This is a genomic window from Nostoc sp. FACHB-190 (assembly GCF_014696905.1).
Taxonomy (GTDB): Bacteria; Cyanobacteriota; Cyanobacteriia; order Cyanobacteriales; family Nostocaceae; genus Nostoc_B.
In genome coordinates, this window is record NZ_JACJQW010000017.1 from 1 (window position 1) to 56881 (window position 56881).

Below are 56881 nucleotides of genomic sequence, written 5' to 3' on the forward strand. Positions count from 1 at the left end.
GTCTATTTTTCCTCATATAGTTGTGTATCTTCTTTTACTTAATATTGAACGCCTAACTCCTCTTGCACGTAGTTGTGGTTTTGACATTCATATTTCCAGGTGCAAGAAGTGAGTAAAGGGAATATCATCAGGATCTGCTTCTTCTGTTACAGCTTGGAAGTAGCTGGAATTATAACCTGGTGAGTTAGTTTTTAACGAGTTAGAAGAAAATAATATTTTAGGTGATGGAAAAGGAGGTAATGGTATCTCGTTTGCTTTAGGATATGATTCCACTTCCAAATTTATCGCTGTGTCGAACCTATTGATCAGACTTTTTATAATGTATGTATCATTTGTCAATATTCCTATTTCACGCTCATTAGAGGAATCATTTGAAGTCAGGAAATTATGACTGCCTAACATAGCAAATTTATTATCACAAACTAAAAACTTTTCATGTGTACCTAATAATTTTAGTTTGCACTTACCTAGATATTTATGTTCTAACTGTTTTATCCTCGACAGAGCATTATACTTCCATCCTTTCTTTAACTCTCCATTTCGTTTATCACCTAAATATCCCCAGCCTATTTCAATAGTTACATTCTTGTCTAAAAGATTTTCAATTTTGTTTATTACAATATCATCAACAGCATAATTAGAAATCCAGGGACAAACTAAAATTAAGCGTTCAGTGGCAATCTCTAAAGCATCTAATAAATACTTACGGCTTTCATAACGATTAATTACTAATCGATATTCATAAACTGAATGAAGTTTTAATATTTGCTGATTAAGCTGGCTGATTTGAGTTTCAATAAATTTATTATTGTGAAATATTTGTTCGGAAAAATTAGAATTATTTATTTCTATATTTTCTATCTTTTGTTGTAAGTCATCAACTCTTGAAAATAAATTATTGGTTGTGCCGAGAAGATTTCCTGTAAGGTAAATATGGTTTTCCAATATATCTCTTGTTTCTTTAAAATTACTTTTTATATTTTCCAAGTGATAATAAATGTTATTGATGGTTTGTGTTTGATTATTGTTTTGTTGTTTTAAATCAATTAATGTTAAATCAAGGTTATCATTATCTGCGTCTAAACTGGATGAAAATCGGTATTGCTGGTTCAGTAAGTTAATATCTTTATGTATCTGATTGATAGCATTTTGATGATGTTTTATCTGTCTTTGCAATTGTTTTCGATTGATCAAGCTGAGTGAGAGGGCTGCTATCAATGGAACTCCTGGAAGTATAAACTGCTTAGTTATGATAGATACTGTTACCACTAAAAGTGAAGAAGTGAGTGCTACCCATTCTGCGAACTCTAACAAATGAAGTTTTTTATTAGACATTACAACTTTTAACTAAACCATAGTAAATACTCTACTAAAAAATTACGCAGTAATTACATATTTTCTTTTAAGGTCATTTTACTTCCGATGCTGTGTGACATTCAGCTAACACGGCAAAGCCTGTAAGTTGCTATGACCTGAGATTTATTGAATAGTTCTCAAAGGTATCGCGGCACTTAACAGATGTGCGATCGCAGTTTTTCTAAACATAATCGCAACTTCTACCAAAAAATAAGTGATCACCACAGGTTTACGGTATGGGTGCAATATTAGGGTGTTTTCCCGCGTAATAAACAATAACCTTCAATTGCTGCTCATCAGGAATGTAAAATACTCTGTCTCCTTTTGTGACTTCATATTCCCATACTCCTTTGTAAGTTTTACCCTTCAAAGGAAAAACACGTCCTGGCTGTCTGCTTGTTGGTGTAGAACATAAATCCTCATAACAGCGCAGAGAGTTTTCTGGATAACGTTGCATTAAAGCTTCCCAGTCCCGATTAACTCGACGATTTTTAGCTACTACCAACCAAGTGCTTTCTCTCTCAGATAATGCAGGGGCAGTCAGTTTCACTTCAGGCGGCTCTACATTTTCTACTATGGGGTTTTCTTCTTGGTTATCTGACATATACCCTTACTCAGCACTATGAGCAGATGGTTTGGTTAATGGTATTTCATCAGTTTCAGCACTAAAAGCTGCTGCTAGTTCAGGACTAAATATAGCAATAGCACTTTCATGCCATTCATGGATGAGCGCCTCAATCATCTCCCATGCTGTAGTTGAAGAATCTATCAACCGAAAAGCTTCACTTAGCTCCTTGATAAACTCTTGCAAATCATCCGCATCAAACACACTCAACCATCCATAAGGATGTTCAAAGCCGATTTCTTTCCCTAGTAATAAAGAAAAAGCAACAGTTAATCCTTCAAAGACAGCTTGACTTTGAGTAGCTGCTTTCACCAAAGAAGTTACTTCCTCTCTACGCAACAAAGCAAAAGCATGATCATTGCGAGTAATTGTCACCGGACGTTCTAAAGCTTTGTCTAGAACTCGCCCAGGCTGACGATTTAACTCAGTGGCAGTAATTAGCTCATCTGAGTAAATATTGCCAAAATTGCCTAAAACCATAATTTATGCGTTTTCAGCCAAGGAGATTTCATGAAATTATTGACTACGTATAATTGTACGTACTATTTTTAAAGGGTCAATAGGGTTATCATAGTTGCTATGACCTTAGATTTATTGAATATTTATCAAAGGTATTATTGCGCGTATGTTAATCGCAATGGCATGTTTATAAATATAATCGCAACTTCTCCCAAAAAATTGCACCTACACCGCAGGTTTACGGTGTAGGTGCAATTTTGTTTTTTACTTGATGTTGAGTAGTCTGATCAAGTAAAAGCCCGGTGAATACTCGCCGAGGATATTAAAAAATAAAATGATTATATGATGCACGTCATAAGTCGTAAACCGCTTCGAGAATTTTGCCAAATACATGCTGATTCTTGTGAAGCACTTGATGACTGGTTTCAGACAGCAAGCAAAGCAAACTGGGCTAATCTGATTGAGGTTCAAACAGTCTACCCAAAAGCTGAAGCTGTTAGTAACTTTACAGTTTTTAATATTAAAGGCAATAAATATCGCTTAATTACCAGTATTAATTACGAGAAGCAGGTTATCTACATCAAGTACGTTTTGACTCATGCCAATTATGACAAAGACGACTGGAAGCATGACCCATACTATTAATTCCACAATTTACGGTGAGTTATTGTTACACTATCAACCCCGCATTATCAAAACTGAGTCGGAAAATGAGCAATTTCTGGCAGTGGTTGAAGAATTATTGGCTCGTCCTGACTTGAGTCCAGAAGAAGATATCTTGTTAGAACTATTAGTCAAACTCATCGAAGACTTTGAAGCAAAGCACTATCAACTTAATGCTTCAACTTCTTGTTCCAGACTGTTGCATTTGATGGATGCTCGAAATTTACAGCCATCTGATTTGGTGGAAGTACTGGGTTCAAGTGAGATAGTGACTAAGTTACTTGATGGAGAGCAAGAAATCACAGAAGAACAGGCCAAGGTTTTAGGACAGTTTTTTCACGTTGAGCCGGAGTTATTTTGCTCATGAAAAACAAAGGCGATCGCACCTGTAAAATCAGAAATGCGATCGCCTTTGTTGTAATCGAAAAAATTACACAGCCTGAGAACTAACCGCGAAGGTAGCTGTCAAAGGCTTCCATTTGAAAGCACGACTACCGCCTCTTTCCACCACTACTTTGACTTTGGGTTCCAGTTTCGGCAATTCTGCTAAAAACTCAATTTCTTGATCAGACAGAATATGCCCTTCAATGATCCACAGCACCAAACCCTTAGATTTTGGTGGTAACTGTTCTAACTGATAGTTAACAATTGGGGGTAAATAGTAGACACTACCCACAGCCGCACCACTACCAGTACTTTTCTTACCCAAGTGAGGCGGTCTCACACCATGAACTCCAGTAAGATAGGCCGCTACATCGCCCAATCCCCTAGCAGTTATATTTAAAGTCACATAGCCAGCAGCACGCAGTCGGCGGCGATATCGACCTTCAAAACCTCCCTCTAAAGGGACGTACGTACCGAGAGCGCCAAATTTCTCCAAATCTCGGATTAAACCATTGCCAGTGGTAATCAGTGCCATAGATTTTCGTTTATCCTATCCCACTTACATATCTCTATTATTTACTGTTAAGTAAAATATTTAAGGTGTCTTCAGATAGCAACTAGTCCAAAACTTGCCAAAGTATTGCCCAACAAAGCAAATCACTTCTAAAAGCTTATTTTATTCACCTAATAATATAGATATATGCAACTTACTCAGGACTTACACACCAAGATTTTCTGTGGAGACTGGGTAAAAGGGCATAGGGCTGCGCCGTGAGCGTCAACCGAACAGTGTCAGGGTTTTAAATCAGGTCAGGTCACTTCGACTGCGCTCAGTGACCTGACCTGATTCAAAACCCTTGAGTGAGTCCTGACAAAATACTCGACAAACATCACACCCCTCATCTATAATGTGAGATTGTGACCAAACGGCAAAATAAAGCCTTCCCTGGTGAGTCGTATGAGCGTAACATCTAACCTCTGATTAAACAGAATCAAGTTATTAAGTTAAGCCAAGCTACCAAGAGACTGCTAAACTAAAAAAGCCTTGATGTTCACCAAATATAATTATGGCGAAGTAATCAAAGCCATAAGCCGGATACAATTTGGATTCTTTCCTGTAACCCGGATAAACCAGGCAAAACCTTGAACAGTAGTTTAAGGTAATCCTGAACGTAGAAACTGAGTTGTAATACTAGTGCTGTAGTAGTACAAAAGCCTTAGTTATAGGGATACTGAGTGGTAATTAACTACTTAAGTCCTTCTACCACAAGGAGGCCACCAAAAAAGCAGCCTCCAAAAAGTGCCTAAGCAACTGCTTGGACGAGAGCATTGCTGCACGAAAAGCAAAGCTTTAGAGCATTGCCTTAAAAACAGAGATTTGTGATCCGTTTGGAAGCAACTCATGGCTGTTCTAGTAAGCAACTGAATTCAGGTAAACGGATTCAACCAAAATTTAGGGAACGGTTTTTGTTTTCTGGATAAGAGAAAGCAACATTAGTTGCTGGAAATTACTGAGGATCGTCCTCCCTCAGTCAGAAAACCACCGAACATCCCGATGAATCTGCTCAGTAAGTAAAAAGGAGAACCAGTTACTGTGTCTGTAGGTATTCTCGGCACCAAGCTGGGCATGACCCAAATATTTGACGAGGCAGGAGTAGCAATTCCTGTCACTGTTGTTCAAGCAGGGCCATGCACTGTTACACAAGTCAAAACAAAGCAAACTGACGGTTATACCGCCATTCAACTTGGTTATGGCGAAGTTAAACCAAAAGCTCTCAATAAACCCGTATTGGGTCACTTAGCCAAATCATCAGCGCCAGCTTTACGTCACCTGAGTGAGTTTCGCATAGATAATTCCAGCGAATATACATTAGGTCAAGAAATCAAAGCAGATATTTTTACTGCTGGTCAAATCGTAGATGTAATTGGTACAAGTATCGGTCGCGGTTTTGCAGGCAACCAAAAGCGGAATAACTTTGGTCGCGGGCCAATGTCTCACGGTTCTAAAAACCACAGAGCGCCCGGTTCCATTGGTGCTGGTACAACACCCGGTCGTGTGTATCCAGGAAAAAGAATGGCAGGGCGCTTGGGCGGTACCCGCGTCACCATTAGTAAATTGACAGTTGTGCGTGTAGACGCAGAACGCAACTTATTACTCATTAAAGGTGCAATTCCTGGTAAACCAGGTTCCTTAGTGAGTGTTGTACCCGCAAAGAAAGTTGGTAAATAGTCAATCGTCAATGGTCATTAGTCATTGGTTATTAGCTAAAGACAAATGACAAAGGACTAATGACAAAAGACAAATGACAAAGGACAAAAAAATGGTTGAGACTGTAGTTAAAAACTGGCAAGGAGAGGAAGTCGGACAAAAGACGTTCGACTTGCGAGTTGCCAAAGAAGAAACAGCGGCCCATATTGTACATCGTGCCTTGGTTAGACAAACAACCAATGCTCGTCAAGGAACCGCTAGTACAAAAACTCGCGCAGAAGTTAGAGGTGGTGGCCGCAAACCTTGGCGGCAAAAAGGCACAGGTCGCGCTCGTGCTGGTTCGATTCGTTCACCCTTATGGCGTGGTGGTGGTGTGATTTTTGGGCCTAAACCCAGAGATTACGACCTGAAAATGAACCGGAAAGAACGGCGGTTGGCATTACGCACAGCCTTCGTGAGCCGTGCTGATGATTTGATTGTGGTCGAAGAATTTAGCAACGAACTTTCTCGTCCGAAAACTAAAGATTTATTGGCAGCTTTAGTGCGTTGGGGAGTAAGCCCAGAACAAAAGACACTGTTAATTTTGTCTGAAATTGCCGAAACCGTTTATCTGTCAGGACGCAACGTCGAGAACTTAAAAATTATTGCCGCAGATCAGTTAAATGTTTATGATTTGCTGCACGCTGACAAGCTTGTGGTTACAGCACCAGCATTAGAAAAAATTCAGGAGGTCTACAATGCCTAAGATTGCGCCCCGTGATCTGCCTGACTTGGTGCGTCGCCCGATTGTCACCGAAAAAGCAACGATTCTGATGGAACAGAATCAATACACTTTTGAAGTAGTTCTGAAAGCTACCAAGCCAGATATTAAAGCAGCGATCGAAGACTTGTTTCAAGTCAAAGTAGTCAAAATCAACACTGCTACACAGCCACGGAAAAAACGTCGCGTGGGCAAATTTATTGGCTACAAGCCCCAATATAAGAAAGCTATTGTCACCGTCTCACCTGGGGACGCACAAAAGATTAGACAGATTCTATTCCCAGAGGTCTAACAAAAAATGGGTACTCGTTCTTATCGCCCTTATACCCCCAGTACTCGTCAAGTTACAATCTCCGACTTTTCGGAAATTACTAAAAAAGATCCAGAAAAGTCTCTGACGGTGTACGTCCATCGCGCCAAAGGTCGCAACAATCAAGGGCGGATAACCAGCCGTCGCCGGGGTGGCGGCCATAAAAGACTTTATCGAATTATTGATTTTAAAAGAGATAAGCGTAACATTCCCGCTACAGTGTTAGCGATCGAGTACGATCCCAACCGCAACGCTCGTATTGCCCTACTGCAATATCAGGATGGGGAAAAACGCTATATCCTGCAACCGAATGGCTTGACTGTAGGTAAAACCTTAATGGCTGGACCTGAGTCTCCCATTGAAGATGGTAATGCTTTACCACTGGCAAACATTCCTTTAGGTACAAACGTACATAACGTAGAACTGACTGCGGGTAAGGGTGGTCAAATTGTTCGTGCTGCTGGTGCGACAGCGCAAGTAGTGGCGAAAGAAGGTAATTATGTCACCCTCAAGTTGCCTTCTGGGGAAGTGCGGATGGTGCGGCGTGAATGCTACGCTACCATCGGGCAAGTAGGCAACACGGACTTTAGAAACCTGAGTGCAGGTAAAGCTGGACGTAATCGCTGGAAAGGTCGCCGCCCGAAAGTTAGAGGTAGCGTCATGAACCCAGTTGATCACCCACATGGTGGTGGTGAAGGTAGAGCGCCCATTGGTCGTTCTGGCCCAGTCACACCTTGGGGTAAACCAACATTGGGAGCCAAGACACGCAAGCCCAAGAAACCTAGCAGTAGATTGATTGTACGCCGTCGTCGTAAATCTTCTAAGCGCGGTCGTGGTGGTCGTCAGTCTTAAAATTTTAGATTTGAAATTTTGGATTTTAGATTGAGAAATTATCTAAAATCCAACTAAATAAATCCAAAAGCCCAAATCCTAAAACCAAAATTTAACTATGGGTCGTTCACTAAAAAAAGGGCCTTTCGTTGCCGATCACTTACTCAGCAAAATTGAAAAGCTGAACGAGAGAAACGAAAAGCAAGTCATTAAAACTTGGTCAAGAGCCTCAACAATTCTGCCCCAGATGGTGGGACATACGATCGCTGTTCACAATGGTAGACAACACGTCCCCGTGTTTATCAGCGATCAGATGGTAGGTCATAAGTTGGGAGAATTCGCCCCAACACGCACCTACAGGGGTCATGGCAAAAGTGACAAAAAAGCGGGTAGATAGTTTGTTCTTTGTCTATTGTCATTAGTCCTTTGCAACTGACAAATGACAAATGACAGATGACGAATGACAAACGACAAGGAGAAAAACATGGCAACTAATACTACAGAAGTAAAAGCGATCGCCCGTTATATACGCATGTCTCCCTTTAAAGTGCGTCGCGTACTCGATCAAATTCGGGGGCGGTCTTACAGAGAAGCGTTAATTATTCTGGAATTTATGCCTTATCGGGCTTGTGAACCAGTACTAAAACTAATTAGAAGCGCAGCCGCCAATGCTGAACACAATGCAGGTCTAGACCGCGCCCAACTGGTAATTACTCAAGCTTATGCCGATCAAGGCCCAGTCCTAAAACGTTTCCAACCTAGAGCGCAAGGTCGAGCTTACCAAATTCGCAAACCTACATGTCACATCACAGTAGCTGTAGCTGCTGGTGAGACTGTGGAATAATTACCAGAACTTTAGAGGAAGCATTTGTGGGACAAAAAATTCATCCAGTTGGCTTTCGCCTCGGAATTACCCAAGAACACCAATCCCGGTGGTACGCAGATCCTGAACGCTATCCAGAACTTTTACAAGAAGATTACAAACTACGTAATTACATCGAACAAAAACTGGGTAGACTCGCTCAAAACAACGCTGGTATTTCCGAAGTTAGAATTGAGCGCAAAGCAGACCAAATTGATTTAGAAGTACGCACAGCCCGCCCTGGTGTAGTTGTAGGTCGTGGTGGACAAGGTATCGAATCCTTACGTACTGGACTGCAAGATTTATTAGGCGGTACTCGCCAGATTCGGATTAACGTCGTCGAAGTTCAACGAGTTGATGCCGATGCTTACTTAATTTCGGAATACATCGCCCAACAATTAGAACGTCGGGTTTCCTTCCGTCGCGTAGTCCGCCAAGCAATTCAACGGGCGCAACGTGCTGGTATTCAAGGAATTAAAATTCAAGTCAGTGGTCGGCTCAACGGTGCGGAAATTGCCCGGACAGAATGGACGCGCGAAGGTAGAGTACCTCTACACACCTTACGGGCTGATATTGACTACGCTTACTGCACAGCCAAAACCGTTTACGGTATTTTGGGCATCAAAGTGTGGGTATTTAAAGGAGAAATTATTCCTGGACAGGAAGAAACTCAACCCCAACCCGCCACCCGCGAACGTGAGCCGCGTCGCCGTCAACAACAGCGCCGTCGTCAGCAGTTTGAAGACCGTTCCAATGAAGGCTAAATCGTTATTTGTCATTAGTCCTGAGTAATGACAAATGACAAATGACAAATGACAAACGACAGATGAAAAATCATGTTAAGTCCTAGAAGAACTAAATTCCGCAAACAACAGCGCGGGCGAATGGCGGGTCTAGCCCACCGGGGTAGCACCCTCAACTTTGGCGATTTTGCCCTCCAAGCCCAAGAACCAGCTTGGATTACCTCTCGACAAATCGAAGCTTCCCGTCGGGCGATGACACGTTATATCCGCCGGGGTGGTAAAATCTGGATTCGGATATTCCCAGATAAGCCTGTAACCATGCGTCCAGCAGAAACACGGATGGGTTCTGGTAAAGGTAATCCAGAGTTTTGGGTAGCAGTAGTGAAGCCAGGGCGGATTTTATTTGAAATCGCTGGGGTTTCTGAAGAAATCGCCCGTGAAGCTATGCGCCTAGCTGCATACAAACTGCCAATTAAAACTAAATTTATTGTGCGCCCTCAAATAGAAGAGGAGCAGGAGTAGGTTATGCCGCTTCCTAAGATTTCAGAAGCAAGAGAATTAAGTGACGAACAATTAGCTGCGGAAATTGCCGCCACTAAAAAACAACTGTTTCAGTTGCGCTTGCAAAAGGCAACCAGACAACTAGAAAAACCCCACCAATTCCGCCACGCTCGCCATCGCCTTGCCCAACTGTTGACAGTAGAGGGAGAGCGCAAACGGGCAGCAAGTCAAACTCCTAAAGAAGAGAACTAAGAGATTATGGCAATCAAAGAACGAGTTGGGTTGGTAGTGAGCGACAAAATGCAAAAAACGGTGGTAGTTGCCATCGAAAACCGCGCTCCCCATCCCAAATACGGCAAGATTGTAGTGAAAACCCGCCGCTATAAAGCTCATGATGAAGAAAACAAATGCAAAGTGGGCGATCGCGTGCGGATTCAAGAAACCAGACCCCTGAGCAAAACCAAACGCTGGCAAGTCACAGAAATCCTCAACACTAAAAACTCATAAGTTGTTACTTCACTAACAACTGCACAAGGGAGACCAATTGTGATTCAACCCCAAACTTACTTAAATGTGGCAGATAACAGTGGCGCACGGAAACTAATGTGTATCCGGGTGTTAGGTGCTGGTAATAGCCGTTACGGTTTTATCGGCGATCGCATTATTGCTGTTGTCAAAGATGCCATCCCCAACATGGCTGTGAAAAAATCAGATGTTGTGGAAGCTGTGATTGTTCGCACCCGCCATAACATTCGTCGTGATAGCGGTATGACTATTCGCTTTGATGATAACGCCGCCGTGATCATCAATAAAGAAGGTAATCCTAGAGGTACACGGGTATTTGGCCCAGTAGCACGGGAACTCCGCGACAAGAACTTTACTAAAATTGTTTCTCTGGCTCCGGAGGTGCTGTAATGCCTATCCAAAAGGAAAAAGTATTCTATAAAATGCACGTCAAAACTGGTGACACCGTGCAAGTAATTGCCGGCAAAGACAAAGGCAAAGTTGGCGAAGTGATTAAAGCATTGCCCCAACTGAGCAAAGTCATTGTTAAAGGTGTCAACATTAAGACCAAGCACGTTAAACCCCAACAAGAAGGGGAATCTGGACGGATTGTAACTCAAGAGTACCCAATCCACAGTTCTAACGTGATGCTCTATTCCACCAAACAAAATGTCGCTAGTCGCGTTTGCTACACCTTTACCCCCGAAGGCAAGAAGGTGCGAAAACTCAAAAAAACTGGCGAGATTATTGATTAAGGATGAAGCTGAAAGCCTGAAGTATAAATATTACTTATTTTATCTTCATCCTCTATAATCTTCCCTGACCAAGCCCAGGGATCTCAGGACAAAAACTATGGCGACAACAAGACTCAAAACTTTATATCAAGAGACAATCGTCCCGAAACTCACAAATCAGTTTCAATACACCAACGTTCATCAAGTACCGAAGTTGGTCAAGGTAACTGTGAACCGAGGTTTGGGCGAAGCAGCACAAAATGCTAAGGCTTTGGAAGCTTCTATCAACGAAATTGCGCTCATTACTGGTCAAAAACCCGTAGTGACAAGAGCGAAAAAAGCGATCGCAGGCTTTAAAATTCGCCAAGGTATGCCCGTCGGGATTATGGTCACACTCAGAGGCGAGAGAATGTATGCTTTCCTCGACCGCTTGATCAGCTTGACACTACCAAGAATTCGTGACTTTCGTGGTATTAGCCCTAAAAGCTTTGACGGCCGTGGTAACTATACTCTCGGCGTAAGAGAACAGCTAATCTTTCCAGAAGTCGAATACGATAGCATTGATCAAGTTCGTGGTCTGGATATTTCGATTATTACTACAGCAAAAAATGACGAAGAGGGCCGCGCTTTACTCAAAGAATTGGGAATGCCCTTTCGCGATCAATAAGTTCATCTAAAGAGGGAACGATGGCGGCTAACGACACAATTGCAGATATGCTGACGCGCATCCGCAATGCCAATATGGCAAGGCATCAAACAACACAAGTGCCAGCCACTAAAATGACCCGTAGTATTGCCAAAGTACTACAAGAAGAAGGATTCATTTCAGAATATACAGAAGCCGAAGAAGGCGTAAAACGGCACTTGGTGATTGCCCTAAAATACAAAGGGAAAAATCGTCAGCCTTTGATTACTGCCCTCAAACGGATCAGTAAACCTGGTTTACGTGTTTATTCCAACCGAAAAGAACTACCCAGAGTATTAGGCGGTATCGGTATTGCCATTATTTCTACCTCCAGTGGCATTATGACTGACCGTGAAGCTCGCCGTCAGAATTTGGGTGGTGAAGTACTTTGCTACGTCTGGTAGTCATTAGTCATTTGTCATTAGTCATTGGTCATTAGTAAAGGACAAAGGACAAAGGACAAATAACAAAGGACAAATAACAAAGGACAAAAGATCATGTCTCGTATTGGTAAACGACCAATTACTATTCCCGCCAAAGTGCAAATCACAATTGATGGCACTAAGGTTGTGGTCAAAGGCCCCAAAGGTGAGCTTTCACGGGATTTACCTGTTCAAGTAACAGTGAGCCAGGAAGGCGAAACCTTACAAGTAGTTCGTAAAGATGATTCCCGTACCTCTCGCCAAATGCACGGTTTAAGCCGGACATTGGTAGCCAACATGGTAGAGGGAGTTTCCCAAGGTTTTCAACGTCGTTTGGAAATTCAAGGGGTTGGTTATCGCGCCCAAGTACAAGGACGCAACCTGGTGTTAAACATGGGTTTCAGTCACCAAGTACAGATTGAGCCACCAGATGGTATTCAGTTTGCCGTAGAGAATAACACTAACGTCATCGTTAGTGGTTACGACAAAGAAATAGTCGGTAATACAGCCGCTAAGATTCGTGCCGTCCGACCACCAGAACCCTACAAAGGTAAAGGTATTCGCTATGCGGGTGAAGTAGTCAGACGCAAAGCTGGTAAGACCGGAGGTAAAGGTAAGAAATAAACATGAAACTTACTCGTAGAGAATCCAAACAGCGCCGCCACCGCCGCGTTCGTGGCAAGGTAAACGGCTCTCCCGAACGCCCACGCCTATCCGTATTTCGTTCTCACCAACATATTTACGCCCAAGTAATTGATGATACTCAGCATCATACTTTAGTGGCAGCATCAACTTTAGATGCAGAGTTAAAAGCAAATTTAGCTTCTGGCGCTAACTGCGAAGCCTCAGCGCAAGTTGGTAAGTTAATCGCAGCCCGCGCATTAGAAAAGGGCATTACAAAAGTAGTTTTTGATCGTGGTGGTAACATATACCACGGCCGCATCAAAACACTAGCGGATGCTGCACGCGAAGCTGGTTTAGATTTTTAAAGTCATTAGTCATTAGTCATTGGTCATTGGTCATTAGGTAAATGACAAAGGACAAGTGACAACTGACAAATGACAATTGACAAATGACATTTAGAGAGCATGAATTATGGCAACAGGTCGTCGTAAAGCTAACCGCGCAAAAAAAGAAGAAACTAACTGGCAAGAGCGCGTCATCCAAATCCGACGGGTGAGCAAGGTAGTTAAGGGTGGTAAAAAACTCAGCTTCCGTGCCATTGTCGTTGTTGGGAACGAACGCGGTCAAGTCGGTGTGGGAGTAGGTAAAGCCTCAGATGTTATCGGTGCTGTGAAAAAAGGCGTAGCCGATGGCAAAAAACATCTCATTGACATTCCGATTACCAAATCTAATTCCATTCCGCATCCCATTGATGGCGTTGGTGGTGGTGCAAAAGTCATCATGCGCCCAGCCGCACCTGGTACCGGTGTAATTGCTGGTGGTGCTGTGCGGACTGTATTGGAATTAGCCGGAGTTCGCAACGTTCTTGCTAAACAACTTGGTTCTAACAACCCACTCAATAATGCTAGAGCCGCAGTTAACGCTTTATCTACCCTGCGTACTTTGGCGGAAGTTGCTGAAGACCGTGGTATCGCTATTGACAAACTCTACATTTAGTAGAGCTTCACTCACCGAGTTCTTGTAAACAATACAAATAACATCATGAGACTCAACGATGTTAAGCCCCAAAAAGGCTCTAAAAAACGCCGTCGCCGTGTAGCCAGAGGTATTTCTGCTGGTCAAGGTGCCAGTGCCGGTCTAGGTATGCGGGGTCAAAAATCTCGCTCTGGTAGTAGTACCAGACCAGGGTTTGAAGGTGGTCAACAGCCATTGTACCGCCGTATACCCAAGCTGAAAGGCTTTCCACTTGTGAATCGCAAGATTTACACTACGATAAATGTAGAGAAGTTAGCCTCTCTTCCTGCCAACACAGAAGTAACATTGGAATCCTTAAAAGCAGCCGGGATTTTAACCTCTGCCAAAGGGCCATTGAAAATTTTGGGTAATGGGGAATTGAACGTTGCCCTCAACGTCAAAGCGGCAGCTTTCACAGGTCAAGCTCGTAGCAAAATTGAGGCAGCTGGAGGAAGTTGTGAAGTTTTAGGGTGAAGCCCAACCGCGCACTTAAATACCTGCCAACTCCCTTCCAGTGCCTGGTTCACGACAAAGGTAGCACTCTATGATCAGTCGAGATAAAGCCCCAACGGCTCAAGAAACTTTTATGCAGATGGCACAAGCAGCTGGGCTAAGAGGCAGGCTGCTTGTTACTGTCGGTATTTTAATTTTGGTTCGCCTAGGTATCTTTTTACCTGTACCGGGAATTGACCGAGCTAGATTTGCTGAAGCAATTTCCGGCAACAATTCTATATTCGGTTTATTGGATATCTTTTCTGGGCGGGGACTTTCTACTTTGGGAGTCTTTGCTTTAGGGATTCTGCCCTTTATTAATGCGTCCATTATCATCCAATTGCTGACTGCGGCTATCCCATCTTTAGAAAATTTACAGAAAAACGAAGGCGAAGCAGGAAGGCGGAAAATTTCGCAAATTACCCGCTACGTGACTGTAGGTTGGGCAATTATCCAAAGTACGGCTTTTTCTGCCTTATTTTTGCAACAATTTGCTTTAACTCCTGGCCCGCTATTTGTAGCTGAAACTGCGATCGCTCTCACCGCAGGTTCTATGTTTGTTATGTGGGCATCCGAACTGATCACAGAACGAGGTATTGGCAATGGTGCATCATTGTTGATTTTTGTCAACATTGTTGCTTCGCTACCCAAATCTCTAGGCGACACCATCGACTTAGTACAAGTTGGCGGTCGAGAAATCGTGGGTCGGGTAATTGTGCTGGTGTTGGTCTTCTTGGCCACCATCGTGGGCATTGTCTTTGTGCAGGAAGGTATTCGCCGCATCCCCATCATTTCAGCTCGTCGTCAAGTAGGTAGAAGAGTTTTGGCAGAACAGCGTAGTTATCTACCCCTGCGGCTCAACTCTGGTGGTGTGATGCCAATTATTTTTGCGGCTGCCATTTTGAGTTTGCCATTACTCATTGCCAACTTTACAAAAAATCCTGACTTGGCGAACATCGTCAATACCTATCTCAGCCCTGGTGGTTCTGCACCTTGGGTGTATGCCTTGGTGTATTTAACTTCCATTGTTTTCTTTAGCTACTTCTACTCTTCATTGATTGTCAACCCAGTTGATGTAGCTCAAAACTTGAAAAAAATGGGATCGAGTATTCCTGGGATTCGTCCAGGGAAAGCAACCAGTGAGTATATTGAGCGAGTTATTAACCGCTTAACTTTTTTGGGAGCTATCTTTTTAGGCTTGGTTGCGATTATTCCTACCGCCGTGGAAAGTGCGTTGAAAGTACCAACCTTCAAGGGACTGGGTGCTACTTCATTGTTAATTCTAGTTGGTGTGGCAATTGACACCGCAAAACAAGTCCAAACCTACGTTATTTCTCAGCGTTATGAAGGAATGGTGAAACAATAGTGACGCGACTAATCTTCTTGGGGCCACCGGGTGCGGGCAAAGGAACTCAAGCTCAGGTTTTGGCAGAACACCTGCATATCCCTCATATTTCCACTGGTGAAATCTTGAGGCAAGCCATGAAAGAGCAAACTCCTTTGGGAGTCAAAGCTCAAAGTTACGTTGATAGCGGTGAGTTGGTTCCTGATCAATTGGTGCAAGATTTAGTGGAGGAACGTCTAGGTCAATCAGATGCCAAATCTGGTTGGATTTTAGACGGTTTTCCTCGCAAAGTGACGCAAGCAGCTTTTTTAGAGGCATTGTTAGCGAAAACTGCTCAAGGTGGCGAAAGAGTAGTTAACTTAGATGCACCAGATGACATTGTAATTTCACGGTTACTGGCTAGAGGAAGAAAAGATGATACCGAAGAGGTGATTCGTCGTCGTCTAGAAGTGTACCGGAATGAAACTGCACCTTTGATCAACTACTATAGTGAACGCCAAAGGCTATTAACAGTCAATGGTAATCAATCCCAAGAAGAAGTCACTAGTGAATTGAAACAAATTTTAGTTTCCTAGCTGGAGATATAGGAGTAGTTATGGGGAATCATAAAATTCACCACTCACTACTCCCCATTCTTCACTGAACTCTGGCAAGAGTATGCTGATCGATTTTAGCTAAGATATATTAATAAACTGTTGATATATTTCTCAAATTGTGTTCTGTTGCAGATAAAAGCTGCCAATGAACCGAAAACTGTTGAGTTGAGGAACAAAAAAGTTGTCTAAACAAGATTTGATTGAAATGGAAGGTACGGTTACTGAGTCCTTGCCAAACGCGATGTTTCGTGTAGACCTGGACAATGGTTTTAACGTACTGGCACACATTTCTGGAAAAATTCGCCGCAACTACATCAAGATTTTGCCAGGCGATCGCGTCAAGGTTGAACTCACTCCCTATGACCTGACAAAAGGCCGAATTACCTATAGATTGCGGAAAAAATAATTAAATCCAGAAAAAACTAGTTATATGTGAAGGATCTTACCATAAAATCAACTTGTTGGGAGATTCTCATTTACTTAACTGTAATATTTTTCTAGAAATGCTATAATTTTATATTTGGAGTCAATTAAGAAAGGCATGAAAGTTCGAGCCTCTGTCAAAAAAATTTGCGAAAAGTGTAACGTGATTCGCCGTCGTGGTCGCGTTATGGTGATTTGCTCTAACCCCAAGCATAAACAACGTCAAGGATAACACTCTCAGTATTGGGAAGTTAACCGTGACTAGGAAAAAATCACCAAAAAACCCCTAGATGTGGCATATCAATCACCCACATCTTAACCAAGAGAAATTGCGAGAACAACAGGGAGAGATTTATTGTGGCACGTATTGCCGGCGTAGACCTGCCACGCGACAAGCGCGTAGAGATTGGTCTAACTTACATTTATGGAATTGGATTATCAAGGTCGCAGGAAATTCTGGCGGCTACAAGTGTCAATCCAGACACTCGTGTGAAAGACTTAAGTGATGCCGATGTCGCAGCCCTACGTGCAGAAATAGAAAGTAACTATCAAGTAGAAGGTGACTTGCGACGCTTGGAAGGGATGAACATCAAGCGTCTAATTGACATCGGAACCTACAGAGGTCGCCGTCACCGGATGGGTTTACCAGTTAGAGGACAAAGAACTCGTACTAATGCTAGAACCCGTCGTGGTAGAAGGCAGACAGTGGCTGGTAAGAAGAAGGCTCCTGGCAAATAATTGTTCATTGCTTGCTCAACAGAGCAAGTTTTTCCTTAAATTAACTAAACAAATATGGCGAGACAACCAACTAAAAAAACTGGGAGTAAAAAGCAAAAGCGGAACGTACCCAACGGACTTGCTTACATCCAATCTACTTTCAACAATAGCATTGTCACAATCACTGATCAAAACGGCGATGTTATTTCCTGGGCAAGTGCTGGTTCCAGTGGTTTTAAAGGAGCCAAAAAAGGCACTCCCTTTGCAGCCCAAACTGCTGCTGAAAGCGCCGCCCGTCGTGCTATTGACCAAGGAATGCGTCAAATTGAAGTGATGGTCAGTGGCCCTGGTGCTGGTAGAGAAACTGCGATTCGCGCACTGCAAGGAGCAGGGCTGGAAATTACCCTGATTCGGGATATTACCCCAATTCCTCACAATGGTTGCCGTCCACCAAAGCGCCGTCGAGTCTAGATAAAACTTGTTGGGTAACAAATACCAGAAGTTGCAATTAAAAATTCACTTGTCATAGCTACTAAAGTCTTGGTTTTTAGCTATCAAGCAGAGTAAATAGTAAATAACTTCTGGATGCTTGGGTGGTAAAAAGCAAGTTAGCTCTTCCTAGAGGGAGAGCTGCTGCACTATCCGCAACACCATATTAATTATGGATAATCGCCCACAAGCTTCATCAGCAGGTCAGCTACCCCACTAGAGTTGGGTAATTTGATCAGCCGGAAGCAAGCCGAGGGCAGAAGTAAATTGAATAGGCAATTAATTGTTAGCAGCACCTTAATTAAGGGAGGCTACTCCGTGGCGCAGTTTCAAATTGAATGTGTAGAGTCAAGTACAGAAGAAAGTCGGAGCCATTACAGCAAGTTTGTCTTAGAACCCCTAGAGCGTGGTCAAGGTACAACTGTGGGTAATGCACTGCGGCGGGTGTTGTTGTCCAACTTGGAAGGAACAGCCGTGACCGCAGTGCGAATTGCAGGTGTGACACATGAGTTTGCTACAGTTCCTGGTGTGCGGGAAGACGTGCTAGAAATCTTGATGAGAATGAAAGAAGTTATTCTCAAAAGTTACTCTTCTCAACCCCAAATTGGCAGATTACTCGTTACCGGGCCAGCAACAGTCACAGCCGCTCATTTTGATTTGCCTAGTGAAGTTGAAGTTGTTGATCCTACCCAGTATGTTGCGACTCTCGCTGAGGGCGGTAAGCTGGAAATGGAATTTCGCATCGAACGCGGTAAGGGTTATCGTACCGTAGAACGAGGACGGGAAGAAGCCACTTCTTTGGACTTTTTGCAAATCGACTCAGTATTTATGCCAGTGCGAAAAGTCAACTATAGTGTTGAAGAAGCCCGTGCAGATGGCTCGATTACCAAAGACAGACTGTTATTAGAAGTTTGGACAAATGGCAGTGTCTCTCCCCAAGAAGCACTATCCTCAGCTGCCAGTATTTTGGTAGATTTATTCAACCCACTGAAGGACATTTCGTTAGAACCAACAGATATTGGTTCTGATGTTCCAGACGATCCAACTGCTCAAATTCCCATCGAAGAATTGCAACTTTCTGTGCGGGCATACAACTGTCTCAAACGCGCACAAGTTAATTCTGTGGCAGACTTATTGGATTTTACCCAAGAAGATTTGCTGGAAATCAAAAACTTTGGTCAAAAATCGGCGGAAGAGGTGGTAGAAGCGTTGCAACGACGCTTGGGTATTACCTTACCGCAGGAAAGAAGCTCCAAACACAGCTAAAGCAAAACCTTTCATAGTTCATAGTCCACTATTATGCGTCACCGTTGTCGGGTTAAAAAACTTGGTAAACCAGCTGACCAGCGTCGCGCTCTGTTGCGTACCTTAACCACTGAGCTAGTTCGTCATGGTCGAATTACCACCACTTTGATTAGAGCGAAAGCTTTGCGGAGTGAAGTAGATAAAATGATTACCTTAGCGAAAGACGGCTCCTTAGCATCTCGTCGGGCGGCTTTAGGTTACATATATGACAAGCAACTGGTTCATGCTTTGTTTGAACAAGCTCCTACTCGGTATGCTAATCGTAGTGGTGGTTACACCCGGATTCTTCATACCGTGCCTCGGCGTGGAGACAATGCCGAAATGGCAATTATTGAACTGGTCTAAGTCATTAGTCATTAGTCATTGATCAAACTGAACAAATGACAAAGGACAAGTGACAAAGGACAAAATCTGTATGTTAGAAATTGACCAGCCGCAACAAACTCAAAGAGTTGCCTTGGTAATTCAATACCTAGGTACTCATTTTCATGGCTGGCAAAGGCAAAAGGGGCAGCGTACAGTCCAAGAAGAAATCGAAACAGCGATCGCGACTATTCTTGGTCATCATGTCACACTACATGGTGCAGGACGCACTGATGCTGGTGTTCATGCTGCTGCACAAGTAGCCCACTTTGATGCTACAGGTTTAATTCCGGCTCAGAAATGGGCAACAGTTCTCAACAGTTATCTGCCACAAGACATCATAATTAGGGCTTCAGCACCCGTAGGTAACGCTTGGCACGCCCGTTTTAGCGCGGCTTATCGGCGATACCGCTACACGATATACACTGAAAAACGACCAAATTTGTTCGTTAAACCCTTTAGTTGGCATTATTATCATGAGCCACTGGATGAATTATTAATTCAGTCTGCCATGAAACCTCTGTTGGGCAAGCATCATTTAGCAGCTTTCCATCGTGCAGGTTCCAAGCGAAAACATTCTTGGGTAGAAGTACAAGCCGCCCAATGTCATCGTAGCGGGTCACTGCTCCATCTAGAAATTCAAGCAGATGGATTTTTATATGGCATGGTTAGACTGCTGGTGGGAATGCTAGTACAAGTAGGTGCTGGACAGCGCACCCTGGCGAACTTCACCGAAATTTGGCAAGAAGAACGCCGAGAAGAAGTAAAATATGCCGCACCTGCTCAGGGTTTATGCTTGTTGCGCGTCGGCTATCCTGATTTTCCTTTTTCTTGTGATATTTGGTACGATACCCAGCCCAAATTTAGTTTTTAGTCATTGGTCATCAGTCATTACTCAATGACGAATGACAAAGGGCAAAATAACAAAGGACAAACACAAATGAGTAAAACCTACCTTCCGCCTCAAGCTTCACTTGAGCATGATTGGTACGTAGTAGATGCTACTGACCAACGTCTTGGTCGCCTCGCTACCGAAATCGCTATGATTCTTCGAGGCAAAAAGAAACCGGAATATACACCTCACATGGACACTGGTGACTTTGTGATTGTGATTAATGCCGAGAAAATCGCAGTCACAGGTAAAAAACGGACGCAAAAATTATATCGTCGCCACTCTGGCCGTCCTGGTGGGATGAAGACCGAAACTTTTGCCAAGCTGCAACAGCGCATCCCCGAACGGATTCTTGAACATGCTATTAAAGGTATGCTTCCTAAAAATAGCTTGGGTCGGCAGTTGTTTACCAAGCTCAAAGTTTATGCAGGGCCGACTCATCCCCACGCAGCTCAACAACCTAAAGAATTAAAGATTAGTACAATTCCTGGAGAAGAAAGTTAATGGTAGTAGCAGAAGCCAATAGCGGTCGTGCCGTTTACTGGGGTACTGGCCGCCGTAAATCCGCAGTTGCACGAGTCCGCCTTGTGCCTGGTAGCGGTCAATTGACAGTCAATGGCAAGCCTGGAGATTTATACTTCCAGTTCAATGCGAATTACTTGGGAGTGATTAAAGCTCCTCTGGAAACCCTTGGCTTGGAAAGCGAATATGACATTTTGGTGAAAGCTGAGGGTGGTGGCTTGACTGGTCAAGCTGATTCTATCCGTTTGGGTGTAGCTCGTGCTTTGTGTCAATTAGACCCAGAAAATCGCTCACCCTTAAAAACCGAAGGTTATCTCACCCGCGATCCCAGAGCTAAAGAGCGCAAAAAATACGGTTTGCACAAAGCTCGCAAAGCTCCTCAGTACTCCAAACGATAAGGGATTGGGTCTTGGGAATTGGGTAATTTTTGTTGTCCCTAGTACAACAAGGCAAAAGTAAAAAGTCAAAAGGAAAAAGAAAGAATAGTGATACCACAAGCCTTTTAGCCATTCCAAATGATCTGTTTATTTCCGCCGATCTGTACTAGTCTCTAGATTCCACTGAAAGTTATAATTTATATAGATTCACCACAAAAGGAACAATGGCTAAACCTGATATTCATCCCCAGTGGTATCCAGATGCTAAAGTCTACTGCAACGGTAAAGTTGTTATGACTATTGGTTCTACCAAGCCAGAATTGCACGTAGACGTTTGGTCTGGAAATCACCCTTTTTATACTGGTACTCAAAAGATTATCGATACCGAAGGTCGCGTAGAACGCTTCCTGCGGAAATACGGCAAGTCAAGCGAGCAAGGCTCCGGCGACAAAAAGAAAAAGTAGCGGTTTGGCTCTGCTGTTAACGACGACCCTGCGAATGCTGGGTCGATTGTCATTTTTTGAGCCAAGTTGTTATTTGAAGGAGCGAATGCGCTCAACGCACACTTCGTGAACGCACTTATGGCTGAAACATACCTGCTGGAGAAATTAAAATCTGTTGAACAAACCTTTAATGAACTGACACGCCGCCTTGCTGACCCAGATACCGCGAAAAACCCAGATGAGTATCAACAAATAGCTAAGGCTCGTTCTTCTTTGGAAGAGGTAGTGAATACCTATGAAACTTGGAAACTAGCCCAAGAAGACTTAATTGGAGCGCGTCAGGTTTATAAAGAAGCCGCCAGTGACCCAGAAATGCAAGAAATGGCCGCACTGGAAGTTAGTGAATTAGAAGAAAAAATAGCATACTTAGAAACCCGCTTAAAAGTATTATTACTGCCCCGCGACCCCAACGATGAGAAGAATATCATGTTGGAAATTCGCGCTGGGACAGGTGGTGATGAAGCGAGTATTTGGGCTGGTGATTTGATGCGGATGTACACTCGCTACGCGCAAACTCAAGGTTGGAAAGTTTCGCTGGCGAGCGAATCTTTGGGAGAAATGGGCGGTTGGAAAGAAGTCATTCTGGAAATTAAAGGTGACAACGTTTACAGCCAGTTAAAGTTTGAAGCTGGAGTGCATCGCGTACAGCGTGTACCAGTCACAGAAGCTGGGGGACGGGTGCATACTTCAACCGCTACTGTTGCAATCATGCCAGAAGTGGATGATGTAGAAATTCACATCGACCCCAAAGATATTGAAATGACAACGGCTCGTTCTGGTGGTGCTGGTGGACAAAACGTCAACAAAGTGGAAACAGCCGTTGACTTGATGCACAAACCCACAGGAATCAGAATTTTCTGTACGGAAGAGCGTAGCCAGTTGCAAAACAAAGAACGGGCGATGCAAATTTTGCGGGCGAAACTGTATGAAATGAAGTTACGCGAACAACAAGAAGCTGTAACTTCGATGCGGCGATCGCAGGTTGGGACAGGATCGCGATCGGAAAAGATTCGCACTTATAACTATAAAGATAACCGCGTTACCGACCACCGCTTAGGTCAAAACTTCTCCTTAAACCCTGTTCTGGAAGGTGATTTAGAGACAGTAATTCAATCTTGTATCTCTCAAGATCAGCAAGAACGTTTGGCAGAGTTAGCGGCTTCCGGTACAATGAACTAATTTTTAGTTTCACAATTAACTTAATTGAAAACCGTCTGATGTGTTGTAATGTTTAACGCGCAGGCGGTTTTTTAATTTAGCTATTTTTTTACCATTTTTCCTGATTAATTTATAACATTGAAATACTTACAATTACTTAGGCTAATGCCTCATCAAAAATGGTAGCAACACGGGAAAGTTTGGATAAATTTGTTAGTTTTTGCAAGCATCACATTACAGGACAAGAAAAAAAAGAAGCTCAAACATTTTTGGATCGCTTTTTTCGAGCTTTTGGACATGAAGGAGCATTAGAAGCAGGAGCTAGTTACGAAGAAGCAATTAAAAAAGGTAGCAAAAAAGGTAAAACAGGTTTTGCAGATTTAGTTTGGAAACCCCGTGTATTGATTGAAATGAAAAAGCGCGGGGAGGATTTGAGTAAGCATTATTCTCAAGCATTTGATTATTGGACACGTTTAGTACCGCAACGTCCGAAATATGTAATTTTATGTAATTTTGATGAGTTTTGGATATTTGATTTTGATATTCAATTAGATACACCTGTAGATGTAATTACCTTAGAGCAGCTACCAGAAAGAGCAGGAGCCTTTGGTTTTATGGAATTAGGAGAAAAAACTCCTATTTTCCGCAATAATCAGGTAGAGGTGACAGAACGTGCTGCTCGTCGTATGGGGGAGTTGCTGCTTGAATTGGAAAGGCGGGGAATTGAAAAGTTAACAGCACAACGATTCATTCTGCAATGTGTATTAGCAATGTTCGCAGAAGATAGACAACTTTTACCTCGTGATATGTTTATTTCTTGTGTTGAAGATTGTATTGCTGGCGCAAGTTCTTATGATGTTTTAGGTGGTTTATTTCGGGAGATGAATCAACCCGGAATTACACCTGCTGGACGCTATCAAGGAGTTGATTATTTTAATGGTGGTTTATTTTCAATAATTCATCCTATTGATTTGAGCAAGGAAGAATTGAATTTTTTGGAGTTATCAGCTAAAGAAAATTGGAGTCAGGTACGTCCAGCGATTTTTGGTAGTTTATTTGAAAGTACGATAGATAGAATAGAGCGCCATGCAAGAGGGATTCACTACACCTCAGAAGCGGATATTATGAAAATTGTCCGTCCAACAATTAGCCGTTATTGGGAAGAAAAAATAGAAGCAGCTAATACAATTGGTGAATTGTCAACATTGCAATTAGAATTACAAAGTTATCGCGTACTTGATCCGGCTTGTGGTTCAGGAAATTTTCTTTACATTGCTTATCAAGAACTCAAGCGGATTGAAATGTTATTGCTTGATAAAATTTCGCAGCGTCGTAGGTCAAATGATAAACAAATGCAAATAGGATTTGTCACACCATTAAATTTTTTTGGGATGGATACAAATCCTTTTGCGGTGGAATTGGCTAGAGTGACTTTGATGATTGCGCGGAAGATTGCAATTGATAATTTAAAATTGACTGAACCTGCTTTACCTTTGGATACTTTAGATAACAATATTGTTTGTCAAGATGCGCTGTTTAGTGAATGGACAAAGGCTGATGCAATTATTGGTAATCCTCCATTTTTGGGTGGTCATAGAATTAGACAAGAGTTAGGTGATGAATACACCAGAGCAATTTTTGAGAAATTTACAGAAATTAAAAATCAACAAATAGATATTGCTTGCTATTGGTTTCGATTGGCTCATGAACAACTTAGAGAAACTGGAAGAGCAGGATTAGTAGCTACAAATTCAATTTGTCAAGGTAAAAATAGAGAAGCTGCTTTAGATTACATTATTGATAATAATGGATATATTCATGATGCCATATCAAGTCAAGCTTGGTCTGGAGAAGCAAGTGTTCATGTTAGTGTAGTTAACTGGAGCAAGAAAACAAGCCAAAGTTTATATTTAGATAATCGGTTAGTTCCAGCGATCAACTCTTCATTAAAATCTACTATTGACTTTACTAAGGCAAATTACCTTAAAATCAATGCTGCTTGGTGTATTCGTGGAGTAGAGCCAAATGGTAGAGGATTCATAGTTACAGAAGAGCAAGCAAAAGCTTGGATTGAACATGATTCAAGAAATCAAAAAATTCTTAAATTATTTTCAATGGGTGAAAATTTAGCTAAGAATCCTCATGGTACTCCAGAACGCTGGATAATTGATTTTGTAAATATGTCTATTGAAGAAGCAAGTAGTTATATCCTACCCTTCAGACATATAGAAACTTATGTTAAGCCAGAAAGGTTAAAGAAGCGTGAAATAAATTTAAGAAGAAAATGGTGGATATTCAAGCGTACTAATGAAGTAATGAGAGCCTCAATTGCTAAATTAAAATTTTACTTCACTGTTCCTAGAGTATCTAAGTGGTCTATTTTTATTCTTGTACCTCTTCATTGGTTAGCAGGTGATAAATCAGTTGTTCTCACCACTGATGATTTTTATATTTTTGGCATTGTTTCATCAACAGTACATCGCACTTGGATGAATGCACAAAAATCAACTTTAGGTGAAACTACAGCATATACACCAACAACTTGCTTTGAAAAATTCCCCTTTCCACAAACTCCAGACGCTAAATTAGTTCAACAAATTCGCACCAAAGCTGAAGAATTGCACAAATACAGAACAGAACAAATGGAGTCAAAGCAATGGGGAATCACCACACTCTACAACAATTTTTTTGATGAACCAACTAGCCAGCTTTATAAACTGCATCAACAGTTAGATAAATTAGTGTTACAAGCTTATGGCTTTAATGCCAACGACGATATTTTAGAGAAATTACTTATATTAAATAGAGAATTAGCGGAGAAAGAACAGCAGGGAATCAAGATTGTTGGCCCTTGGTCTCCAGTTTAATTGTGTCAGTTCCTCAAAAACCAGATCCCCGACTTCTTAAAGAAGTCAGGGATCTAAGCCAGTAGTGGTTTATCCCAAATTTTACTACTGGCGAGTCAGTATAAATAGTTTTAAAATGGTGAGCATCAAATTTTTATAGGTGCAGCTATGTCATTGTTACGGAACGAACCTTTAGATTGGCAATCTAATCCCGAAACATCTTATATACCTGTTTATCATAAAGGTAGTTTAGTTGGTTTCTTCAAGCAAGAATATGTGAATGAAATTCTTTATTTTTTAAATGAAGAAGAAGTTTTAAAAAAAGCTCTCAAAAAAGCTTGTGCTGATTTACTAAAAAAGACTGGTGGCGATATAACTAAGGTTAATTATTTAGTACAAAAATATATAAAAGTTAGTGAACGTCCTAAATATGGGGCGAGAGCGATCGCGCTTTTACTACAAGAGCGACAAAAAGAACTTGACCTTAACAATCAAGAATTTGTCAAATTCTGCGATACCTTTAAAATCTCTCCTACCGAACTCAATAGTATTTATGCTGGAGAGCCGATTGATGATAGTTTATTAGCGCCAATCTCACGAGTATTAGGGATAACTAGAGAGCGTGTACAAGAAGTTAGAGATGGTGCAGAAGCCCAAAAAAGTACATAATTAGCTATTAACATTATTTCCTTTGTTCAATCTGTGAAAACAGACAGCATATTTTATCGCCTATTTCAAGAATTTCCCGATATCTTCTTTGAACTCATTGGTGCTTCTCCAGAAAATACTGAATACTATCAATTTTCATCAGTTGAGATCAAACAAACAGCCTTCAGAATTGATGGTGTGTTTCTACCTGTACAAAATGAGGAAAAGCATATTTACTTTGTGGAGGTACAGTTTCAAACTGATGATGATTTTTATTCAAGACTGTTTGCCGAAATTTGTTTATATTTACGCCAAAATAGACCGCCAAATAACTGGTGTGCAGTGGTTTTATACCCCAGTAGAAGTGTAGATACACAAGACATAAAACATTACCGAGAATTTTTTGAAAGTCAGCGAGTCCGATGTATTTATTTGGATGAATTAGGCGATGCAGCATCACTACCAATTGGTATAGCAACAATCAAGTTGGTAATTGCTGATACCAACGCAGCAATCATCGAGGCTACAGAGTTAATTACCAGAACAAAACTTGAGTTAACATCTCAACGCCAACAACAGCAATTATTACAATTAATAGAGACGATTCTGATTTACAAGTTGCCGAACATGAGTAGAGAGGAAATACAGAATATGTTTGGATTAAGCGATTTAAAGCAAACGCGATTTTATCAAGAAGCTTTTCAGGAAGGCAAAGAACAAGGTAGACAGGAAGGTATAGCAGAAGGTAGACAGGAAGGCAAAGAACAAGGTAGACAGGAAGGTAGACAAGAAGGTAGACAGGAAGGTATGGCAGAAGGTCAACGCCAAGAAAAGTTGAGAATGGTCTCTCGCCTTTTGAGGTTGGGTTTGACTGTGGAACAAGTAGCGGCGGAACTTGATTTAAGTATTGAAGAAGTACAACAAGCTGCACAAAATTAATCAGTAATCAAGGCAAAATGCAGGCTATGTTTGAATTAGGCGATTTAAAGAAAACACGATTTTATCAAGAAGCTTTTCAGGAAGGTATAGAACAAGGTAGACAGGAAGGTATAGAAGAAGGTAAACGCCAAGAAAGGTTGAGAATTGTCTCTCGACTTTTGAGATTGGGTTTTAATGTGGAACAAGTAGAGGCGGAACTTGATTTAAGTATTGAAGAAGTACAGCAAGCTGCACAAAATTAATCAGTAATCAAAATTAAGCGATGTCTGGGTTTGATTGTGACTTCTTGGGAAGAATTATTGGTTAATTTTTGTTAATATTGGACACGGTGTTGGTACTTCGTCCTTAACCATCAATTTCCTACCCTGAGAGAAACTCGATGCTGCGACTCGAACATATCAGTAAAATTTATCCCACAGGCGAAGTCCTTAAGGATATCAACTGGGAAGTAAAACCAGGCGATCGCATTGGCTTAGTTGGCGTTAACGGCGCAGGAAAATCTACCCAGTTGAAAATTATCTCTGGGGAAATTGAACCTACCGCCGGCGACATTATTCGTCCTGCTAGTTTACATATTGCTTATCTCAATCAAGAGTTTGAAGTCGATCCCAGACGCACAGTTAGAGAAGAATTTTGGACAGTATTTAAGGAAGCCAACGAAGTACAGTTAGCTCTGACGCAAGTGCAACATGATATGCAAACTGCGACACCAGAGGAACTGGATAGACTAATTAACAAGTTGGATCGTTTGCAGCGTCAGTTTGAAGCTTTGGATGGTTACGGTTTAGAAGCACGCATCGGCAAGATTTTACCAGAGATGGGATTTGATCCTGAAGATGGCGATCGCCTCGTCAGTGCTTTTTCTGGTGGCTGGCAAATGCGAATGAGTTTGGGTAAAATCCTGCTGCAAGCACCGGATTTATTACTGTTAGACGAACCGACTAACCATTTAGACTTAGAAACTATCGAGTGGCTAGAAAATTACCTCAAAGGCTTAACAACGCCAATGGTGATAGTTTCCCACGACCGCGAATTTTTAGACCGCCTCTGCACTCAAATTGTCGAAACTGAACGCGGCGTTTCTAGCACATACTTGGGTAACTATTCTGCTTATTTGCAACAAAAAGCCGAAAATCAAGTAGCGCAGCTGAATGCTTACGAACGCCAACAAAAGGAAATTGAGAAACAACAAGCTTTTGTTGACAGATTCCGCGCTAGTGCTACCCGCAGTACCCAAGCCAAAAGCCGGGAAAAACAACTAGACAAAATTGAGCGCATCGAAGCACCCATTGGTGGAGTCAGAACCTTACATTTTCGCTTTCCTCCTGCACCCCGCAGTGGTCGGGAAGTTGTGAAGATTAAGGATTTAACTCATATTTATGATGATAAAATCTTATTCCTGGGTGCAAATTTGCTGATTGAAAGAGGCGATCGCATCGCTTTTTTAGGCCCCAACGGCGCAGGGAAATCTACCTTATTGCGAATCATTATGGGTACGGAAACACCCAGCGAAGGCATCGTTAGCTTAGGTGATCATAACGTTATTCCGGGTTACTTTGAACAAAATCAAGCCGAAGCTTTGGACTTGAAAAAGACCGTGATGGAAACAATTCACGATGAAGTTCCTGACTGGAAAAACGAAGAAGTTCGCACACTGCTCGGCAAGTTTTTATTCACTGGCGACACTGTATTTAAATCGGTTGAAGCCTTAAGTGGGGGAGAAAAAGCTCGTTTAGCATTGGCAAAAATGCTATTGCGTCCAGCTAATTTACTGATTTTAGATGAGCCTACCAACCATCTCGATATTCCAGCTAAAGAGATGTTGGAAGAAGCACTGCAAAACTATGATGGGACAGCGATTGTAGTTTCCCACGACCGTTATTTTATCTCCCAGGTGGCTAACAAAATTGTGGAAATTCGGGATGGGGAATTCCGGGTTTATTTAGGAGATTACCACTACTACCTCAGAAAAATTGCCGAGGAAAAAGAAGAAGCCAAATTAGCGGCGATCGCGGCGGAAAAAGCTGCGAAAAAATCAGCTAAATCAGCTAAAACTTCTGGCAAGAAAAAGTAAACTATCAAGTTAGTAGTAGTACCTTTACTTAACTACTAACTTATTCATTCATTGGCGATATCACAAAATATATGCAACAGTTGCGAAAAGTAAAAAAAGTCTAAAAAATCTCTCAATAAGTCATAAATTAAGTTACTAAGCACAAATTCACTTGCACCTGTGGTTAGCAGTGGTATCATTCGGGTATTACAAAAAGTAAAGGGCAGTTTTACTATGACCAAAGCACCTGTTGCTCCTGTGGTGCTAGTCATTTTAGACGGATGGGGCTACTGCGAGGAGACGCGAGGAAACGCTATTGTTGCTGCTAAAACGCCAATTATGGACAGCTTGTGGGCGGTGTACCCGCATACCCTCATCCGCACATCCGGAAAAGCCGTAGGCTTGCCAGAGGGTCAAATGGGTAACTCAGAAGTTGGTCATTTGAATATTGGCGCTGGGAGAGTTGTACCACAAGAACTTGTACGCATCTCAGATGCAGTGGAAGACGGTTCAATCCTTAGTAACCCTGCACTGGTTAAAATTTGCCAGGAAGTTCGTTCTCAAAATGGCAAGCTGCACTTAGTGGGTCTTTGCTCTGATGGCGGGGTACACTCACATATTACCCACCTATTCGGACTACTTGACTTAGCAAAGGATCAGCGAATTTCAGAAGTTTGTATCCACGCGATTACTGATGGTCGTGATACCTCACCCAACGAAGGTATAAAAGCGATTCAACAACTGCAAGATTACACCGATCGCGTAGGGATTGGGCGCATTGCTACCCTGAGCGGTCGTTATTATGCGATGGATCGCGATCGCCGTTGGGATCGTGTTCAAAGAGCCTATGATGTCATCACCCAAGACGGTACAGGCGATGGACGAACAGCCGTACAAGTTTTGGAAGCATCTTACGCCGAAGGGGTGACAGATGAATTTATTAACCCAGTCCGTATTGCTCCCGGTGCAATTGCTCCCGGAGATGGGGTAATATTTTTCAACTTCCGCCCTGACCGTGCGAGACAGTTGACTCAAGCCTTTGTTAGTCCCGAATTTACAGGCTTTGAGCGACAGAGAATCCAACCATTATCTTTTGTGACATTTACCCAGTACGATCCAGAGTTACCCGTGACAGTGGCCTTTGAGCCGCAGAATTTAACTAATATTCTCGGTGAAGTCATTGCAAATCACGGTCTAAAACAGTTTCGGACTGCGGAAACCGAAAAATACGCCCACGTCACTTACTTCTTCAACGGTGGTTTAGAAGAACCTTTTGCTGGGGAAGACCGGGAACTTGTCAGCAGTCCAATGGTAGCGACTTATGACAAAGCGCCAGTCATGTCAGCCGCAGCCGTCACCGATGTAGCGATCGCCGCCATTCAAAAAGGCATATACTCCTTAGTGGTGATTAACTATGCTAACCCAGACATGGTGGGGCATACTGGTCAAATGCCAGCCACAATTACAGCGATTGAAGAAGTTGACCGTTGTGTAGGTCGCCTCCTAGAAAGCATTATCAAAGCAGGCGGGACAACAATGATTACCGCCGACCACGGTAACGCTGAGTATATGCTAGATGAAGAGGGTAACTCTTGGACGGCGCATACTACCAACCCAGTACCCTTGATTTTGGTGGAAGGCGAAAAAGCGAAAATTCCTGGACATGGTACGAATGTCGAACTACGTAACGATGGCAAGTTAGCCGACATTGCACCTACCATTCTGGATATTTTACAGCTACCACAGCCACCAGAAATGACCGGGCGATCGCTAGTCAATCCAATCGAGTTTGACTTAAAACGCGATCGTACTCCTATGCCAATTGGTCTGTAAAATAGTGCTGAGTTGAAAGTGCTGAGTGCTGAGTAAAGTCAAAATTACTCAACACTCAGACCTCAAAACTAATTATGCTAAGAATCTTAGGAGTTAAGAGTTAAAAGTAATAAAATAGAGTTTTTGAAGCCTTAACTTCCGACATCTGTTTTCAAACCGCCATAAATGAGATTGCGAATATGACAGTTACAAATATCGTACAAATTGTTTGGGCATTAGCCGCCCTGGGAATGATTGTTTTAGTATTGCTGCACAGTCCCAAAGGCGATGGGATTGGTGCTATTGGTGGACAAGCCCAATTATTTAGCAGTACCAAAAGTGCAGAAAATACCCTCAACCGAATTACTTGGGCTTTAACAGTGATTTTTCTCGGCTTAACAGTGGTTTTAAGTGCAGGTTGGCTACCCAAATAAGGATAGGGAAATGGGGAAAATGACCCTAAACCCAACACCGAATATGAGCAAATTACTAACAGCCTTTGTCTTAACTATAAGTACAGGGCTGTTAATTATTTTTGCTCACTTTTCATCTAGCGCCACTTCTTTACCTCCAGCAAAACCCCATCCCTTACCACCTAGTCTAGTTCAGTGGAATGATCAGACAAACAGTGGCGATTACTTTACTCAAATTGCAACAAAAGAAATAGGTTATTTAGTTTGGTCACAATTTCCAGTTCAAGTTTATATAGAACGACCAATAAATGTTAGCAATCAACAGGCGGAAGACTGGGTGAAAAATGTTGTGCAGGCTGTACAAGAATGGAATATTTACTTACCTTTAAAAGTAGTAGAAAATCCAGAAATTGCTGATATTAAAATTGAGCGAAAAGCACCACCATTACAATTATCACCAGATAAAAAAATTCCACGGGCGCGTTCTGCGTTAACTACATACCATTTGTATACCAAAAATACAGTTTTATTACACCGTTTTACTGTTCTCTTAAGTCCTAGTCAGACTGGTAATTATGTTGTTGCAGCCGCACGCCATGAACTTGGTCACGCCTTGGGAATTTGGGGTCATAGTCCATCACAAACTGATGCTTTATATTTTGCCCAAGTCCGCAACCCACCGACTATTTCAGCTAGAGATGTGAATACTTTGAAGCGAGTTTATCAACAGCCAACAAGTTTGGGTTGGGCTTTAAAGGATGAATTTATCAACAGGTAGATTATTCAAGTCAATAGTCAAATCATGAAAACCACGTAGAGACGTTATACCATTTCACTTTAAAAATGATACGGATATGCAAGTAGCGCCTCGACTTCGCTCGGCGACCAGAAGCAGAGTTGCAGAGGAAGCGATTTCTATCAGTAATTTCGTGAAATGGTATTACATGTAACGTCTCTACAGTATTCCAAGAAGAGACAAACTGCTGTAATTTGCTACAGTTGGTTTTAAATTTTGTATATTCACTTTATAAAAGCTTATATACGAAAGAACTCTGAAGAGAAATTTGCAATTTTAATCAATCAATAACGCACTGAAAAATCTGCTCAACAGTTAGATTTAAATTGAAGAATGTTGGGGATTCTATACGTTCATTTCCTCTAAACTGTTTACCACGATATTCCCCTTCATCACTTAAAGAGTAAATTGTGATTGTTGGCTGTTTGGGGTCGCCTATTAACTCTTTACTACCCAAGGCTGCATAATCTACAATCCAATATTCTGGGATACCCATTTCTTCATAGTCAGCAAACTTTTTATGATAATCATCTCGCCAATTAGTACTGACAACTTCGATTACTAATGGGATGGAATCTGATTGACTGAGGATTGATTGTTTCTCCCACAGTGGTTCATTGAGCAAATTAGAAAAATTAATTAATAAAACATCTGGGTAGTAACCTGATATTTTATTTGTTGGCTTCACTGTAGCGGTTTTAGGTATACCATAATTAAGTTTCAGACGAAGACACTCATACCCCAGAATCATTGTTGAAAATGCTACTATTTGCTCATGTTTCCCTGGTGGTGGTGGCATTTGAACAATCTCTCCATCGTGTAATTCATAACGAATATTTTCTGGTTGTGTAGCCAAAAAATCTAAAAATTCATTAAATGTAAATAATTTTTGGAGAGATTGTGTCATTATTTCTATGTCAGTTTAAATATGAAATGTCCTAAGCTCCCCAACTCAGACGTACAGGGCGCTCGACTAAAACTTCTTTATACAATTCTTCTAGCTGGGTAATGTTTTTATCTAATGTATATCGCTCTAAAACGCGATTTCTGGCTTTTTGTCCTAATAGAGTTGTTAATTCTGGATGGTCTTGGCAGAGTGGTAGAAGGGTTTTTAATTGCGATCGCACTGTTTTAGTACTTAAAACTATACCAGCCCCTTTCTCTAAAACTTCTCCGTCCGCGCCGACATCGGTAGCTATACAAGCCCTTCCACAGGCCATTGCTTCTAACAAAGACAAAGACAATCCTTCTACCAAGGATGGCAAAATAAACACATCTGCACCCCGCAAGATTTCGATGCGTCTTTCTTCTTCCGCCACAAAACCTAACCAAATAACGCCGTATTCTGCGCCATAAAATTGCTCTAAAGAAGCTCTTAAAGGGCCATCCCCTACAATTAATAACTTACTGCCATCGCCCATCCCCGACTGTTTCCAAGCCCGGAGAAGAGCTTCAACATTTTTTTCTGGGGCTATTCTTCCTTGGTAAACAAATAAGCGTTCTGCTTGAAATTCTGCTTTAATTTTTGAATATCCCGGTGAATATTTAACTGTATCTACACCGTTGGGAATCACCGCAATATTTTTGTCTCGTACACCCATACGTGCCAGTAATTCGCGCTGAATTTGGGAAAATACAATCACGCGATGATAGTTATCTAAAAAAGGTGCATACAACTGATAGGCTATGAGTTGCGTTCCTGATATCAGTTTTGCCCCTTTACCAGCAAACGGTGTATGAAAAGTAGCAATTAAATGTAAATTCAGTTGTTCACAAATTTCTGGTAAAACAAAGTCTAGGGGCGACAAAGTTAAAGAAGCATGAACAATATCGGGCTTGATTTCTCTTAAAGATTCTGTTAAAACTTTGGTCGCTTTTAGTGCCGGAATTGTATAAACTTGAGATTTATAAATAAAGGGTAACGATACTTCTTGGAATTTCGGCCAGTTATCTGGTTCAGGTTCTTCTTGGGCAAAGTGCAGAAAACTAACTTCATGTCCCCTATCTAGTAAAGCATTGGTTATTTCTCGGCTATAGGTGACATTACCACAAAAGGGCGATTTTTTTCCAATCCAGGCTATACGCATTCTTTAAAATTAGTTATAAGAAAGCTGGTTTTTATTGATGATTTTTGCGCCTTAGCTGTATTTGACTAGAACCTGATCTTACTAAATAATTTTGATTGAAAAAACACCGATATCAGCCATTGCTCAATTTGCTGATTAGCTGATGAAAATAATCGATGTTCGGATTAATTGATTTAATGAATAAGCTGTGAACTTTACACTTGGAATACAACTTTATTCTGCGTAATCTCAGGTTTATTCCCAGCAAAAAGGCACGAAATTATTGATGAGTTCAGTTTACCATGAAATCAAAGTCAATAATAAATGATTGCTTTTGTCAAGCAGACTGACGGGAGTTATACCAAGTTAAAATCCCACCAAAAAATGCGATCGCAGCTAGTCCCAAAAACACAGCTTTCAATCCCACAAAGGTTTCGGCGACCCCTGCTAGTGCTAAAGGTAAAGTCAAGGCAATATTAATCACATTATTTTGTAAGCCAAAGACTTTACCCCGCATTTCTGGGGGAGTTTCTGTTTGAATCGCAGTTTGCATCGGAATGCCAACGAACGCCCCAAAAATCCCTAAGATAGCCACAAACAACAACACCAGCCACAATTGTGTTGTAAATAAAGCCAAACCAATTAAAGATGCTGCCATTCCTAAACAACCATACAAGCCAAGTTGAGAATAGGAGAAGCGTTGTCCAAACTGTCCTAACATTGTTGCGCCAACGGCAACCCCTACACCACCTGCTGCTAGTAAAAAGCCAAATTGCGAAGCTTTTAAATTCGGAATCACTTCTGCCATCCGCACTGCCAACACTGTTAAAGCGGCAAAGACAGAAAATAAAATAATCAGCCTCACTAAAGCATTCCGCACTTGATGATTAGCTTTGAGGTAAGCAAAACCGTCCCGTAAGTCTGAAAAAACATGAGGAAATTCTGTATCGGGAGCGTGGGGTTTTTCTTTGGTGGTCAACAACATTAAAATTACACCAGCGATCGCATAACTGCCACCCACTAAAATTTCTTTACCCAGGCCATTGCTACCGCCAAACTGCGCCCACATACTATCTGCGATCGCTAAAATTGGTTCACCGATGGCAAAGCCAATAATGACTGAAGCCATCATAGTTGTTGTATACAGGGAGTTTGCCGAAAGTAAGTGCTGTTCTTCGACTACCAAGGGAATTGCTGCTTGTTCGGCTGGCGCAAAAAACTGTGTCAGCGTGGAAACCAAAAAAGTCACACCCAAAATCATGACAAAACCTACTGGTAAAACTCCGATTGGTTGCCAATCATGAGTGAACCACAACAACAACGGAATTACCAAAACCAATATACCCCGCCAAATATTGGTTGCTACCAAAACTGCTTTTTTTGACCAACGATCTACAAATACTCCCGCCACCGAACCAAATAATACGGCTGGAATGGTAAACGCCATCATCAATGCTGATACCCAACCACTAATGCTTTGACTACCTGCTTGAAAGTGAGTATTGATTAAAGCAATCATCAATACTAAGTACACTTTATCAGCCAGTTGGCAAAACACTTGCCCACCCCAAAGTGCTAAGAAATTCGGGTTTTTTAATACAGGTAAAAATCCCTGCTGTTGTACTTTGTCTGAGTTCGCTTCACCGCCAGAACCATTCCCGGTAGTTTTTTCTGTTGCAGTTGCAACTGGTAAACTTTCTTCCTTCCGGTTGGGGGCAAGATTGACAACTGTATCCGATGTCCATTCTTTACCATTGGTTGGAACATCGGGTTTAGAAATTTCTTGGTTGTAAATTTGACTATTTGTCGAGATAGGAACAGACTTCAAATGATTAGTCACATTAGAAGTATTTGTCCGAATCGGTTTTTTGGTGTGGCTTGGTGATAAAGGAAGGATTTTTCGATCCAAATCAGATGGTTGCATCATGGTTGGTTGGCAGCAAAATAAGAATCTATTAGGATAGCGGAGCGAATAGAATGGCCTAAATGATACTGAGCATACTGACGTAAAATCTGCTCAATCGATAACCAGCCATTATCTCTAATTCCATCAATTTGTATTATCTCTGGTTGTGACAGTTGTTGGAGCAGAGTAAATTCTCTGGCACTCAAACGACAGGAAATAACTGGAATTTCTTGTCGATGCACAACAGTCTCGTAACTAGGGATAGAAGAATTTGCTGATGGGGAAAATTCGGAATGATTTCTATTTTCCCATTTTTCTTTCTCGCGTTTTCTGCGTAAACTTTCCCATGCCTCTAAACAAATTACCCCACCAGATGGCACACTAAAGCCAACTTGCCAGTTGGGGTTAGTCAAGTCTGGGGTGAGAGGCTTTTGAGTTAAACAACAGGTTTGGGTTTGCGGTGTTAGTCCAGCCAAAACTAAAAGTTGAAACACACCCAAGGACAGATATGTGTACACAGATGATATTTCAGCTTTTGGGAGGATTTCTAATTGATGAAGATGTGCATTCAGTAACTCATAAAGTTCTTCTTGGGGTTGTTCACTCAAAGCCTGAGACAAGGCGATTTCGGCTAAATATTGACCTGCGGCTAATTTGCCTAAATCTTGAGCTAAACCAGGGTAAGTTTTTAACGTTTGGGCTTGTGTAATTTTATCGAGCGATCGCCCTTTCGCAATCAGTAGTTCATTCACAACAAACATCCCACTCCGACCACCCAGGCTAGAGTTGTGCTTACGCGCCCCTGGAGCAACTGCACGAATCAGACCAAACTCTCGTGTCAAAATTGTCACTATCCTGTCTGACTCGCCCAGCACCTGAGTTTTAAGATTAATACCAGTTGCCTTATAAGTTTTACTCATGAATCATTAGTCATCAGTCACTAGTCATTAACAGCCAGTGTATGGGGTGGTTTCGCCGACTTTCTCACTGGCGTTCATTAGCTGTGGAGGAAAGACAACGGACAAATGACTATTCCCCTTTCTCCAGATTATCGCGCTGGCGGAGCAAATCGATACCACGAGATGTCCCCAATCTTGTAGCACCCGCTAGGATTAAGTCTAAAGCTTGTTCGTGAGTCCGAATACCCCCAGAAGCTTTAATTCCTATGCTGTCTCTGACTATTTCTTTCAAAAGACGCACATCCGCTAATGTAGCACCGCCATTCCAACCTGTACTGGTTTTCAGGAATGCTGCACCCGCATCCATACATATTTCTGCTGCCAGTCTTTTTTCGGCATCTGTCAGCAGACCAGTTTCTAAAATTACCTTGACTGTTTGCCCTGTTTCTTCACAAATCTCAGCAATTTCTCGGTGAACTTCTTCGGTTTTTCCGATCTTCAACCAGCTTAAGTTAAGTACTAAATCTAACTCAGTAGCACCATTTTCTACCGCTTCTTGCGCTTCATACAGCTTAACGGCTGAAGTTGTGGCTCCCGACGGAAAACCAATCACAGTACAAACTTTTGGCTTTTTATTTTGTAGGAGTTCTGCTGCTTGCTTAACGTGGGTAGGGTAAATGCAAACCGCCGCGAAGTTAAATCTATATGCTTGTTCACACCATTGCTCAACCTGCTCTGGAGTAGCCGTTGGCGTTAACAGGGCGTGATCGATAAATGGCGCAATATCAATATTTGGATAGTCTGCTGCCATTGAACTTTTGCCTATGAATGATTATTAAGCTTTATAAAAAATTAAGACATTTATTATATATTAAACCACATAAACTCTGACTTTAACTCCAAAAACAGCTAATTATTCAGGTTATATTTGGAGGCATTTTGAGTTTATTTAATTATTGTAACTAAATTTATGGATTGTTAGACAATTTGTGCTTGCTGCAATGCCACAGTTTTGTCTTAGTTAATTCCTAAAAAATCCAGAATAGTTCTCGCTAACCCCTGAGACAGCAAGTAAGGTACACCATTACCGATGGATTTAAACATATTAGTCAAAGACATCAAATCAGGAAGTACAAAATTTTCTGGTAAAGATTGTATGGCTAAAGCTTCAGCTACAGAAATTCGCCGCATTTTATAAGGATGTAAATGTACTTCATTATTGCCATAGCAAGCTGTGGGAGAATAACGCCAACGGTGCAGACGTTTAAATGATTTCTTAGAATCATCTCCTTCATCAACAGTCGCAAATTTACTCATCCCGGCTCTGGGTTGAAAATAATGCTGAGTATTAGGATGATGCTGAACGTTATTTTTTCTAAACCAAAATTCCACAGTTAATTCTGGAATAATATTCTCCGGGCAAGGTAATAAAGAATCTGCTTGAAATGATTGGTATCGCGGCCAAGAACAAGCGAAAATCTCTGTCTGAGAATATGTTGTATATTTTTGCCAAAAGCCTAGATTTACCTGTTTTTTTATTTTATTTTGATTGATAAAATTCTGATGAAAGCCTATGATAATAATTCTTTCTCTATCTTGAGGTACGCCATATTCAAGTGCATTAATCAAGCGTTCCGTTAAAAGATAGCCAGCTTGCTGTAACCGAATTTTTAAAGATTCAAAAAATATACGGTGTTTTTTAGTTCGACATAAACCTTTAACATTTTCAAATAAAAAGAAATCAGGCAGATTCTGGCAAATTAATTCAATATATGCAGCAGAAAGTTTACCGTTATCTCCCAAGTGTCCTTTATTTTTACCGCCAATCGAAAAATCAGGACAAGGCGGGCCACCAATAAAACCAATAATATTATTAGACTTACGGCAATCTTTGATTAATTCTAATAAACCTTGTGCTTGTATTCCTGCAACTAAGTTACTGACATCACCTGCTTCCCCGTGATGATATCCATATTCAGACAGTGGTAATTTAAGTAATTCTCTAGAATAACGGTATGCTGCCATGAAAGGTGCGAAAATTTCATTGACATAAACCACATTAAAACCGCTATGTTCAAAGCCTAAATCGAGAAAACCAGCACCAGCAAAAAATGAGAAAATAGCAGGGCGATCGCTATTCATTAGCAATTTTAATCAGGACATCTTTAAATTTACCATTTATCGCATTGGTATCTCAATCACAAACTCAGTACCTTGATTTAATTCAGAATGGTAAAATAAATTACCCTGATGCTTATCCACTACAATCTGATAACTAATTGACAACCCTAACCCAGTCCCACCACCTACATCTTTAGTGGTAAAAAATGGGTCAAATATTTTTTGACTAATATCTTCTGGAATACCACCACCATTATCTGCGATCGTAATTCTGATCATCCGAGATGCGGTTAACTCTGTACAAATTTTAATTTGAGGCTGTTGATGATTTTGGAGACATTGAGTATTTAAAAAACTGCCTCTTAAGGCATCAATCGCATTACTCAAAACATTCATAAAAACTTGATTCAGTTGACCGGCATAACAAGTGACTTCTGGTAAATTACCATATTCTTTAATTACACCAATTTCTGGTAAATTATTTTTTTCTTTTAGTTGATTTTGCAAAATCATTAAAGTGTTATCAATACCCTGATGAATATCAACAGGTTTCATATCCGATTCATCTAAGCGAGAGAAATTGCGTAAACCTAGAACAATATCTCGAATCCGTGAACTGCCCATTTTCATCGAATCTATCGTTTTCGGTAAATCATCAACCAAAAACTGCAAATCTATTTCCTCAGTTTTTTCAGCAATTATCGGTGTGGGATTTGGATATTCTTGTTGATATAAATCCATTAAATCTAGTAAATCACTGACATAATCATTCGTATGTACAATATTGCCATGAATAAAATTGATGGGATTATTAATTTCATGGGCAATACCAGCTACCATTTGACCCAAAGAAGACATCTTCTCACTTTGAATTAATTGAGCTTGCGTTCTTTTTAACTCCTGGAGTGCTTGTTGCAATTTGTCGTTTTTATCTTTAAGCTCGTTGGTTCTTTCTGCAACTTTGGCTTCTAAATTATGATTATATTCTTCTAATTGTTGCTTAGTTTTATTTAAGTTTTCATAGAGTATCGCATTCTCTAAAGAAATTGTAGCTTGACTAGTGAGAAGTTTGAGGACTTCTAGGCGATCGTTTGTAAATGCACCTGTAGCTAAATTATTTTCTAGATATAATATCCCCAGCAGTTGGTTTTGATTGATCATCGGCATACACAGCAGACTTTTTGGTTGTTCCCGCATAACATACATATCTGCCGCTAAAAATGCCTGATTGATCGCATCATCAACCACTAAGATTTCTCGACTACGTTTCACATAATTAATTACCGCCTGCGGTACCTCGCTGCAAGACTCTAAATCAATAGAAGTAAATTCTGTATAGATACAAGCTAAATTAAGAATGGAACTAATAGCTCTAACAGTGAAACTTGAATTATCAGCTTCATTTAAAACTAAAACACATTTAGATGCGCCTACATTTTCCATCACAACTGTCATCATTGTTGACAGCAAATCTGGCAGATTAATTTCTCCTGATAGCGCCTGGGAAGCTTTAATCACAGATGCCAAATCTAACATATCGGAAATGCTAGTATTAGAACTCATAACAGTGTCATGACTGCTGATAGAAGTCTGCATATTATGAGTTAAAGATGTACTAAATTCGGCTTCCCTATGTGGCTGAAAATCTTGGCTGAGTTGTTCTTCCTGAATAATAGCCGCCAGTAAATAAGGATGACGTTTTTGCAAATCTTGAGCTTTAGTTAATGCTCCCCAACGAACATAACCATAGTAAGCATCAATTAAGTAAGCTTTAGCAATCTTTTCTTTATCCCAAGTTAAATAAAAATTAGCAGCCAATTCATTAGCTAAGGCTTCTTCATGGATAAATTCATTTTCCTTAGCTGACGAAATAGCACGGTCATAAAACTCTATTGCTTCTAGATATTGATTTAGCACTCGATATTTTTCAGCTTCTACTAAATAAAATTTATTTAAATAATTACTAGAAGCACTGAGCGACCATCTTTGCATTCTTGCTTGATTTGCTCCAACCTTAGCCAATATCTCTTCCTGTTGAGGCGAGTCAACCTCATGATATATAGCCAAATGAACTAGAGAATCATAAAAGAAAAATTGCGGAAATGTAAATTGACCAATTCCCCCAGATAAATACTTTTCAGCATTGATAGCATAATTAATCGCCTCAGAATATTCTCGGAGTAGATAACATAGATGGAGCTTACAGAGATAGAAATATAACAGAGCATTGATATCGTTGGCTTCTCTGTGGATAGAAAGTAATTCTTCCTCATTGTAGGCTTCACCAATTAAATAACAAGGATTCTGCACATTATCTTGTAAATTTAAAACAGTCTGTCGGTAAATTTCAATCCAGTAAAAAACTCTATCTTGTTTAATTTGCTTGACTGCATAACTATAGGTTGCCATCTCTCTTTCTAGAGAGTTTAGTGCTTTCCCACTAAAATATGAAATATAGCAGTATGCTTTGAGAGAATAGGCAGCAAATTCTAAGTCCCCAGCTTCTAAACCTGCCGAATAAGCTTCTAAAAGATACTTTAAAGATTCACTAACGGGATCTTGCCAATGTTTGACATGGGCATTAAATGTCTGAATAACTTTAGCTTTGATTTCTTTATTATTCAATTTAGTTAATAAGCTTGTAGCCAGGTTGCCAAATTTATAGCCAGAGTCAATATCTTCTACTGCGCCACAAAGCATAAATCCATAGCAAACATACACATACGAGGAGAAATCAGAATTACCATATTCCAAAGATAAGTGGATCTGTTTTACAACTAATAAAGGAAATAGTTCTGGAATTACGGTGTAGGCTAAAGCAAGAATACTAGATGAAACACGCATAATTGCTAATGCTGTTGCATCTTGCATAATTGGCAAATCTATTAAACTATCAATACTCCTATGAATAAAGTATTGATTTGTTTCATCTATTGCTTGTTGAATGTCTAATTGGCTGGGATGTTTTGGAAATTCAACGCCAAATAATTTCAAAAAATCTAGTCCAGCCTGGACACCTGCTTGTGCTTTGTTTTGCGCTCCAGATGATTGAATAGTAATTTCAATTACTTTGACTTGATCTAAATTCGTCTTGGCATTAACTAAAACTATTTGAATAAGTTCCTCTGCTTGTGTAAAATCTCCATTTAAATATGCTGCTTCTGCTGCTGTTTCCCATAGAGATAAAGTTAGTGCATATTCAGTATTCCAAGCATATTCGGGAAGTAGTTTAATTCCTGTATTTAAATATTTCAATGCTGCTGAGTAAGCTGTTGAGGCTAAAGCTTTACGTCCAGCAGTCAGATTCATTTCTGCAAGTTCATAACGCTGATTTGGACTGGTAATCAACTCTACAGCTATATTAAATTGATTAACTAGCTCAAAAATTTTCTCCTCTCTTTCTGCTATAGGAATATTTTTTAATAAAAGTAAGCCAATTTTTAAATGAGTTAATTTTTTTTGTTCATTAGCAATTAAAGAATAAGCGGCTTGCTGTACACGGTCATGTACAAATTTATATTTAGGAAGTTGATAGTTATTGAGCTTTGATTTATTGGCACTAGGATGATTAATAACGTCTAATTTGGCATCAACATCATCTGATAAGAAAATATACCCATCATTTTGCGGGATGATGAGACCTTCAATTAATGACGGCCATAAATCTGATGCCGTATCAATCACAGATTTTTCACAGATAATAGCTAAAGTTTTTAAGTCAAACTCGTTACCAATGCAAGCTGCCAGTTGTAATATATTTTGTGTATTTTGCGGCAATTTCTCTATCTGAATTGCCATAAACTCTACAACATCATCTGTAAAAGTAATAGTTTTAATTGTTGCTAAATCATATTGCCAATATCCCGCTTCAAAATTCAATTTTATTAACCCTTCATCATATAATCCTTTGATGAATTGTATAGCAAAAAAGGGATTTCCTTGAGTTTTAGCAAATACCATTTGTGTTAAAGGTATAGCTAATACTTCCGAACAATGAAGTGTATCGGCAATTAAATAGTTTAAACTAGACTGATTTAATGGCAGAAGGTGAATTTGACTTATGTGATTTCCAGATTTCCTAATGTCGTTTAATGTTAAAACTAAAGGATGAATATGAGAAACTTCATTATCTCTATATGCACCAATTAGTAATATATTTCCTTGAGTTGCTTCTATGTCGGTTATTTCACTAATAAGAGTAGGAGAAGTATTTCCACTCATTAATAATTGAATAAATTTTAAAGAAGCATGATCCGCCCATTGTAAATCATCCAAGAATATGACTAGTGGTTGGTCTTTTGTTGTGAATACTTGGATAAATCTTTGAAACAATAAGTGAAAGCGATTTTGGGCTGCACTACCAGATAATTCTACAATTTCTGGTTGTTGACCAATTATTCTGGCTAATTCAGGAATGACATCAAGAATGACCTGTGCTTGTGTGCCTAATGCTGATAATATTTTTATTCTCCATTTTTGAAGCTCAGTATCATTATCTGCCAATAATTGTCCAATTAAGTTACGTAATGCTTGAATTAAAGCCGACAATGGTATGTCACGTTGAAATTGCTCAAATTTACCCTTAATAAAATAACTACGTTGTCTAACAATGGGTTTATGAATTTCATTAATGATAGCAGTTTTACCAATGCCAGAAGAACCTGTGACTAATATCATTTCTGTTTGAGTATTAGCTACCCGCTCAAAAGTATTCAGTAAAGTTTCGACTTCGCGCTGTCGTCCATACAGTTTTTCGGGAATTGTAAATTGACTGGATATATCCTTCTGTGCTAATTCAAAAGGTAATATGCTTCCCGTTTCTTGCCATTGTTTTTGGCATATTTCTAAATCATATCTAAGTCCATAACCGCTTTGATAACGGTCTTCGGCATTTTTGGCAATTAATTTACTAATAATATCAGAGAGAATTGATGGAATATTAGGATTAAGAGAGTTGATTTTTGCTGGCTGTTTAGCAATATGAGAATAAACTAGTTCCATTGGGTCGGAACTGATGAATGGTAGATTGCCTGTTAGAAGTTCAAAAAAAGTTATACCCAAAGAATAAAAATCGCTACGGTAGTCAATAACTCTATTCATCCGTCCTGTTTGTTCAGGGGAAATATAAGCTAAAGTTCCTTCTAAAATATTGGGATTAGTCAAGGATTTAACTTCTTTCGGTAAAAGTGTAGAGATACTAAAGTCAATAAGTTTGATTTCTTCCGTAGTGGGATGAATTAAAATATTAGCTGGTTTGATATCTTTATGAATAATTCGATGACGATGTAGTAGTTCTAAGGTCGTGGTAATTTTAATAGCAATATTAAAAAATTCGTTCAATGACAGGTCACTTTCGCCAATTTTATATTTTTCTAAGCGCCATTCTTTGAGAGATATACCACCAAAATCTTCCATAACCAAAACATAGCCATTGCGATAGTTTTCTAGGCTATATGGTTTGACAATACCGGGAATTTCCAGATTTTGAGTAATAGTGTATTGGTTGCGAAATTGGGCAATTTCTATAAAAGTGGGATATTCATTCCGCATCAGTTTGAGAATGACAGGTTTTTGGTCTGCTTCTCTCAAGCCACGATATACTATGGTTTTACTACCATAGTATATTTGCTCAGTAATTTGATAACCAAATATAGGATATATCGTGTCTGATACTGTTAACATCTCAGCCTTTGCCTTGAACTAAGGACTATTATTTCAGTATTCCCAGAAATCAATTACTAATATCATTAGAATAACGAAAATTTTGTTATGATTTTTTATAAATATGCTTTGTAATAGAAAAATTAGTTATTAACAAAAGTTTAGTAATAACAAATAATTATTAATTTGCAGTGTCATTTATATTGCATAAAAGCGTATATGCGTATAATTATAAAATCAAGATATTTTTTGCACCTAAGAAAAATAATCGAGTAGAGATTTTTCTATTAATATCTCTACTCGATTATTTTTGGTAATTATTGACTACTAGTAATGTTATTTCTTTCTAGAAAATTTACGATTTATAGTACTTTTTCTAGTAAAAGACTAGAAAGTTATACTATATTTAATCGAGATTGAATGAGAATTTGGAGAAGAAACTATTAAAGGCAACAGAGACTAAAGCAAGTTTGAACTTTACTTAATTTTCTGTTTAATAAAGGTGACTACCTGAGCTAACTGTTTTTTCAAGCCATCTATTTCAGTTTGCATTTGAACTATTTTCTCATTCAGTGCTTTAATTTCTGCTAAAGAAGCTGTTTCAACAGGAGATGCTGATGGTAGTGGCGAGTGGTCAATACTGACTGTAGCTACTGTTTCTTGTTCGGCGATCGCACTTGTACTAATTGTATTTGTACTAGCGCCATTTTTAGCCGCCCCAACTCCTACTAAAGCAGGTTCAGGGCGTGGCAGCTTGGCCTTAGCCATTGCTGATTTAATCGCGTCAATCAGTTGCTTTTTATCAAATGGTTTACCTAGAAAATCAAAATATTCAAATGGTTCGGGGATTTTTTCGGTAACTTCTTCCTTGCGACCAGACATGATCACTAAAGGAATTTTTCTTAAATCTGGCTGGGCTTGAATTTGTTGAAAAACTTCCCAGCCACTCATTTTGGGTAGTAGGAAATCTAACATAATCAAGCTGAGTTTTTCTTGACGGATAAAATTAAGTCCTTCCACCCCGTCTTTTGCTTCTAACACCTCGAAGTTACCTGGAGGTAACATTTCTCGGACTTTTACCCTGACAACGGTAGTGTCATCGATAACTAAAATTTTGTTACTGGCCACGACTGATTTCTCTAACAGAAAATTTAAGTTGCATTACGGCTATGCCGCTTGACCTTGAGAGTCATCCCACTATATCTAAATTTTTTATGGATTGGGGGATAGTATATTTCGGTATAAATAGCTGGAGATTTATCTAGGATTTATGACTTTGTTACCATCAGGGGAATTTAAGTCCGAAATTATGGCTATGCCTAGCTGGTTACGTCGCCCGATTGGCAAAGCCAGTGAAATTTCTACCGTACAAAGCATTATTAAACAGCGCCAAATTCACACAATTTGCGAAGAGGGACGTTGCCCTAACCGGGGAGAGTGCTATGCCCAAAAAACGGCTACTTTTTTGCTGATGGGGCCTACTTGCACCCGTGCTTGTGCTTTTTGTCAAGTTGATAAAGGACATGCACCAATGCCGCTTGATTTAGCAGAACCACAGAAGGTAGCAGAGGCAGTCCAGCTTCTAGGATTAAATTATGTGGTGTTAACTTCTGTGGCGCGGGATGATTTGCCAGATCAAGGGGCGGGACATTTTGTCAAAACAATGGAGGCGGTGAGGAAGTTAAACCCTGGAACTCAAATTGAAGTACTCACACCAGATTTTTGGGGTGGTGCGGGTGTGGGTGAGGCAGGACAGCGCCAACGGATTGAATTGATTGTGAATGCCAAACCCGCTTGTTTTAATCACAATATTGAGACGGTACAACGGTTAACTGGGCGAGTGCGTCGGGGGGCAAAATACGATCGCTCCCTGCAAGTCTTGGCTATAGTGAAAGAAATTGACCCGACTATCCCCACCAAGTCTGGTTTAATGCTGGGACATGGCGAAACTGTTGCAGAAGTTCTCGAAACAATGGCAGATTTAAGAACTATAGGCTGCGATCGCTTAACTATTGGTCAGTATATGCGTCCTTCCTTAGATCATTTGCCAGTACAAAAATACTGGACTCCAGAGGAATTTGATGAGCTTGGTAGTTTAGCATGGAAAATGGGATTCACTCATGTCCGTTCTGGGCCTCTGGTTCGCAGTTCTTACCATGCAGGAGAAGATACAAGTGTGAAGCCTGAAGTCTGAATTACAACTCATTACTCATAACCCACCACTCCTCCCTCGCTAGACAAATATTTTTAACGAATCTGGGTAATTGGTGCAGCTATTTGGTATTTCTGAAAAAGTCATGACATTAAGGAGAACCTCTTATGGCTACTCAAAACAAAAGTTCCGCAGTGGCAGACAGTGGAGCAAAGCCTCCCTATCCATTTCGTACAGGTTGGGCGTTGCTGCTGTTAGCTCTTAACTTGTTGGTAGCAGCCTACTATTTCCACATCATTGAATAATTAGAAGTGGGCTGGTGCTGCTCAAATCGTGCCTTTAAATAAACCTTTGGGGCGAATGAGCAGCACCAAAATCATAATTAGTAGGGCAATACCTTGTTTGTATTGTGAACCCAGCCAAATAGTGCTAACTTCCTGAGCAATGCCAATGATAAAAGCTGCGGCGATCGCTCCATAAGGGTTCCCAATTCCGCCTAAAATTACTGAAGCAAACAATGGCAAAATTAAAAACCATCCCATATTAGGGCGCACCGCCGTAATTAAACCGTACATACTTCCACCCAAGGAAGTGAGTGTACCAGCAATCAGCCAAGTCCAAAGAATAACTTGCTCAACATTGATACCGGAAACTCTAGCTAAATCTAAATCATCTGCGACAGCTCGCATTGCTTTACCAATTTTGGTGTTTTGCAGGAGGTAATGCAGCCCCACAATTGCTAACACAGCTAGACCTAAAACCAAAAGTTGATTTTGGGGGATTTTGACACCAAAAAAGTCCCAAGCAGAAGTCACAGGAACATTGTAGTTTTGGTTTTTGCCACCCCAAACTAAGATAATGCCATTACGTAAAAATAAAGCTAGACCAATAGAAATAATAATCAGCGTTGTGGAAGTGGCACGAATTAAGCGCATCTTTGACCACAATAACTTTTCTGATAGCAGCATCGCGCCGACGGTTCCCACGGCTGCCAAAATCATCGATAGCCAGATATTCACCCCAGCTGCATTTACCAACAGCGTCAAATACGCACCTAAAGTCAGAAAATCACCATGAGCAAAATTCGATAACCGTAAAATCCCGTAGGTGAGGGTCAGACCAACCGCAGCTAAAGCAATAATGCTTCCTAAAGCAATACCATTGACAATTAGTTGTAGAACTTGTTGTATATCTTGTTGTAGAACTTGTGGAACCATGATTTTTACGCAAATTAGTTACTCTAAAGAAATTAGACTTGAGTGATTTATTCTAAAACTAGTGTTACGTCTGTTACCATAAACAGTAAAAGTTAGAGTTTGTGAACAATTAGGATTTGTGAGCTAATATACATAGAATCTTGTTCGCAATTTTGCGCCAGGCTAAACTTGTTCAACGGTCTAGTTGACCATGCAGCAGTATTCAAGCTTACCAGAACAAAACTCACAGGTAGATACAACGCCAAGTCTTTTGGCAACAATTCAACAACTCCGTGCGGAGTTGTGGTTAGAGTGCAGCTTGAACAAGTTGCAAAGTCGCCTGAATGATTACCTATTGTCTGTTTCTGCGTCTACTTTACAGGTAGAAGCAACAGCAGCAGAAATTTTTCAAACAGTGGTCGATGAACTTGATGTGGCTTTGAATAATAGTAGAGTAGCGATCGCTCTACCTCAACCACAAACAACATTGGCTCAAGTTTGTTATGTGTCAACTTCTGCATCAGCCTTAGAAGTCACACCCCAAAAAGGCAAAAAACTGCGGTTGCAATTAACGCAAATGGTGGAAGTTTCAGACTTGCAGCGCCTTGCTAGTCAACAACCGCCAAGTGCTTGGCCTTTAACCAATAATTCTGAAATGATTGGCTGGCTAATTATTGCTAAAGCACCGCGAGAAGTCCTGACAGCATCACAAATACAACTGAAACCAGAATTATTCACCAGAGTCACCCAACAACTGACTAACGCTCTGGCACAGTTTAAACAAATACAATCTTGGCAGCAACTCTCACAAAATATTGGTAATTCTAATCAGGAACTCGAAAGAACAAATCAACTCAAAAATCAGTTTCTCGCCAATACCAGCCACGAAATTCGCACACCCTTGAGTTCGATTATCGGATTCACCCATTTACTGTTAGCTCAAGGTTACGAACCCAGCCGAGAACGCCATCAAGAATATTTAAATATTATTCAGTCAAGTGGCAAACACTTGTTAGCACTGATTAATGATATTTTAGACCTCTCCAAAATTGAAGCCAATCAGCTAGAAGTCCAACCAGAAGAAGTAAATGTGCCAGAACTATGCCGTAATGTTTTGGCATTAGTCAAAGAGAAAGCCGCCAACAAAGGCTTAAAACTGCGCCTAGAACTAGATCCTAGCGTGACAACTTTAGTTGCAGATCCCTTGCGCCTCAAGCAAATGCTATTAAATTTGCTCTTCAATGCTGTCAAGTTTACTTGTACTGGGGAAGTGGGTTTAAAAGTTATCCCACAAGCTGAATTTGTCAATTTTACAGTTTGGGATACAGGAATTGGAATTTCTCAATTAGACCAAGAACAACTTTTTCAACCTTATTTTCAGATTGCGAACTCAGTAACTAACCGTGATGAAGGTACAGGCTTGGGTTTGGTTGTCACCAAGAAACTGGCAGAAATTCACGGGGGTTCTGTAGAAGTAGAATCGAAACTGAATCAGGGTTCGCGTTTTACAATTATTCTGCCTGTGACACCAGTAACGGAAGTGCTAGAGCATCCGAAAGCTCAAACAGATGCAGCAGATATTACCTTATGTGCGTCAAATATCGTTCCTAGTTCTAACTTCCGCATTTTATTGGTAGAAGATGATTTACCCAATGGCCAGTTAATGCAAACTTATCTTGAGAGATTGGGTTATCAGGTAACTTGGATTAAAAATGCTACCGCAATTTGGTCAACTCTGGCACAACAAACACCAGGGTTAATTTTAATTGATATTCAGTTACCCGATGAAAACGGGCTAGATGTGGTCAAGCAACTACGTCAAAACGCAGAGTATCAAAAAATTCCGGTAATTGCTCAAACGGCGATGGCGATGAAAGGCGATCGCGAAACTTGTATCGCATCAGGAGTCAATGAATATATTTCTAAACCCCTGGATTTACCACTTTTAGCGGCTTTAGTAGCAAAGTATATTCAATTACCACCACCAGCATCGGAAGCGTCGCCCAGCTAAAACACAGATTTTCTGTACACCTCTACAATGGAAATTGTGGGGAAATGTCAGGAATTCAAAATGAAATTGTCGGAAAAATTAGAGCAACTCAAAGCCTTATTTGGCGAAATGGAACGCGCCTTAATTGCCTATTCTGGTGGTGTAGATAGTACTTTAGTGGCGAAGATTGCTTATGATGTTTTAGGCGATCGCGCTTTGGCTGTAACAGCAGTTTCGCCTTCACTGTTACCAGAAGAATTAGAAGACGCAAAAATTCAAGCCGCAACTATTGGGATTACGCATCAAGTTGTGCAAACCAATGAGATGGAAAATCCCAACTACACATCAAATCCTGTCAATCGCTGCTATTTTTGCAAAAGCGAACTACACGACACACTCAAACCATTAGCTGTAGAGTTAGGCTACCCCTATGTAGTGGATGGGGTGAACGCCGATGATTTACACGATTATCGCCCAGGAATCCAAGCCGCCAAAGAACGAGGGGCGCGATCGCCTTTAGCTGAAATTGGTGTATCTAAATTAGAAGTTCGCCAACTTTCTCAACAACTTGGTTTACCTTGGTGGGATAAACCGGCTCAACCTTGCTTAAGTTCCCGCTTTCCTTACGGTGAAGAAATTACCGTAGCTAAATTACAAAGAGTCGGTAGAGCCGAAATTTATTTGCGGAAACTCGGATGGGATAATTTGCGTGTACGTTCTGAAGGTGACACCGCCCGCATTGAATTAGCCCCAGAAAAAATTAAAGATTTCGTCTTAGCTGTTGATTTAGCTACTGTAGTTACCGCATTCCAAGAATTTGGCTTTATCTACGTCACCTTAGATTTAGAAGGTTATCGTAGCGGCAAATTAAATCAAGTCTTGAAGGTAAATTTAGAAGGCAGAAGCCAGAAGTCAGAAATCGGAATACTATAACCTTTTCTAGTCTGCTGATGTACAAATTTATCTGCGTCCATCTGCGTCCATCGGCGGTTAATTATTTTTGTCTAGTAACTCACTAGAGTCAGAAACGCTATGTAGGAATAAAAGAAATTATTTCTAGATGATCAGGACTTACGCAAAATCATGAAAAAACGAACCACAAAGGGCGCATAGACGCGATAGCGGCTTCCCGCAGGGTAGGACACGAAGTGAAGAGGATTTAAGAGGGTTTTTGCGTAAGTCCTAATGATTATTCTAGACAAATATTTCTCGACTATAGCAATCCTCAATCATCAACAAACCTCTCTCCCTTGTCTCCCTTGTCCCCCTTGTCTCCCTTGTCTATTAATTAATAATCTAAGTAATTTCCGCTTCTACTGATACTAAAATGCAACCGTTGATTTTCCAAGTATCATCGCGTTGCTGTTCCATAAAATATAACGCCCGCAACGGCGTACCATGAGGACTCAACAATAATACAGGTTGAGTTATATTGTCTTGAATAATAGTAATTTTTTCAAACATCACCGAACGAGGACGATACACCGCCGGGTAATTTAGCATTACCATCCGCATAAAGTTTTCTGGGCTTTGAAATTGTTCTTGAATTCCCGCACTTGCAAAAGTAAACGCAGTTTGAGCATCATCTTGCTGAAAAGCCGCTAATTGACTTTCAATCACAGAACGGATGGCAATAGCATCAGTATCATGAATTTCCATAAATTTTAAAACTGCGATCGCAATTTTTCCTGTTCACGCTGAGTCAACTTGTACTCGACTTGTTCTAGTGCGGAACGCCAAACATCATATCCCTCCTGGGATAGATGTAATCCATCAGTGGTTAACTCTAAGCGCAAATTACCTTCAAAATCGGTAAACCAATCATGAATATTTAAATAATTTGCTTTCTCTTGTTGAGCAATTAGGGACAATTGAAAATTAATCCGCCGAATTCGGCTATTAGAAATTGTTGGTAAGCTTGCTGGCAAAATTGATTGCACAATTATCTCAGTTTTTGGGTGTTCCTTTCGCAAACGGCGGATAATTTGGCGGTAATTTTGCAAAATCACTTCATCTTTTAGCCCTCGGCGTAAATCATTAATTCCCGCCATGATGTAAATGACTTCTGGCTTTGTAGAGGAAAATGCGCTTAATCTTTTTAAAATTCCGCCAGAAGTATCACCAGATATACCTTGATTTAGCCAAAGTTTGCCACTAGGTAGTTTTTGCGGGGGGAACCACAAACTTAAAGAATCCCCAAGCATAATACTTAAATGATTGTTACCTTGACCTTTAGTCACAGCTTTGGCTTCTAAAGCTAATAAACTCTTCCAATCTTCGTAAGTTAATTGGCGTTGTTTATTAGATTCGGAAAAAGATGGCGCATCATCAGGCATACGTGTATAAATTTGACCAGTCTTTAAAGCCGCTAGTCTTTGGTAATAAAGTTGATATCCAGATGTTAACGGTACATTTGATGATGCTGAACTGCGATGAAATAGTGACTCGATTGGCGCTAACAATCCTGGCTCACTAATTGCTGGTAAAGATTCATCAAGACTTGCAGCTTTTTTATTATCAACTATTGATTGTGAATACTTTAAAGCTGGTGAGGAAATATCCGCACTAGGGATAATTTTTTCACTCACTGTTGAGTGCGAATTTTTTATATGTTGTAAAGCTTGATATCTCAACTCTGGTAAAGACTTGTCAAAGGCAGGAAGATTGTTTCCACCTATCATTAACAGTGAATTATGTTTTGCTGTCCCCAGGTAACTAGAATTTGCTGGCAATCTGTTTGACAGAGGCGAAAGCGTCGATACTGGTATTGCCAATCCTGTTAACAAGCCTACTGCTAACAGATAATTGTGCTTCATCGCTTTGTATTTCCTCATACTTGGTACTTTCCCTTATGACAGCATTTGCTACCTGTGTTCAGGATGATTTTTTTCTTGGTTAAGTTATTATTTTTATTTACACTCAGTAGTACTGTAAAGCAGTTTAACAAGATTACATTTGGAATTCATCATCTCTTTAACGCAACTTTTTATAAAAATAGAAGTTTCTACGTAGTTAACATAGCTTTGCCTGAGCGTTTCCGTGAATCTGCAAATTAGTGAATTGTAGAGATTCGTTCTTTGCAGAACCTTTATACTGTGAGTTAATCACTCAATATATTTACTATACTTAGCAGTAATCTTGCTTAGTATAGCAACAACTAGACGTAAATAAATATACGTAAGTTAATCTTAATGCTTGATGGCAAGCTGATGCCATTACCCGGATGTGGGGAGTGTGGGGAGAGAGGGGAGTGTGGGGGGAAAGATTTCTTTACCATCCTCCCACCCCCTTTCAAGGGCAGGTTTTTAAACCTTCGATAAATAGTTGAGAATATTCTCAATTATGAAACGTAGTTTTAACTGTTCAGACAATAATTTTGGTTTTAAAAGCCCAAAAATTTGTCTAATAAAAAAAGCCTGCCCTTGAAAGCCTCCCACACCTCCCACACCTCCCACCCTTCCCTCTCGTGAGAAATCTAGGAGATGCGATCGCCTAGCTAATTACTGAGTGATAAATTTAGCTCAAAATTGGTGAAATTTACGTCAGTGAGCAAGATACAGCAAAAAAAAGCTCAAAATCAACGTAAAACTTCTTTATAAATCAGCAGATTATGTTTAAATCAGCAATTATTCTTTTGGGTTAAGTTAAATCGAATAACAGATATATAGAAGAACTTTAAGGGAAATGCTAAGATTTAGGCGGTGTCTTGAATGTTATATATTTGTTCTGTGGCTAGAGCTAGTACAGCGATCGGTGTTAGTCCGATTATCAAGGAGATTGTGCAGAAACAGGCACATTCAACTCGTTTAACTCTCAAAGAAGTCATCCTCATGGGGATGTTAGCGATCGATAAGCTTGATGATCAAAATCGTCAAGAATTGGCAGATCAGGTTCATAAAATGCAAGTAGATGGAGAGATTTAAGTAAAATTATTAAGTTTTACTTTGAATCCTCAATAGATTTGGCTACTCAACAAACCGAAAACGACTCCCTGTTACATAATCCTGATTAATTTCAAAAGAAATCCATTGGCGTTTTAAAGTCTCAGCTACAAAACCAGTTGTGTTGGAACCAGCAAATGGATCTAAAACCAGATCACCCTCATCTGTTAGAAACTTGATAAAAAATTCAGCAAACCCCTGCGGAAACCTTGCCGGATGGGGCTGAATTCCCTTAGCTTTACAGCGACGTAAATAAAGACTATTAGATTCTGTGTTGGGAATTTCTAATAAATTTGGTGGAATTGCACCTTGATTGTCTTTTTGAAACTTACCCGAAATTTCATGGCCACTGGGGCGCATTTTTGCTTCATAACCATTTTTGAGTAATCGCTGCATACTTTGGCTATAAGGCTTTAAAACTTTCCGATTATCTGCTTTGGGGTTTGCCGTTTTTGATAACCACCAAACAACATTAACCGCATCTTTTACCCGGATTCTTCTAATTGTTACCCACTCAGCCGGGGTGGGTAGTCTTGCTGGGTTGTAATGATAAAATTCCTGTGCCAGAAAAAAGCCCACTTCCTTACACAACCTCAGCAACAATTCGTATTGATAAAGACTTCGTACAGGATTACCAGGAAGATACGCACCACCTAAATCTAAAACAAATGAGCCGTTATCTGCCAGCACTCTTTTAAATTCCGACGCAAAGGGTAGAAACCACTCAATATACTTTTCTGCACTCTCATTGCCATACTTTTTTTTGCGCGTCAACGCAAACGGCGGCGATGTCAAAATCAGGTTAACGCTGCTTTCTGGCAAAAATTTAATTAGTTGCAGACTATCGCCTAAATAAATTGAGCCGTAACTTTGAGTGTAGTAAGGTGTGAAATTAATAGGTTGTGCTGTATTCTCTGGTTCAGTTGCCAAGATTTATATTGTTGATTAATTTAACTTGAGTTTCACAATTTTTAAAACCCCTCTCCTACAAGGCTAAAGTGTACACACAAAGCTGGGTTAAGTGCATCTGTCCCGCCTCGGAATAAATTCCGAGTCTCATAGCACAAGTCCTCTAAAGAGGACTCAAAGAAAAATTGATTCCAGTCTACTTCAGTAGACTTTGGCTATAAGCCTGGAACTTTAGTTCAAGGCGAGATACGGTTTCATACGGCAAATTTTCGACTTGTGTGTACACCGTAGCCTGCAAGGAGAGAGGCTTTAAAAGGTTATTTTCGCATTAAAAACCAATGATATTTAAGCCCCTCTCCGCTTCGGAGAGGGGTTGGGGAGAGGTTTATTAAATTTATACTTTTCAAGTTTCTATTATAAAATCATCTGGCTCAAGCCCCCAATTAACCCAGCGAATTGCTTCATGGGCTGACAGCATATTTGGGGGAACACGCAAAACATGAATAAAACCTGTACTGGGACAAGTCATTTTTAATAACAAAACTGGTTCAATATCAATAAAATCATTATCAATTCTTAACAGGGTATATCCAGCCCAATTATCTAATTCAATAGCTTGTAAATCTTGGCAAATGCGACTGTAACCCATACCTTGAATTAACACACGCCGCAGTTCTGCATTAGTTTCTGTTAATAACCATTGGGCTTGCCATTGTTGTGGATGAAGTTTACCGTATCTTTCAGGTAAGGTGACACCATGATAAGAGTAAAGGCTATAGCCATCAGCAAATTCAATTGCTGGTTCACCTTCAGCGTGGAGGCGGTTTTCGTTATCGAAGCGGATGTGAATCGGGCGATCGCATACAATTGCTATATGCTCATCAGGGAAAATCCATCCACAATTTTTAATTAGGTTTTGTATAACTAACCAATCTTGCTGAGATAAATCACAATTTAACTCAGATATACAAAAATCTATAAAACTAGCATCAACTACCCATGATTCAGGTGCTATGTATGTTAAGTCAAAAACACTAATATCTAATTCTTCATAAAGAATATCAAAATCTTGAGCTAGTCTGTTATTGATAATTCCACCAAATATTTTATCTATAGCAATCCTAAATGATACATGAGAGTTCAATAAGCCTCAAATGCTTATAAAACAAGGATTTTTGTCTACGTATTTTCTCACAATTGGGGTAGGATTGCTATAGCTCATCTCTTAACTTGCTAAGAAATTCTTGTTTAAGCAAAATAGCTAATTTTTTACTGATTATTTGAAATCTGATTTCTTTTCTTTGTGAAACAAGTATTTTTTCTTCAATTATGTAAGCTTCTTGATTAAAGATAGACTTTTCTAATTGCACAATAAATTCTTCCAAAGCCGCATAAGGACTATCAAAAAATACAATCTGTGGCTCATCACAACCCAAAATTTTATAAACAGCATTCACCGCATCAGCCGCTTTCTCTCTATCAATTCGCTCAGTAGAAAGAGCAATTTGTCGCCACTTCTCTCGATAAACCGGAATCAAAGCTTCTTGCTCAGGCGTGAGTTTTTCAATCAGCAACATATCGCCAACCTTCCGGCTCATACTCACGCTGAATTTTGACTATCCAGTTACTTTGAGGGATAGGAATTGCCTGATGTTCTTCGTGAGT

General features: G+C 40.4%; 65 protein-coding genes (1 of these 65 cut by a window edge). 46 read left to right on the forward strand and 19 right to left on the reverse strand.

Features of this window, described 5'->3' with window-relative positions:
• Positions 1-87: 87 nt before the first annotated feature.
• The 3 genes from H6G28_RS18510 to H6G28_RS18520 form a co-directional block, all read right to left on the reverse strand.
• Entirely contained in the window at positions 88-1335 is a 1248-nt protein-coding gene (locus tag H6G28_RS18510; protein ID WP_190672990.1) for a phospholipase D-like domain-containing protein, read from the reverse strand.
• Between the two features lie 250 nt (positions 1336-1585).
• Entirely contained in the window at positions 1586-1960 is a 375-nt protein-coding gene (locus tag H6G28_RS18515; protein ID WP_190672993.1) for a hypothetical protein, read from the reverse strand.
• Positions 1961-1966: 6 nt separating this feature from the next.
• A complete protein-coding gene (locus tag H6G28_RS18520) occupies positions 1967-2461 on the reverse strand; it encodes a hypothetical protein (protein WP_190672996.1) in 495 nt (164 codons plus the stop codon).
• 324 nt (positions 2462-2785) lie between these two features.
• On the opposite strand from H6G28_RS18520, the gene H6G28_RS18525 reads away from it, so the two are divergent.
• Positions 2786-3085 (forward strand): type II toxin-antitoxin system HigB family toxin, encoded by a 300-nt coding sequence (locus tag H6G28_RS18525; RefSeq protein ID WP_190673215.1) that lies wholly within the window; start codon positions 2786-2788, stop codon positions 3083-3085.
• Positions 3069-3470, forward strand: coding sequence for a helix-turn-helix domain-containing protein (locus H6G28_RS18530; RefSeq protein ID WP_190672999.1), 402 nt, complete (start codon positions 3069-3071; stop codon positions 3468-3470). The genes H6G28_RS18525 and H6G28_RS18530 overlap by 17 nt, the downstream gene beginning before the upstream one ends.
• Before the next feature lie 63 nt (positions 3471-3533).
• Here H6G28_RS18530 and H6G28_RS18535 read toward each other — a convergent pair whose 3' ends face one another.
• Positions 3534-4022 (reverse strand): NAD(P)H-quinone oxidoreductase subunit N, encoded by a 489-nt coding sequence (locus tag H6G28_RS18535; protein ID WP_190588733.1) that lies wholly within the window; start codon positions 4020-4022, stop codon positions 3534-3536.
• 1059 nt (positions 4023-5081) lie between these two features.
• Here H6G28_RS18535 and rplC point away from each other — a divergent pair.
• The 39 genes from rplC (at position 5082) to H6G28_RS18730 (ending at position 32357) form a co-directional block, all read left to right on the forward strand.
• Entirely contained in the window at positions 5082-5717 is a 636-nt protein-coding gene (gene rplC / locus H6G28_RS18540; RefSeq protein WP_190588734.1) for a 50S ribosomal protein L3, read from the forward strand.
• Positions 5718-5808: 91 nt separating this feature from the next.
• Positions 5809-6441: a 50S ribosomal protein L4 gene (rplD, locus tag H6G28_RS18545; protein ID WP_190588910.1), complete on the forward strand. Its 633-nt coding sequence runs from the start codon at positions 5809-5811 to the stop codon at positions 6439-6441.
• Positions 6434-6748 carry a 50S ribosomal protein L23 gene (locus H6G28_RS18550; protein ID WP_190588735.1) on the forward strand — a complete coding sequence of 105 codons (315 nt, stop codon included), beginning with the start codon at positions 6434-6436 and terminating at the stop codon, positions 6746-6748. The genes rplD and H6G28_RS18550 overlap by 8 nt, the downstream gene beginning before the upstream one ends.
• A gap of 6 nt (positions 6749-6754) precedes the next feature.
• A complete protein-coding gene (rplB, locus tag H6G28_RS18555) occupies positions 6755-7618 on the forward strand; it encodes a 50S ribosomal protein L2 (protein ID WP_190588736.1) in 864 nt (287 codons plus the stop codon).
• Between the two features lie 97 nt (positions 7619-7715).
• Positions 7716-7994, forward strand: coding sequence for a 30S ribosomal protein S19 (gene rpsS / locus H6G28_RS18560; RefSeq protein ID WP_190588737.1), 279 nt, complete (start codon positions 7716-7718; stop codon positions 7992-7994).
• An 87-nt stretch (positions 7995-8081) separates the two neighbouring features.
• The gene (gene rplV / locus H6G28_RS18565) at positions 8082-8441 is read left to right on the forward strand and encodes a 50S ribosomal protein L22 (RefSeq protein WP_190588918.1); all 360 of its coding nucleotides are present in this window, start codon (positions 8082-8084) and stop codon (positions 8439-8441) included.
• A 26-nt stretch (positions 8442-8467) separates the two neighbouring features.
• A complete protein-coding gene (gene rpsC, locus H6G28_RS18570) occupies positions 8468-9223 on the forward strand; it encodes a 30S ribosomal protein S3 (RefSeq protein ID WP_190588738.1) in 756 nt (251 codons plus the stop codon).
• A 72-nt stretch (positions 9224-9295) separates the two neighbouring features.
• Complete coding sequence (rplP, locus tag H6G28_RS18575) at positions 9296-9724, forward strand: 50S ribosomal protein L16 (RefSeq protein ID WP_190588739.1); 429 nt, start codon at positions 9296-9298, stop codon at positions 9722-9724.
• A 3-nt stretch (positions 9725-9727) separates the two neighbouring features.
• Positions 9728-9955 (forward strand): 50S ribosomal protein L29, encoded by a 228-nt coding sequence (gene rpmC, locus H6G28_RS18580; protein WP_190588740.1) that lies wholly within the window; start codon positions 9728-9730, stop codon positions 9953-9955.
• 6 nt (positions 9956-9961) lie between these two features.
• Positions 9962-10210 (forward strand): 30S ribosomal protein S17, encoded by a 249-nt coding sequence (gene rpsQ, locus H6G28_RS18585; RefSeq protein ID WP_015113422.1) that lies wholly within the window; start codon positions 9962-9964, stop codon positions 10208-10210.
• A 39-nt stretch (positions 10211-10249) separates the two neighbouring features.
• Positions 10250-10618, forward strand: a complete 369-nt coding sequence (gene rplN, locus H6G28_RS18590; RefSeq protein WP_062291728.1) for a 50S ribosomal protein L14 — start codon at positions 10250-10252, stop codon at positions 10616-10618.
• Complete coding sequence (rplX, locus tag H6G28_RS18595) at positions 10618-10962, forward strand: 50S ribosomal protein L24 (protein ID WP_190673002.1); 345 nt, start codon at positions 10618-10620, stop codon at positions 10960-10962. The genes rplN and rplX overlap by 1 nt, the downstream gene beginning before the upstream one ends.
• A gap of 97 nt (positions 10963-11059) precedes the next feature.
• Positions 11060-11608 (forward strand): 50S ribosomal protein L5, encoded by a 549-nt coding sequence (gene rplE, locus H6G28_RS18600; protein ID WP_190588742.1) that lies wholly within the window; start codon positions 11060-11062, stop codon positions 11606-11608.
• A 20-nt stretch (positions 11609-11628) separates the two neighbouring features.
• A complete protein-coding gene (gene rpsH / locus H6G28_RS18605) occupies positions 11629-12030 on the forward strand; it encodes a 30S ribosomal protein S8 (protein ID WP_190588743.1) in 402 nt (133 codons plus the stop codon).
• 93 nt (positions 12031-12123) lie between these two features.
• Entirely contained in the window at positions 12124-12672 is a 549-nt protein-coding gene (gene rplF / locus H6G28_RS18610; protein WP_190588744.1) for a 50S ribosomal protein L6, read from the forward strand.
• Between the two features lie 2 nt (positions 12673-12674).
• The gene (gene rplR, locus H6G28_RS18615) at positions 12675-13037 is read left to right on the forward strand and encodes a 50S ribosomal protein L18 (RefSeq protein WP_190588745.1); all 363 of its coding nucleotides are present in this window, start codon (positions 12675-12677) and stop codon (positions 13035-13037) included.
• A 106-nt stretch (positions 13038-13143) separates the two neighbouring features.
• Positions 13144-13668, forward strand: a complete 525-nt coding sequence (gene rpsE, locus H6G28_RS18620) for a 30S ribosomal protein S5 (protein ID WP_062291712.1) — start codon at positions 13144-13146, stop codon at positions 13666-13668.
• A 45-nt stretch (positions 13669-13713) separates the two neighbouring features.
• Positions 13714-14160 carry a 50S ribosomal protein L15 gene (rplO, locus tag H6G28_RS18625; RefSeq protein ID WP_190588746.1) on the forward strand — a complete coding sequence of 149 codons (447 nt, stop codon included), beginning with the start codon at positions 13714-13716 and terminating at the stop codon, positions 14158-14160.
• 70 nt (positions 14161-14230) lie between these two features.
• Positions 14231-15544, forward strand: a complete 1314-nt coding sequence (secY, locus tag H6G28_RS18630) for a preprotein translocase subunit SecY (protein WP_190588747.1) — start codon at positions 14231-14233, stop codon at positions 15542-15544.
• Positions 15544-16098, forward strand: a complete 555-nt coding sequence (locus tag H6G28_RS18635; protein ID WP_190588748.1) for an adenylate kinase — start codon at positions 15544-15546, stop codon at positions 16096-16098. The genes secY and H6G28_RS18635 overlap by 1 nt, the downstream gene beginning before the upstream one ends.
• A gap of 202 nt (positions 16099-16300) precedes the next feature.
• A complete protein-coding gene (gene infA / locus H6G28_RS18640) occupies positions 16301-16525 on the forward strand; it encodes a translation initiation factor IF-1 (protein ID WP_006276978.1) in 225 nt (74 codons plus the stop codon).
• 135 nt (positions 16526-16660) lie between these two features.
• Complete coding sequence (gene rpmJ, locus H6G28_RS18645) at positions 16661-16774, forward strand: 50S ribosomal protein L36 (protein ID WP_015113411.1); 114 nt, start codon at positions 16661-16663, stop codon at positions 16772-16774.
• 125 nt (positions 16775-16899) lie between these two features.
• Entirely contained in the window at positions 16900-17280 is a 381-nt protein-coding gene (gene rpsM / locus H6G28_RS18650) for a 30S ribosomal protein S13 (protein ID WP_062291702.1), read from the forward strand.
• 54 nt (positions 17281-17334) lie between these two features.
• On the forward strand, positions 17335-17730 hold the full coding sequence (gene rpsK, locus H6G28_RS18655; protein ID WP_015113409.1) for a 30S ribosomal protein S11: 396 nt from the start codon (positions 17335-17337) through the stop codon (positions 17728-17730).
• Between the two features lie 336 nt (positions 17731-18066).
• A complete protein-coding gene (locus H6G28_RS18660) occupies positions 18067-19014 on the forward strand; it encodes a DNA-directed RNA polymerase subunit alpha (RefSeq protein ID WP_015113408.1) in 948 nt (315 codons plus the stop codon).
• 33 nt (positions 19015-19047) lie between these two features.
• Complete coding sequence (rplQ, locus tag H6G28_RS18665; RefSeq protein WP_190588749.1) at positions 19048-19398, forward strand: 50S ribosomal protein L17; 351 nt, start codon at positions 19048-19050, stop codon at positions 19396-19398.
• 70 nt (positions 19399-19468) lie between these two features.
• Positions 19469-20290, forward strand: a complete 822-nt coding sequence (gene truA / locus H6G28_RS18670) for a tRNA pseudouridine(38-40) synthase TruA (RefSeq protein ID WP_190588750.1) — start codon at positions 19469-19471, stop codon at positions 20288-20290.
• A 66-nt stretch (positions 20291-20356) separates the two neighbouring features.
• Complete coding sequence (gene rplM / locus H6G28_RS18675; protein WP_190588751.1) at positions 20357-20812, forward strand: 50S ribosomal protein L13; 456 nt, start codon at positions 20357-20359, stop codon at positions 20810-20812.
• Complete coding sequence (rpsI, locus tag H6G28_RS18680) at positions 20812-21228, forward strand: 30S ribosomal protein S9 (protein WP_190588752.1); 417 nt, start codon at positions 20812-20814, stop codon at positions 21226-21228. The genes rplM and rpsI overlap by 1 nt, the downstream gene beginning before the upstream one ends.
• A gap of 203 nt (positions 21229-21431) precedes the next feature.
• Positions 21432-21671: a 50S ribosomal protein L31 gene (gene rpmE, locus H6G28_RS18685; RefSeq protein ID WP_190588753.1), complete on the forward strand. Its 240-nt coding sequence runs from the start codon at positions 21432-21434 to the stop codon at positions 21669-21671.
• A gap of 117 nt (positions 21672-21788) precedes the next feature.
• Positions 21789-22889 (forward strand): peptide chain release factor 1, encoded by a 1101-nt coding sequence (prfA, locus tag H6G28_RS18690; RefSeq protein ID WP_190673005.1) that lies wholly within the window; start codon positions 21789-21791, stop codon positions 22887-22889.
• Positions 22890-23047: 158 nt separating this feature from the next.
• A complete protein-coding gene (locus H6G28_RS18695) occupies positions 23048-25735 on the forward strand; it encodes a DNA methyltransferase (protein WP_190673008.1) in 2688 nt (895 codons plus the stop codon).
• Between the two features lie 147 nt (positions 25736-25882).
• Positions 25883-26383, forward strand: coding sequence for a hypothetical protein (locus H6G28_RS18700; RefSeq protein WP_190673011.1), 501 nt, complete (start codon positions 25883-25885; stop codon positions 26381-26383).
• Between the two features lie 33 nt (positions 26384-26416).
• Positions 26417-27301, forward strand: coding sequence for an Rpn family recombination-promoting nuclease/putative transposase (locus tag H6G28_RS18705; RefSeq protein WP_190673013.1), 885 nt, complete (start codon positions 26417-26419; stop codon positions 27299-27301).
• A gap of 17 nt (positions 27302-27318) precedes the next feature.
• A complete protein-coding gene (locus H6G28_RS18710) occupies positions 27319-27543 on the forward strand; it encodes an RpnC/YadD family protein (protein WP_190673016.1) in 225 nt (74 codons plus the stop codon).
• 137 nt (positions 27544-27680) lie between these two features.
• Positions 27681-29375 (forward strand): ABC-F family ATP-binding cassette domain-containing protein, encoded by a 1695-nt coding sequence (locus H6G28_RS18715; RefSeq protein WP_190588757.1) that lies wholly within the window; start codon positions 27681-27683, stop codon positions 29373-29375.
• 213 nt (positions 29376-29588) lie between these two features.
• On the forward strand, positions 29589-31187 hold the full coding sequence (gene gpmI, locus H6G28_RS18720; protein WP_190588758.1) for a 2,3-bisphosphoglycerate-independent phosphoglycerate mutase: 1599 nt from the start codon (positions 29589-29591) through the stop codon (positions 31185-31187).
• 179 nt (positions 31188-31366) lie between these two features.
• The gene (secG, locus tag H6G28_RS18725; protein WP_190588759.1) at positions 31367-31600 is read left to right on the forward strand and encodes a preprotein translocase subunit SecG; all 234 of its coding nucleotides are present in this window, start codon (positions 31367-31369) and stop codon (positions 31598-31600) included.
• Between the two features lie 10 nt (positions 31601-31610).
• Positions 31611-32357, forward strand: a complete 747-nt coding sequence (locus H6G28_RS18730; RefSeq protein ID WP_190673019.1) for a peptidase — start codon at positions 31611-31613, stop codon at positions 32355-32357.
• A 298-nt stretch (positions 32358-32655) separates the two neighbouring features.
• On the opposite strand, the gene H6G28_RS18735 is transcribed toward H6G28_RS18730, so the two are convergent.
• From H6G28_RS18735 to H6G28_RS18770, 8 genes are all read right to left on the reverse strand, one after another.
• Entirely contained in the window at positions 32656-33282 is a 627-nt protein-coding gene (locus tag H6G28_RS18735; protein ID WP_190673021.1) for a Uma2 family endonuclease, read from the reverse strand.
• 31 nt (positions 33283-33313) lie between these two features.
• Positions 33314-34462, reverse strand: a complete 1149-nt coding sequence (locus H6G28_RS18740; RefSeq protein WP_190588763.1) for a glycosyltransferase family 4 protein — start codon at positions 34460-34462, stop codon at positions 33314-33316.
• 316 nt (positions 34463-34778) lie between these two features.
• Positions 34779-36368 carry an MFS transporter gene (locus H6G28_RS18745; protein WP_396019794.1) on the reverse strand — a complete coding sequence of 530 codons (1590 nt, stop codon included), beginning with the start codon at positions 36366-36368 and terminating at the stop codon, positions 34779-34781.
• Positions 36365-37267 (reverse strand): DNA repair protein RecO, encoded by a 903-nt coding sequence (gene recO / locus H6G28_RS18750; RefSeq protein ID WP_190673024.1) that lies wholly within the window; start codon positions 37265-37267, stop codon positions 36365-36367. The genes H6G28_RS18745 and recO overlap by 4 nt, the downstream gene beginning before the upstream one ends.
• Before the next feature lie 109 nt (positions 37268-37376).
• On the reverse strand, positions 37377-38057 hold the full coding sequence (gene deoC / locus H6G28_RS18755; protein ID WP_190588765.1) for a deoxyribose-phosphate aldolase: 681 nt from the start codon (positions 38055-38057) through the stop codon (positions 37377-37379).
• Positions 38058-38263: 206 nt separating this feature from the next.
• On the reverse strand, positions 38264-39388 hold the full coding sequence (gene dcm / locus H6G28_RS18760) for a DNA cytosine methyltransferase (RefSeq protein WP_190673027.1): 1125 nt from the start codon (positions 39386-39388) through the stop codon (positions 38264-38266).
• A 36-nt stretch (positions 39389-39424) separates the two neighbouring features.
• A complete protein-coding gene (locus tag H6G28_RS18765) occupies positions 39425-45049 on the reverse strand; it encodes a trifunctional serine/threonine-protein kinase/ATP-binding protein/sensor histidine kinase (RefSeq protein WP_190673030.1) in 5625 nt (1874 codons plus the stop codon).
• A gap of 456 nt (positions 45050-45505) precedes the next feature.
• On the reverse strand, positions 45506-46156 hold the full coding sequence (locus H6G28_RS18770) for a response regulator (RefSeq protein WP_190588768.1): 651 nt from the start codon (positions 46154-46156) through the stop codon (positions 45506-45508).
• A gap of 142 nt (positions 46157-46298) precedes the next feature.
• Here H6G28_RS18770 and lipA point away from each other — a divergent pair, with 142 nt between their 5' ends.
• Together lipA and psaX are read left to right on the forward strand one after the other, a co-directional pair.
• Positions 46299-47222 carry a lipoyl synthase gene (gene lipA, locus H6G28_RS18775; RefSeq protein ID WP_190673033.1) on the forward strand — a complete coding sequence of 308 codons (924 nt, stop codon included), beginning with the start codon at positions 46299-46301 and terminating at the stop codon, positions 47220-47222.
• A gap of 125 nt (positions 47223-47347) precedes the next feature.
• On the forward strand, positions 47348-47485 hold the full coding sequence (gene psaX, locus H6G28_RS18780; protein ID WP_190588770.1) for a photosystem I protein PsaX: 138 nt from the start codon (positions 47348-47350) through the stop codon (positions 47483-47485).
• 21 nt (positions 47486-47506) lie between these two features.
• On the opposite strand, the gene H6G28_RS18785 is transcribed toward psaX, so the two are convergent.
• On the reverse strand, positions 47507-48397 hold the full coding sequence (locus H6G28_RS18785) for a branched-chain amino acid ABC transporter permease (RefSeq protein ID WP_190588771.1): 891 nt from the start codon (positions 48395-48397) through the stop codon (positions 47507-47509).
• A 190-nt stretch (positions 48398-48587) separates the two neighbouring features.
• Between H6G28_RS18785 and hrmK the strand changes: the two genes are divergently transcribed.
• Positions 48588-50387 carry a hybrid histidine kinase/response regulator HrmK gene (hrmK, locus tag H6G28_RS18790; protein WP_190673035.1) on the forward strand — a complete coding sequence of 600 codons (1800 nt, stop codon included), beginning with the start codon at positions 48588-48590 and terminating at the stop codon, positions 50385-50387.
• Between the two features lie 60 nt (positions 50388-50447).
• Complete coding sequence (gene larE / locus H6G28_RS18795) at positions 50448-51299, forward strand: ATP-dependent sacrificial sulfur transferase LarE (RefSeq protein WP_190673045.1); 852 nt, start codon at positions 50448-50450, stop codon at positions 51297-51299.
• Between the two features lie 363 nt (positions 51300-51662).
• Here larE and H6G28_RS18800 read toward each other — a convergent pair whose 3' ends face one another.
• Together H6G28_RS18800 and H6G28_RS18805 are read right to left on the reverse strand one after the other, a co-directional pair.
• Positions 51663-52025, reverse strand: coding sequence for a DUF4864 domain-containing protein (locus H6G28_RS18800; RefSeq protein WP_190588774.1), 363 nt, complete (start codon positions 52023-52025; stop codon positions 51663-51665).
• Between the two features lie 5 nt (positions 52026-52030).
• Positions 52031-53182: an SGNH/GDSL hydrolase family protein gene (locus tag H6G28_RS18805; RefSeq protein ID WP_190673048.1), complete on the reverse strand. Its 1152-nt coding sequence runs from the start codon at positions 53180-53182 to the stop codon at positions 52031-52033.
• A gap of 894 nt (positions 53183-54076) precedes the next feature.
• On the opposite strand from H6G28_RS18805, the gene H6G28_RS18810 reads away from it, so the two are divergent.
• Complete coding sequence (locus H6G28_RS18810; RefSeq protein ID WP_015113380.1) at positions 54077-54289, forward strand: hypothetical protein; 213 nt, start codon at positions 54077-54079, stop codon at positions 54287-54289.
• Positions 54290-54331: 42 nt separating this feature from the next.
• Here the strand turns inward: H6G28_RS18810 and H6G28_RS18815 are convergent, their stop codons facing one another.
• The 4 genes from H6G28_RS18815 to H6G28_RS18830 form a co-directional block, all read right to left on the reverse strand.
• Positions 54332-55237, reverse strand: coding sequence for a DNA-methyltransferase (locus H6G28_RS18815; protein ID WP_190673051.1), 906 nt, complete (start codon positions 55235-55237; stop codon positions 54332-54334).
• A 382-nt stretch (positions 55238-55619) separates the two neighbouring features.
• Positions 55620-56360, reverse strand: a complete 741-nt coding sequence (locus tag H6G28_RS18820; protein WP_397329814.1) for a DUF6745 domain-containing protein — start codon at positions 56358-56360, stop codon at positions 55620-55622.
• Positions 56361-56427: 67 nt separating this feature from the next.
• Positions 56428-56793 (reverse strand): hypothetical protein, encoded by a 366-nt coding sequence (locus tag H6G28_RS36430; protein WP_199332888.1) that lies wholly within the window; start codon positions 56791-56793, stop codon positions 56428-56430.
• Positions 56780-56881: the 3' portion of a hypothetical protein gene (locus tag H6G28_RS18830; RefSeq protein ID WP_190673237.1), read on the reverse strand. 72 nt of this gene lie beyond the right edge of the window; 102 of the gene's 174 nt are visible here — the last part of the coding sequence; its start codon lies beyond the right edge, outside the window; the stop codon is at positions 56780-56782. Before H6G28_RS18830 ends, H6G28_RS36430 begins: the two co-directional genes overlap by 14 nt.

Excerpts from the sequence above, each read along its gene's own strand:
- rplM (WP_190588751.1), top strand. The coding sequence starts at position 20,357 with ATGAGTAAAACCTACCTTCCGCCTCAAGCTTCACTTGAGCATGATTGG.
- psaX (WP_190588770.1), top strand. The coding sequence starts at position 47,348 with ATGGCTACTCAAAACAAAAGTTCCGCAGTGGCAGACAGTGGAGCAAAG.
- rplV (WP_190588918.1), top strand. The coding sequence starts at position 8,082 with ATGGCAACTAATACTACAGAAGTAAAAGCGATCGCCCGTTATATACGC.
- rpmE (WP_190588753.1), top strand. The coding sequence starts at position 21,432 with ATGGCTAAACCTGATATTCATCCCCAGTGGTATCCAGATGCTAAAGTC.
- H6G28_RS18740 (WP_190588763.1), bottom strand. The coding sequence starts at position 34,462 with ATGCGTATAGCCTGGATTGGAAAAAAATCGCCCTTTTGTGGTAATGTC.
- deoC (WP_190588765.1), bottom strand. The coding sequence starts at position 38,057 with ATGGCAGCAGACTATCCAAATATTGATATTGCGCCATTTATCGATCAC.
- rpmC (WP_190588740.1), top strand. The coding sequence starts at position 9,728 with ATGCCGCTTCCTAAGATTTCAGAAGCAAGAGAATTAAGTGACGAACAA.
- H6G28_RS18810 (WP_015113380.1), top strand. The coding sequence starts at position 54,077 with ATGTTATATATTTGTTCTGTGGCTAGAGCTAGTACAGCGATCGGTGTT.
- prfA (WP_190673005.1), top strand. The coding sequence starts at position 21,789 with ATGGCTGAAACATACCTGCTGGAGAAATTAAAATCTGTTGAACAAACC.
- secG (WP_190588759.1), top strand. The coding sequence starts at position 31,367 with ATGACAGTTACAAATATCGTACAAATTGTTTGGGCATTAGCCGCCCTG.
- rpsI (WP_190588752.1), top strand. The coding sequence starts at position 20,812 with ATGGTAGTAGCAGAAGCCAATAGCGGTCGTGCCGTTTACTGGGGTACT.
- lipA (WP_190673033.1), top strand. The coding sequence starts at position 46,299 with ATGACTTTGTTACCATCAGGGGAATTTAAGTCCGAAATTATGGCTATG.
- rpsQ (WP_015113422.1), top strand. The coding sequence starts at position 9,962 with ATGGCAATCAAAGAACGAGTTGGGTTGGTAGTGAGCGACAAAATGCAA.
- H6G28_RS18535 (WP_190588733.1), bottom strand. The coding sequence starts at position 4,022 with ATGGCACTGATTACCACTGGCAATGGTTTAATCCGAGATTTGGAGAAA.
- H6G28_RS18745 (WP_396019794.1), bottom strand. The coding sequence starts at position 36,368 with ATGATGCAACCATCTGATTTGGATCGAAAAATCCTTCCTTTATCACCA.
- gpmI (WP_190588758.1), top strand. The coding sequence starts at position 29,589 with ATGACCAAAGCACCTGTTGCTCCTGTGGTGCTAGTCATTTTAGACGGA.
- H6G28_RS18765 (WP_190673030.1), bottom strand. The coding sequence starts at position 45,049 with ATGTTAACAGTATCAGACACGATATATCCTATATTTGGTTATCAAATT.
- H6G28_RS18700 (WP_190673011.1), top strand. The coding sequence starts at position 25,883 with ATGTCATTGTTACGGAACGAACCTTTAGATTGGCAATCTAATCCCGAA.
- H6G28_RS18735 (WP_190673021.1), bottom strand. The coding sequence starts at position 33,282 with ATGACACAATCTCTCCAAAAATTATTTACATTTAATGAATTTTTAGAT.
- recO (WP_190673024.1), bottom strand. The coding sequence starts at position 37,267 with ATGAGTAAAACTTATAAGGCAACTGGTATTAATCTTAAAACTCAGGTG.
- H6G28_RS18785 (WP_190588771.1), bottom strand. The coding sequence starts at position 48,397 with ATGGTTCCACAAGTTCTACAACAAGATATACAACAAGTTCTACAACTA.
- H6G28_RS18715 (WP_190588757.1), top strand. The coding sequence starts at position 27,681 with ATGCTGCGACTCGAACATATCAGTAAAATTTATCCCACAGGCGAAGTC.
- rplD (WP_190588910.1), top strand. The coding sequence starts at position 5,809 with ATGGTTGAGACTGTAGTTAAAAACTGGCAAGGAGAGGAAGTCGGACAA.
- rpsK (WP_015113409.1), top strand. The coding sequence starts at position 17,335 with ATGGCGAGACAACCAACTAAAAAAACTGGGAGTAAAAAGCAAAAGCGG.
- rpmJ (WP_015113411.1), top strand. The coding sequence starts at position 16,661 with ATGAAAGTTCGAGCCTCTGTCAAAAAAATTTGCGAAAAGTGTAACGTG.
- truA (WP_190588750.1), top strand. The coding sequence starts at position 19,469 with ATGTTAGAAATTGACCAGCCGCAACAAACTCAAAGAGTTGCCTTGGTA.
- hrmK (WP_190673035.1), top strand. The coding sequence starts at position 48,588 with ATGCAGCAGTATTCAAGCTTACCAGAACAAAACTCACAGGTAGATACA.
- rplR (WP_190588745.1), top strand. The coding sequence starts at position 12,675 with ATGAAACTTACTCGTAGAGAATCCAAACAGCGCCGCCACCGCCGCGTT.
- H6G28_RS18730 (WP_190673019.1), top strand. The coding sequence starts at position 31,611 with ATGGGGAAAATGACCCTAAACCCAACACCGAATATGAGCAAATTACTA.
- H6G28_RS18520 (WP_190672996.1), bottom strand. The coding sequence starts at position 2,461 with ATGGTTTTAGGCAATTTTGGCAATATTTACTCAGATGAGCTAATTACT.
- H6G28_RS18515 (WP_190672993.1), bottom strand. The coding sequence starts at position 1,960 with ATGTCAGATAACCAAGAAGAAAACCCCATAGTAGAAAATGTAGAGCCG.
- rplQ (WP_190588749.1), top strand. The coding sequence starts at position 19,048 with ATGCGTCACCGTTGTCGGGTTAAAAAACTTGGTAAACCAGCTGACCAG.
- rplF (WP_190588744.1), top strand. The coding sequence starts at position 12,124 with ATGTCTCGTATTGGTAAACGACCAATTACTATTCCCGCCAAAGTGCAA.
- rplX (WP_190673002.1), top strand. The coding sequence starts at position 10,618 with ATGCCTATCCAAAAGGAAAAAGTATTCTATAAAATGCACGTCAAAACT.
- H6G28_RS18710 (WP_190673016.1), top strand. The coding sequence starts at position 27,319 with ATGCAGGCTATGTTTGAATTAGGCGATTTAAAGAAAACACGATTTTAT.
- rpsE (WP_062291712.1), top strand. The coding sequence starts at position 13,144 with ATGGCAACAGGTCGTCGTAAAGCTAACCGCGCAAAAAAAGAAGAAACT.
- rplE (WP_190588742.1), top strand. The coding sequence starts at position 11,060 with ATGGCGACAACAAGACTCAAAACTTTATATCAAGAGACAATCGTCCCG.
- H6G28_RS18530 (WP_190672999.1), top strand. The coding sequence starts at position 3,069 with ATGACCCATACTATTAATTCCACAATTTACGGTGAGTTATTGTTACAC.
- H6G28_RS18805 (WP_190673048.1), bottom strand. The coding sequence starts at position 53,182 with ATGAAGCACAATTATCTGTTAGCAGTAGGCTTGTTAACAGGATTGGCA.
- H6G28_RS18695 (WP_190673008.1), top strand. The coding sequence starts at position 23,048 with ATGGTAGCAACACGGGAAAGTTTGGATAAATTTGTTAGTTTTTGCAAG.
- rplP (WP_190588739.1), top strand. The coding sequence starts at position 9,296 with ATGTTAAGTCCTAGAAGAACTAAATTCCGCAAACAACAGCGCGGGCGA.
- rplB (WP_190588736.1), top strand. The coding sequence starts at position 6,755 with ATGGGTACTCGTTCTTATCGCCCTTATACCCCCAGTACTCGTCAAGTT.
- rpsS (WP_190588737.1), top strand. The coding sequence starts at position 7,716 with ATGGGTCGTTCACTAAAAAAAGGGCCTTTCGTTGCCGATCACTTACTC.
- secY (WP_190588747.1), top strand. The coding sequence starts at position 14,231 with ATGATCAGTCGAGATAAAGCCCCAACGGCTCAAGAAACTTTTATGCAG.
- H6G28_RS18525 (WP_190673215.1), top strand. The coding sequence starts at position 2,786 with ATGCACGTCATAAGTCGTAAACCGCTTCGAGAATTTTGCCAAATACAT.
- rpsH (WP_190588743.1), top strand. The coding sequence starts at position 11,629 with ATGGCGGCTAACGACACAATTGCAGATATGCTGACGCGCATCCGCAAT.
- H6G28_RS18510 (WP_190672990.1), bottom strand. The coding sequence starts at position 1,335 with ATGTCTAATAAAAAACTTCATTTGTTAGAGTTCGCAGAATGGGTAGCA.
- dcm (WP_190673027.1), bottom strand. The coding sequence starts at position 39,388 with ATGAATAGCGATCGCCCTGCTATTTTCTCATTTTTTGCTGGTGCTGGT.
- rplO (WP_190588746.1), top strand. The coding sequence starts at position 13,714 with ATGAGACTCAACGATGTTAAGCCCCAAAAAGGCTCTAAAAAACGCCGT.
- H6G28_RS18550 (WP_190588735.1), top strand. The coding sequence starts at position 6,434 with ATGCCTAAGATTGCGCCCCGTGATCTGCCTGACTTGGTGCGTCGCCCG.
- larE (WP_190673045.1), top strand. The coding sequence starts at position 50,448 with ATGAAATTGTCGGAAAAATTAGAGCAACTCAAAGCCTTATTTGGCGAA.
- H6G28_RS18800 (WP_190588774.1), bottom strand. The coding sequence starts at position 52,025 with ATGGAAATTCATGATACTGATGCTATTGCCATCCGTTCTGTGATTGAA.
- H6G28_RS36430 (WP_199332888.1), bottom strand. The coding sequence starts at position 56,793 with ATGTTGCTGATTGAAAAACTCACGCCTGAGCAAGAAGCTTTGATTCCG.